The organism is Lentzea sp. HUAS TT2, assembly GCF_051853195.1.
Lineage (GTDB): Bacteria > Actinomycetota > Actinomycetes > Mycobacteriales > Pseudonocardiaceae > Lentzea.
In genome coordinates this window covers 224,257-278,314 of record NZ_CP196667.1, presented here as the reverse complement: position 1 = coordinate 278,314, position 54,058 = coordinate 224,257, and the positions used below count along the sequence as shown (strand labels likewise).

The following is a 54,058-nucleotide window of genomic DNA, read 5'->3' as shown; positions in this document are numbered from 1 at the left end:
CTCCACGGACTCGCGGACGGCCTCGAACGGCTGGGACACACCTTGGTGGCACTGGGCAGGCTCGGGGATGCCGAGGCCGCGTGGCGAGAAGCGCTCGGCATCTACCTCCAACGCGGCATGGAGGCGGAAACCGAGCGCGTGCAACGACTTCTCACCCGTTGAAGGCGGAGAAGATCTTCGCGAACTCGCAGGGCCTCACAGCAGGCGCTTGATCTCTCCCCTCGCCCGGTAGAACCCGCCACTGGCCGAGGTGTGGATCTCCGTCACCAGGTACCGCGCGCCGGGGACGCGGATGTCCTTCGGGAACTGCACGGCGCGGGCCCGGTCGTAGCCCTCGGAGATCACGTGCACGCGCAGGCGGGCGCCGTCCTGCACGCACTCCACGACGACGCCGCCGGCCGGAACCGCGCTCGCCACCACGGTCTCCACCTCGGCCGTCGCCTCGACGCGCTGCCAGTGGTCGGCCTTGATGTCGCTGCGCTGCGGCAGTTCGCCCTGCTCGGCGGCGTGGATGGCGGCCGGGCTCGCGTCGATGCACGCCAGCGAGCCGTCCGTCGTGACGATGTAGAGGCGCTCGTCGCGGTACTGCATGGAGAACGCGGAGCCGCAGCCCGTGGCCAGCTTCCACAGGCGGGTGCCGTCGGCCGCGAAGCAGTACACGGACGAGTGGTTGTCGCCGGCGAACACGTAGTCGCCGCCCGGTGAAGTCGCGCAGGAGAAAACCGCTGCGTCGCAACGATAACGAGCGGTCTCGGCTCCGGTGGCGCGAGCTAGGCGGTGCACCCAGCCGCGGCTGGTGCCCGCGAACACCTCGGTCGGCTCCTGCCAGCCGAACAGCACCGCGCCAACGGTTTCGGCGTGCCAGACGGGATCGCCCGTGCGTGCCGCGTAGTGCGTGACGCCCCGCGAGTGGCCGTGGAACGCGCCTTCCGGTGCGTTGCGCACCATCCACGCGCTGTCGCCCGTGCTGCGGCGCGACCACTGGAACTCGTCCTCGTGGTCGACGATCGTGATGCCGCCCTGGCGGTCCGACACGCCGAGCACGCCGTCGTCGATGTCGAGCCAGTAGATGTCGACGTCGGCCGCGATCTCGTACGCGACGCGCGGGACCTTGCCGCCCAGGTCGTACACGCGCCCGTCGTCACAGCCCGCGTAGATCCAGAAGTCGTCGGCCACGATGCACTTCACGCCGTCCGGCAGACCGTAGCGCCCGGTGACCCGGCCGTCGTGCGAGAGCGTGAAGACGTCGCCGCGCTCGTTGCCGACCCACGCCTCGTCGTCGCCGATGAAGATGCCGAACGCGGGCGCGCCGGAGTGGAAACGCCACAGCACAGGCGCTTGCCGCGCACTCGACTGCACACTGGTGATCTCGCGCCGGGTGATCGCCCGCCGCTGCCGCTGCCCCTTGACCGCGGGCGCGTAGCCCTTGCGGACCTTCTCGCCGATCTTCTTCTCGGCGGCGCTCACGGCCTTGGCCTCGTCCGCGAACGTGGACTCGCGCGTCGAACCCCGCTCGCCGATGCGGCCGAAGGTGATCGACACCCTCGTGCCGTCGACGACGACCTCGTAGAACTTGTGCGCGCTCCCGCTGGACTCCGACAGCTCCAGGTACGTGGTGGCAGCAGCCACGGTCTTCCCCCTCGCGTTGATCAGCTGAACCGACCGTAGCAAGGGGGTCTGACAATTTTCGGAGCTCAGGCGCCGGCGGCGGCGAGACCCGTGCGGAACCAGTCCGGCATCTGGTCGTCGTTGCGCGGGAACCACTTCTGCTCGGTGGCGAAGTTCTGCGGGGACGGGGCCTCGTCGAAGTTCGGTGCCTCGTCGCGGTTGTAGCGGATCGAGAACCTGCCGGGCGGGTCCAGGATGTACTCGAACTCGATCCACGAGCCGAGCCCCTCGGAGTACATGCCCTTGCGCAGCTGCTGGAACTTCCGCCACACCTCCGGCGGGAACGACCAGCCGCGGACGGTCCCGTCCGTCATCTTCACACCCGTGTCGGCCTCGCTGTGCGGGCCGATCATCTTGGCGCGCAGCACCAGGCGCGACCACCCCTGCGGCAGCGTCGGCAGGATCTCCTGGGTGATCTCCGCGAGCTTCTCCTGCTGCTCGAGCGGGCTGAGAGCCGGCCAGTTCGCCATGGTTGTTCGCTTCCTCCTAGATCGCGGTCGGGCCCGGCCAGCCTACTGATCGACCGGGCTCGCCTCGTGTTCGCGCTGCAGTTCCAGCCCGCGCTCGACGGTCTCGCGCAGCCAGCCCCGCAGGTGCTCGTCCGCCCGCGGGAACGCCTCCAGGTCGCGCACGAACATCACCGGGTGCAGCTCGGGGGACCACTTCGGGTCCTCGTCGTAGTTGAACGTCACCTCGGGCTCGGCCCCGCGGTGCAGCACGAACCGGGCCGACAACCACGCGCCGCGCTCCTCGTCGTACATCTGCTCGCGGAGATCCTGCAGCTGGTCGGTGATCTCCGCCAGCCGCACCTCGCCCGCGAACCTGCCCTCCGCTGTCTTGGCCGCCGCGGTGAGCTCGTACGCCAGCACGTTCGCCCAGACGTCGAGGGTGACGCGGTTCCACCCGACCGGGGCACCTTTTTCCAGCAGCGTGCAGATCTCAGCGATTCGCGTATCGGTTCGTGGGTCCATAGTTCACCTCCGGACGGTTCGGGAAGACCCGTTCCTTGGTCACCACGTTCTCCACGATCTTATTGCCGTCGGCGTCGAGCTTCGGCTTGCCGTTCGCGTCGACCTCGTACGTGACCTCCTGCCAGCGCATGGTCACCTCGGCCGGAACGCCGTCGGCGTCGCGCGTGGCCCGCACCTGGTAGTTCTGGATGTCCTGGTGGTCCTTGGAGGCGAACTCGACGAGGTAGTTCTCCTTCTCGCGCCACGAAGCGGCGTGCACCCAGCCGTCGCGGATGTTGCCGGAGTTGGACGCGGCCATCTGCGGGTGCATGTTGACGTACTCGCCGAGGCCTCCGAGCTCGTTGGCGAGCAGGTGGCCACCGGCCCACTTGACGCGCGAGTCCTCCAGCTCCTGCGGCGTGAGCTCGCGGTCCGGCGGGTTGTTCGGGTACGCGGCCTCGCCCTCCTGGTAGGCCCGCTGCTGCGCACCCTTGCCGGAGTCGTCGTCGCGGTACTTCGTGTTCTGCCCGCCCGCCTCGACCTCGCCGGTCATCGCGTCGGTCTGCCCGTGCTCGTTGGTGTGGAAGGAGAGCACCTTGTCGGGGTTGTGGGTGTTCGGCACCTGGTACTGGACGTCCGGCAGCAGCGGGTGGCTGAGGTCGGGGTTGAACCCGGACCACTTGCCCTTGCCGTCGACCTGCATGTCCTGCCGGCCCGGCGTCGCCTCGACCCACTTGACGTTGCCGTCGCCGTCGGTGATGAACGTCGTGCGCGTGCCGTTCTGGTTGGCGACCGGGTACTCGGTCCACGGCTGCAACGGCTGGTGGTCCCGCAGCGGGACCGGCACCGGGTCGGGGCTCTCGATCGGCTGGAGCCGGTCGGGCTGGGTGTTGCCGTCCGGCACCGTCTCGCGGTCGCGGTGCGGGGCCTGGATCTCCTCGTGCCGGTTGAGCGGCTGCCGCGGGGCGTCCGGGTTGTTCGGGTCGATCGGCTGGTGCGTGGGCCGGTCGAAGTCGACGAACCGCTCGTTGAACGCCGGGTCGTCCGGTGGGATGACCCGGTCCCGCGGCGGCGGCGTGTACTCGGGGTCGGCCTCGGGGTCGTTGTCCTGGTGCTGCTGCGGCGCGTCGGAGCTCTCCGGGTCGTCGCCGCGGTCCCTGGCGTCGGCGCCGTCGGTGTCCCGGTCGCTGCCGGGCGCGTAACCGTCGTCGCTGGCCTTGGTCCTGGTGCCGTCCGGGTGGTGCGTCTCCCACTCGCCGTTGGGCGGGATCTTGGGCGAACGCGTGCCGTCGGGCCCGATCTCGACGTCACTGGTGAAGACGCGGCCGCTGCTGTCCGTCCACGCCGGCTTGGTCGGCGCCACGACCGGCGCGTCGAGGTGCCGCGACAGCTGCTGCGCGAAGTCGTTGCTGCCCGCGTCGCAGCCGATCAGCCGCACGGGCCTGCTGCCGTCGTAACCGCTGCGGCGCAACATGTCCGCGTACTCGGCGGGCGTGTAGTCGTGCCCGCCGATGCGAGCCCGGCCGTCCGGCGTGACGTGCACGTCGGCGGTGAAGAACCGCGGGTCCTCCGGCACGCGGTGGGGCAGGTCGCCCATGTCGCCGTCGCCACCGTGGTGCGACACACCGGCAGGCGTCTGCTCGGCGTGCCGCTCGTGGGCCTGCTCCGGGCTGGGCCGCTCGTCGGCGTGCTGGTTGGGGGCGTCGCCGTCGTGGTGGCCCGGGGCGTCGGTGTCGCGGTGGGTGCCGTCGGGACCGTGGCCGGGGCCGCCGGGGGAGTGGGTGGGGCCGTCCGGACGTGACCCGTCGGGCCTGGTGCCGTCCGGGCGCGACGTGTCGGGCCGCGATCCGTCGGGACGGTTGTGCGGCTGGCCGGGCGCGTCGGGACGCTGACCGGGGTGCGTGGTGGGGCTGTCGGCGCCACGCGGGCGGGCACCGTCGGGGCGGTTGGCGTCCGGGCGGTTGTGCGGCGCGGGGGAGTCCGGCCTGCTCGGTCCGCCGGGGTGGCCGCCGGGAGAGTCCGTGCGGGGTCGTGACGCGTCCGGCCGGGTGCCGTCGGGCCGCGAACCCGGTCCGTCGGTCCTCGGACCGGGGGCGTCGGGACGTCCGCCGGGCCCGTGACCGCCAGGGCTGTGCGGGCTCGGCCCACCGTGCGGCGCACCCGGACCCGGCGTGAAGCCGGGCTGCTGCGGCGCGTGCGGGCTGCCGGACGCGTTCGGCGTGTTCGGGCTGGTGTGCGGGGCGGCGGGGCCGTCCGCGTGGGTGGGTGAGGTAGTCGACTGGGGCCTGGTCGGCGTGTCCGTGCGGCCCGCCGGGGACGTGGTCCCGGGGCCACCGTGCGGTCCGTCAGGCGAGTGCGGCGCGCCAGGACCCGACGGCGAACCGGGGCCGTGCGGCATGCCGGGACCTGAGGGCGCGCCGGGTCCGCCGTGCGGCGCTGACGGTGCGTTCGGGCTGTGCGGTGCGCCGGGGCCCGAGGGCGCGTGAGGTGCGCTCGGACCGCTGTGCGGCGCTGACGGCGCGTTCGGGCTGTGCGGTGCGCCGGGGCCGGACGGTGCGTGAGGTGCGTTGGGACCGCCGTGCGGTGCACCGGGACTCGAGGGAGCGCTGGGGCCGCTGTGCGGCGCTGAGGGTGCGTTGGGGCTGTGCGGTGCGCCAGGACCCGAGGGTGCGTGCGGCGCTCCAGGACCTGACGGCGCGTGGGGTGCGCTGGGGCCGCCGTGGGGCGCGCCGGACGGTGCGCTGGGACCGCCGTGCGGGGCGGAGGGGGCGTTCGGCGAGCCCGAAGGGCCGAAGTTCGGCTGCGACGGGGCCGACGGGCGGGCCGACGACGGGGTCACGTCCGAGCCGCGCTGGGAGGGCATGCCCGAGCCCATGTCGCCGCGTGAACCCGGCGTGCCGGTCCAGCCGCCCGCGGAACCCGGACGCGGCGCGCCGCCGGACGGGCTGCCTGCCGGGCCGCCTGCGGGGCCTCCCGCCGGGCCGCCCATCGGGCCCTGTTGCGGGGTGGTCGGGGCGCTGGACGGTGAGACGTTGTCGCGTGGCGCGGCCGGGGCGTGCGTCGGGGCCTCCGGGGCCGTGACGCCCGCTTGGTTGGTCTGGCCCGTGTTGCGCGGAGGAGGTGCCGGTGCGTCCGGAGGTGCCGACGGGCCGTGCGTGCTCGGGGCCGACGGGGAACCTGACGGCGGCGGGCTGCCCGACGGGCCACCGCTCGAAGGTGAGTTCGGCGACGGCGCGCTGGACGGGCTTGGCGACGGCGACGGGGACGACGGGGACGACGGGGACGGAGACGACGTGGGCGAAGGTCCGCTCGGCGACGAGGCCGGTGGGCCCGACGAGGGCGAGCTCGGCGAACCGTCCGGAGAGGACGGTGAGCTCGGCGAACCGGACGGCGAACCCGGCGGAGAGGACGGTGACGTCGGCGAAGTCGTTGGCGCGTCAGGGGAAGAAGTCGACGTGGGCGAGCCGCTGGTGTGCGTGCCGCCCGCGTTCGGGAGGTCCGGGGTGTTCGTGGAGTGGATGAGACCGCCGGGCTTGATGGACTTCGTGGAGATCACGTCCAGGCCGGTCACCTTGCCGACCAGCTTGCCGACGACCTTCATGATCTTGGCGAAGCACTCGACGATCTTGCCGATCATCGGGGAGACCCGCTTGATCGTGGTGATGAGCTTCTGGATCAGCTCACCGATGCGCGTCGCCCACTTGGAGATGGCGGTGACGGCCTGCGCCACGATCACCGGCGTGCCGAAGCCGAGCGTGAAGACGGCCTCCAGCACCCACGTGATCAGCTTCGCGACCAGGTCGGCGATCAGGTCGCGCACCATCTCGCGCACGAAGGCGACGACCATGCCCATGATGCCGACCACGGTGCCGACGGAACCGGCGGTCGAAGCGGCACCGGCCAGCGCGTCACCCTGGGCGGCGGCGGCCGCGCGGTACGAGTCCGCGGCGGGGCCCTGCCACCCGTTGGTGCCCTGGACTGCCTGCTGGTACTCCTGCGCGACCTTGCCGAGCTCCTCGGAGACCTTGCCCCAGGTCGCGGAGTACGACTCGATCACCGGGGGATTGCCGGCCAGCCAGTCGAGCGCCTCCTTCAACGGCTGCATGTGTTCCATCAGGAACGAGGCAGCGGAGGAGAGCAGGGTGCCGAACGGGTCGATCGCCATGGACGCGGCGTCCGCGACCAGGCCGACCATGCCCAGGCCGCCCTCGACCCAGTTGCCGTCCTTGATGCCGTTGAACGTGTCCATCGCGGACTCGGCGATGGAGATGCCGGTCATCCAGCCGTTGTCGCCGGTACCGGCGTTCATGAACCCCGACGGCGCGGCGTCGGGCTTGACCACCAGAGGATTGGACATCACATGCCTCCGAAGGTCTTGGCGATGGTCCCGTCCGAGATGTCCTCCGGCACGTGCCGTCCCTCCCCCGAACCCAGCGGTACGTACTAGTTCTCCAGGATGACGCAGCGTCGGGCAACCCGGTTCCACTAAGTCCGCAAATGCTCCATCCGGAGCAACGGGTCAGGGAACCACCCCGAGGTCGGCCCACACGAGGTAGCCCTTGTCCTTGTACGAGCAGTCGTCCCCGGTGCGTTCCTTGTTCACGAGCCGGAGCGTCCTGCCGCCCGTCACCGGGACGTCGATGCTCTCGATCTCGTCGTCACGGGTCACGAACCCGTGGCCGATCTCCTCGCCGTCGAGGTAGATGCCGTAGTGCAGCTCGTCCACGCCGTCGGAGTTGACCTCGCTGAAGCCGACCTTGCCGTACAGGCGGGTGAACTCGCCGTCGAGGTCGAACTCCATCCACTGGTCCGTGGTGCACGACGAGTCCTGCGCGCGGGAGTCCTCGAACTTGCCGCCCCTGGTGGAGATCGTGCGACCGGCCGTCGACACCGAGTCCGCACCCTTGCCCTGCTTGATCGACATGTCGCTGAGGTACTTCATGCCGGCCAGGTCGATCGTCGTGGTCGTGGGCGTGCCGGAGGACGAGGAAGTGGAGGGGGCGGGGACCGACGAGGACGGAGCCGCGGCGGTCTCTCCGGAGGGCGCGTTGAACAGGCTGTAGCCGGTGTAGATCACGGCAGGCAGGCACAGGACGACCGCGGCCCTGCACAACCAGACGTAACGGGGCCACTGCGCGCCGGCCACCACGAGCGCCGCCACGGCGCACAGTTCCAGCAGGACGCTGAACACGAACAGCGCGGGCCTGCTCGCCTCCGCCGCGATCTGGCCGAGTCCGGTCAGCAGGGACAGGACGGTGACCACCGGCACGAGCACGCGGGCGACCGCCGAACGGCTCTGCTTCTTGTTCCCCCTACCGGACTTCGGCATCCGCACCTGCTCCCACAGCTCGGCCTCGGTCGGGTTATCTCCCCGAGCCCGAGCCCGTTACACCTCACCCGAGCGCAGGCAGGTGCTCGCCGAAGATGCGGTCCCAGTCCAGCTCCGGCCCAGGTGCGGGCCGTGGCTCGGGAACCGGGCCGTGGGTTGGGATGATCGAGCCGTTGAGGAACTGCCACACCTCGTCGCCCACGCGCTGGTGCGCCACGACGGCGGCCTTGCGAGGCTGGGGTATGCCGGTGGGGATCGTTGCCACGAAACGGACTCCGCGGAACCCGGCGCAGTCGGTGGCCTCCAGGGTGCCCTGGTGCCGGGTGGCGATGCGGCGGGCGATCGCGAGCCCGAGGCCGGCGCCTCCCGCGGCACGGGTGCGGGCCTCGTCGAGCCGGGTGAACCGGTCGAACACGCGCTCCCGGTCCGCCTCGGGGATGCCGGGGCCGTCGTCGATGACCTCGAGCGTCGCGGCGGGCCCTCCCTGCAGGCGCACGATCACCGCGGTGCCCGCGTGCCGTTCCGCGTTGTCCAGCAGGTTGCCGAGCAGCCGCGACAACTGGGCGCGCCGCCCCGGGACGAGCACGTTGTCGTCGGCTTCCAAAGTGACCATCGCGCGGCGGGAGACCTCCCTGCGCACCACGGCGGTGAGGTCGACGGTGTCCTGTTTGTCCAGTGCGTCGGCGTCCAGTCTGGCCAGCAGCAACAGGTCCGTGGTCAGTTCCTGCAGCCGTTCGGCGTCCTCCAGCGCGGACTTCACGACGGTGGGCCAGTCCGCCATCTCCGGGTGCGACTGCGCGATCTCCAGTTCGGCCCGCAACGCGGCCAGCGGGCTGCGCAGCTCGTGCGAGGCGTCCGCGACGAACCTGCGGGTGTCCTCGACGGTGCGGTGCATCCGGTCGAGCGTCTCGTTCAGCGTGGCGCCGAGCCGGGCTATCTCGTTGTCGGAGGACGGCACCGGGACACGCCGGGTCAGGTTGTGCTCGTTGATCTCGGCGACCTCCGCCCGCATCGCCTCCACCGGCCGCAGCACCCTGCTGACCGCGGCCAGCACCGTGACCGACACCAGCGCGGTGACCGAGGCGAGCATGCCGAGGACGGTCAGCGTCGCGCCGTCCATCTCCAGCTGCGCGTCGGCGGCGATCGCCTCCGCCGCGAGTTCCTGGCGCCGTGGCCCTTCCCCGACCTGCCGGTACGGGGTCTTGTTCAGGGTCACCGGCCACAGCGACAGCTCCGGCCGCACCTCGTTGCTCGCGTGCCAGACCGACGACGCCGGTGCGGGGACGACCCGCTGGTGGTCCAGCTGAACGCACTGGGAGGCGCACACGAAGTGCGTGCGCGAGCTGTCCGCGGTCTGGGTGATGATCTGCTGGCGCTGGGACTCCAGCATCAGCGTCCCGGCGAGGCCGAGCAGCACCGCGGTGACCACCGTGGCCAGCACGGTCACCCTGACCTGCAGGGACCTCATCGCTCCACCAACCGGTAGCCGACACCGCGCACGGTCGTGATGGTCCGCCGCTCGAACGGCGTGTCGATCTTGCGGCGCAGCGCGCTGATGTAGACCTCGACGAGGTTGGGGTCGGGGTCCTGCGCCGCGTCCCACACCCCGTCGATGATCTCCGACTTGGTGACGACCTCGCCCGCGTGCCTGAGCAGGAAGTTCAGCACCGAGAACTCCTTCGCCTTCAGGTCGATCCGCGTGGTGCCCCGGTGGCACTCGCGGCTGACCGGGTCGAGCACCAGGTCGCCCGCCCGCAGCAGCACCGGCTGGGCGGTGCGCGACCGCCTGGCCAGCGCCCTGAGCCGCGCCACCAGCACGACGTAGGAGAACGGCTTGGTCAGGTAGTCGTCCGCGCCGGTGTCCAGGCCTTCGGCCTCGTCGAACTCGCCGTCCTTCGCGGTGAGCATCAGGATCGGCGTCCACACGCCCGCGTCCCGCAGCTCCTGGCAGACCCGGTAGCCGTTGAGACCGGGCAGCATGATGTCCAGGACGATCACGTCGTACGGGTGCTCCCGCGCGCGCCACAGCCCGTCCGTGCCGTTGCGCTCGACGTCGACGGCGAACCCCTCCGCGGTCAGGCCACGGGTGAGCAGGTCAGCCAGGCGGGGATCGTCTTCCACCACGAGCACGCGCATGGGGCCAGGGTGCCGCATTGATCATGGTCGTGTCCTGAAATCCGTTTCAGGATCGTTCAGCGTCCCTTCAGGTTCACCCTGACACCCTGTGCGTCGTGGACGAGGGGGATCCACGGCCGGGGGAGAAGGTGGCGGCAACGTCGGGGGGCGGTGCTGCCACCTTCTGAACTGGTCCAAGGGATGAGCGGTCTTTCCGTCCACTGTGGAATATCGCGGCGTTTTCCCTGGTGGCGGGCATTTCTCGGATTCCGCGGTAACGGATCGGTAACCACACCCATCCGTTCCCCGAGGGGTGGCGAATCACGAGCAGCAACTGCCCGTTCACCCTTGGAGATGTCCCGTCATGAACAAGACCGTCCGCAGCACCGTTCTGGCCGTTGGCGCTGTCTCGCTCGCCCTGTTCGGAGCTGCTTGCGGCTCGGGTGACACGGCGAGCAGCAGCTCCTCCACCGCACCGACCTCCGCCACCTCGTCGGCGCCGTCGTCGGCCGCGATGGCCGACCCGGCCAAGGACCTCGTCGGCCCCGGTTGTGCCGACTACGCCAAGCAGGTTCCGTCCGGTTCGGGTTCCGTGAGCGGCATGGCCGCCGACCCGGTCGCGGTCGCCGCGTCGAACAACCCGCTGCTCACGACCCTGGTCTCTGCGGTGTCCGGCAAGCTGAACCCGAAGGTGAACCTGGTCTCGACGCTCAACGGCGCCGAGTTCACCGTGTTCGCGCCGGTCGACTCGGCGTTCGCCAAGATCGACCCCGCGACGATCGAGAAGCTCAAGACCGATGACGCGCTGCTGACCAAGATCCTGACCTACCACGTCGTCCCCGGCCAGATCACGCCCGACAAGATCGCCGGCGACCAGAAGACCGTGCAGACCGGCACCGTGAAGGTCACCGGCTCCGGCAACGCCATCAAGGTCAACGACGCCAACGTCATCTGCGGCGGCGTGCACACCGCCAACGCCACCGTCTACCTCATCGACTCGGTCCTGATGCCTTCGTAGTCGTTGCCACAGCAGGACGAACTCCGGGAACAGCGCAGCTGTTCCCGGAGTTTTCCATGTCCGGACTAGCGAAGGTCGAGCGAGAGGACCGGGGCGCTGGTGGGGCTCGGTGACCCACCAGCGGGCTCGACGGTGAGCAAGGCCTCGCCGGCACCGGCGATTCCGGTCACGTGCAACGACATCGCTTTGCCTGCAGGCCAAAGAGTTCCGGCCGAGTGCGGCCCGTGACCGTCCACCAGCCACAGCTGATAGACACGATCACGAGCCAACGGGCGCAGGGTGTCCGCCATGAAGAGCATCTCGTCACGCCTGCGCGACAGCGCCGCGGTGGCAGCGGGATCTCCCGCGGTGACGAGCCGCAGATCCGGTGCTGCCAGCAGATCACCCGCCGGCGTGTGCGGAAGGGCAACGGCGGGAACAACTCCCGGTGTGCTCAGCGCGCCGTGCACACCGGCCACCGCGGCGGCGGCGACGCAGGCGGCCGAGATGAGAGCCGCGGCGTGCCGGAAACCCTGGCGCCGCGAGAAAACAGCGCCGATCTCGCAGTCCGGTGGAACCTGGCGCACGTGTCCGACGGCGTTCAGCAACCGCGGCCGGAGGTCACGCGGGACTCCGTGATCGACGGCGTGGCCGAGCCTGGCCGTGGTCTCGTTGAGTTCGGCGAGCTCGTCGGCGCAGCTCCGGCACGTGGCCAGGTGCGCTTCGAACGCGGCTCGCTCGGCGTCGGGCAGCGCGCCGAGTGCGTGTGCACCGGTCGACAGGTGCGGGTTGAGCGCACGCTTTCTTCCCGGTTTCACTTTTCTTCTTCGCAGCCGTCGGATGAACGGATTGCTCGTCACATCCCGCGGTGTACGCCCATCTCCTCCATGGTCAGCCGCAACGCCTTGAGTCCGAAGTGGACTCGGCTGCGCAGGGTGGCCTGGGGCAGGTCCAGCTCGGCGGCCACGTCCCGGTACGACCGGCCGCGCAGGTAGGTCTCGACGACCGCGGCGCGCTGGTCCGCGCTGATCCGCAGCAACGCCAGCTGCACCAGCCGCCGGTCGATCGTGGTGCCCGCGATGTCGGCGCTCACCTCACCGGCCTCGGCAGCGGCGGCCTGGGCGGCGGCCACCCTGCGGTCGTGCCGCAGCCGGGACCTGGTCTCGTCGATGACGACGTTGCGGGCTATGGCGAACAGCCACACGCGCATGCTGGCCAGCTCTGGCCGGAAACCGTCACCCGACCTCCACGCCCGCAGGAACACCTCCTGCACGGCCTCCTCCGCCGCACCGCTGTCGCTGAGCTGCCGCAACGCGAAGCGGTACAGCTCAGGAGCGTGCAGGGGGTAGATCTCGCCGAGGTCTGCCATGAGCTCCCCATCGCCGTTCCTGCACGGGATTCGAGGCGGAAGGCGTGGCGGATGGGCGTGATTTGTCCTGGTTTCAACACAACTGCCGGTTCGGTCGTACACACCTGTGTTCCACCACCACGTACCGGGAGAGAACATGCGTATCGCTCGCACGACAGCGCTCGTAGGCGCGGCAGCACTTCTCATGACCGTCCTCGGCACCGCGCCCGCATCGGCGTCGGCGGACCAGCCCCGCGTCCACCTGCTCACCTCCGACGGGGTGCTGAGCACCAGGAGCTGGTCGTCGCCGTTGTTGTCCCAGCACCGGGTCCGGGTCACCGGGCTCAAGGCCCGCGACCGGCTGATCGGCATGGACGTGCGGCCGGCCACCGGCGCGCTGTACGCGATCGCCGCGTCCGGCCAGCTCTACGTCCTCGACGCGCGCACGGGCAAGGCGACGACGGTCGGCACGCCGGTGGCGCTCACGGGAACGGCGGTCGGCTTCGACTTCAACCCGACCGTCGACCGCATCCGCCTGGTCACCACGAGCGGCCAGAACCTGCGGCTGGTGCCCGACACCGGTGCCGTGGCCGCGGTCGACACCCCGCTCGCCTATGCCCAGGGCGGTGGCACGCCGCAGATCTCCGGTGCCGGCTACACCAACAGCTTCGCCGGCTCGACGTCCACCACGCTCTACGACCTGGACAGCCGCAAGGACACGCTCGTCACCCAGGGCACCGCCGCCGGCGTCACCCCGGTCGTGTCGCCGAACACCGGACAGCTGTTCACCGTCGGCAGGCTCGGCATCGACGTCGAGAAGACCAACGGCTTCGACATCGCCACTGTGGACGGACGTCAGCACGCCCTGGCCGCGGTCCGGCCCGGTTTCTCGTTGCTGGGCGGGACGCTCCTCGTGCGGATCGACCTGGGCACCGGGCGCGCGTCGGTCGCCGGTGTCGCGGGCGGCGACGTGGTGGGTCTCGCGTTCGGCCGCTGACGGTCAGGAGATCCGGCGGTCGACGGCGACCCAGTTCGTCTCCCACGTCGTGCCGCCGTCACCGGAGAAGGCCTGCTCGAACGTGGCCCTGTCCTTGCCCTGGCGGGTGACGAGGAACCGCACCTTGATCGGGCGGCCGCCGAGCTGGTCGTCGCCGTGGAACTCGCCCACGCCGTCGCGGAACCCGCCGAACACCGCCGGCGTGAGCAGTCCGTCGCGCATGCTGACGAAGGTCAGGCTCCACCGCTCGGCCTGTGGTTCGCACAGCCGCAGGTTCATGCCCTCGATGCTGCCGTCCGCTGACGACTCGGCGGCGGACGCGGTCGTCCCGGCCACCATGAGGACGGAAAGGAGCGCGATCAGGATTCGCTTGTGTGGCAAGGTCATGGCCTGACTATCCGAGCGGAGTGAGGCCATGGACAAGAAGGCACCTGCGGGTAACCCCTCACGCCCCAACCCGCTGCCGGGCTGCCCCATGGCGGCCGCGTTCGCCGCGATCGGAGGGAAGTGGAAGCTCACGCTGCTCTACTGGCTCGTCGAACGGGTGGAGACCGGACCGGTGCCGGCACCCGTCCTCTACCGGCTCACGCCTTACGGGGAAACGGTTCTGCCCGTCGTCGAAGGCGTCCGGGTGTGGGGTGAGGCCCACCTCGTGCGCACGCACGGCGATGCCGCGCCGACGGCCGCGATGAGCTGCGCCACCACGATCGCCTGAACGCGGACGGCGAGCAGGGCCCGCCGTCCGCGCGAGGATCAGCCGACGCGACAGGAGACGCTGGGCCAGTTCCAGTTACCGCCGTGCGAGATGGTGAAGCCGAACGTGTTGCCGTTGCCGTTGGGGCGTGCGGTCATCACGTTGGCCGAGTCCCACGTCGCGCTGGTGTTCCAGGTGGCGATGATCCGCTGGGGCGAGCTGACGGTGACCGTGACGATCCAGTTGTCCGTACCGGTGACCGTGACGTTGCCGTTGAAGCGGTCGCTCCACTTCTCGCCCTCGGAGTACGTCGCCGTGCAGCCCCCGCCGCCGGGGTTGGACGACGTCGTGGTGGTCGTGGTGGTGCTCGTCGGCCCGGGGTTCGTGCCGCTGTTCAGCACGTTGAGGACCGAGGTGTAGGCGGCCTTCTTGTTGCCGCCGCCGTCGAACAGCAGCGGGGTGCCGGAGGCGCGCCACGAGTCGCTGTCGCGGATGCCCCACACGGTGATGCCGGTGCACCGCGCCACGGAGAGACAGGCCTGGGTGACGCCCTGGTACTGCTGGGCCTGCGAGCTGCCGGAGCCCTCGATGTCCAGCTCGGTGATCTGCACGTCCACGCCGAGAGCGGCGAAGTTCTGCAGGGTCGTGTGGTAGTTGGACGGCACCGGGTTGCCGCTGTTGAAGTGCGCCTGGAAGCCGACGCAGTCGATCGGGACGCCGCGGGACTTGAAGTCCTGCACCATCCGGTAGACGCCCTGGGTCTTGGCGTGCGACCAGTTGTCGGTGTTGTAGTCGTTGTAGCAGAGCTTCGCACCGGAGTCGGCCGCTCGCGCCGCGCGGAACGCCGCCTCGATCCAGTCGTTGCCGGTGCGCTGCAGGTTGGAGTCGCGGCGTCCGCCGCTGCTGCCGTCGGCGAAGGCCTCGTTGACGACGTCCCAGGCGTAGATCTTGCCGCGGTAGTAGCTCGCGACCTGCGTGACGTGGTTCAGCATCGCGTTGCGCAACGAGGAACCGGACATGTTCTGCATCCAGCCGGGCTGCTGCGAGTGCCACGCCAGCGCGTGTCCACGCACCCGCTTGCCCTGGTTGCGCGCCTGGTTCACGATCCGGTCCGCGTTGCCGTAGCTGAACTGACCCTGGTTGGGCTCGGTCGCGTCCATCTTCATCTCGTTCTCGGCCGTGACCATGTCGAACTCGCGGTTCAGGATCCCGGTGTAGGTCGAGTCGCCCAGTTTGTTCGCGGCCACCGCGGTGCCGAAGTACCGGCCGCTCTGCTGGGCTGCCGCACCCAGTGTCGAGGCGGCGCCACTGGCGGGCGACGCCCCGATGACCGCGGCACCCGCGACGGCGGTGAGCAGGGCTGACACGAGGGTTACCCGTGCGACTGACTTCGCTGTCAGCGTCATTTTTCGGCGCTTTCTGAGAGGAGGATCGGTCAATGCGAGGTTCGGTGTGAGCGGCAGGGATCGCGCCAAATCCAGATGCCGTCCGAGTCGAACCTCGAGCAGTGTTGACCGAACCGGTTCGACGGTTCAAGAGCCGATTCCACGCCGTCGAACCGTTGAACCACCTTTCGAATTCCGTCGAACGTCCAGGTGAACGCCCCGCCCGGCATGGTGCAAAAGGGACGGAAACCGGCAAAGTTTCGAAACTCAGTTCACCGGACAGGACGAGAACAACCTGCGGGTGCCAGGACCGTTGTAGGCCGCACGATCGGAGAACCGGCAGCCGAACGCAGGCGAGGCGACCGCGGCACGGTCACCGATCGCGTCACCGGCCGGCTTGCGGCCGCGGTCGGTCCACGCCACGAGGTCGTCCCACGCCGCCCCTGCCTCCGCCGGCGAGAACTCGCAGTGGTCCACCGTGCGGATCGCCCGCTGCACCAACAACTTCGACTGACCGCGGCGGACGACGTCGGCCCGGTAGTCCTGTTCCATCGAGAACGGCACGAAGAGGTCACCCAGTCCGTGCAACGAGAGCACGGGAACCCCTGGCCTGCCCGCGATCGCCGGCACCTCGGTGAGGGCGGGGGAGAAGCGGGTCCGCCAGTCGCGCGGCGCGACCCGTTGCACCGCGCGGTTGAGGTCGACCGGCGTGTTCGGCTGGTACCGGGTGCCGAGGTTGGTCGCCAACCGGCCGGGGTCACGCGAGAGCGGGGCGCTGTCGTCGGCCGGCGCGGCGAGACCGAACAGGAAGTCCTTCCAGAACGCGAAAGCAGGCGTCGAGCCTGGACGTGGTCCGCCGCTGAGCTCGACGACGTTCGCGCGGAACTGGGCACCCCGGTCCGTCACCGTGTCCGGGCCTCCTGGCACGAGCCCGTTCAGCCCCAGCTTCTCCTGGATCCGCGGCACCACGGCCGTCTGGTAGTCGGCGGGGATCGGGTACGCGCGGGTACCGGCGAGCGCCTGCGCCGTCAGCTGGTAGTCGAGGAAGAAGTCGAACAGCTCGTGATCGCCGAGCACACCGCACATCGGCAGCGCGCCGTCGTAGAAACCGGGGTACTGCTCCAGCGAACGGCCGATGACGTGCCCGCCCATCGACACGCCCGCGATGAACACCTGCTTCGGCCTGGCGACCAGCGTGCCGAAGTGCCGTGCCAGGTCGTGCGTCGCCGAGACACCGGCACGGACGTCGTATCCGTTGCTGTAGTAGGAAGACGCGGCCCAGGCATAACCCTGGCCGAGCATCCGCGTGCGCAGGCCGTACGCCGGCGGGTCCACGGTGAGCACGGTGCCCGTGCCGCGGTAGCCGTGCGCCCACATGGCGAGCCGGCCGTTCCACTTCGCGGGCACCTCGACGACGTACGCGGAGTGCTGGTGGATGCCCTGCAGCACCCTGGTCGGCTGCCCGTCGACCACCTCGGGCCGCAACGGCGGGTTGTTGACGGTGTAACCGGGCAACGGCTGGTCACCGGGCACGTGCTGGGGCGCCGCCACCGCGGGCGCACCCCCTGCGACGAGCACGAGTCCCAGCAACGACACCACGAACCGTGTTCGCATGGCACACCTCCGTTGGCGACTCCGCCGGTCCATTCCACCCCGGCGGAGCCGCCCCGGTCACCACCCAACGGCCCAATGCGGTCAGCTCACGGCCACCGGCGCCCGCGAACGCCCGAGTTCCGCCGTCGGGCGCTGGAAGGTCTCGCGTCCGGTCGCGATCGCGGTCGCACTGAGCGCGCACACCGCCGCCGTGAAGATCGCGACGCCGATCCAGTCGTCACGCCCGGAGCCGATCGCCGCCACCACGCTCGGGGCGAACCCCGCGATGGCGAACCCGATCTGCGTGCCGATCGCCATGCCGGAGAGCCTGACCTCGGTGCTGAACATCTCGCCGTACAGCGACGGCCAGATGCCGTTGATCGCGGAGTAGCACACGCCGAACAGCAGGATGCCGAGCGCGAACACCAGCCCGTACGCGCCGATGGAGATCGACCACAGGTACGGGAAGATCAGGATCGCGCACGCGCCACAGCCCGCGAGGAACACGGGTTTGCGCCCGATCCGGTCGGAAAGCCCTGCCAGCAACGGGATCGCGGCCAGCGCGACGACGTTGGCCAGCACCCCGACCCACAGCATCGGCGTGCGCGCCAGGCCGATCGTGTTCACCGCGTAGCTCAGCGCGTAGACGGTGAAGATCGTGCTGACCGACGCGATGGTGGCCGCGAGGACGACCCGCAGGACGTCCTTCCAGTGCGTCCGGAACAACACCGCGGCCGGCAGCTTGGCCGTCTTGGTGCGCTTGAACTCCGCGGTCTCGTCGATCTTGCGGCGGATGACGAGACCCACGACCACGACGATCGCGCTGCACCAGAACGGCACGCGCCAGCCCCACGTCAGCAGGTCCTCCTGCGGGAGCGCCGCCACGGGCAGGAAGATCGCCGTGGCGAGGATCTGTCCTGCCTGCGTGCCGCTCAACGTGAAGCTGGTGAAGTACGCCCGGCGGTGGTCCGGTGCGTGCTCCAGCGACATCGAGTTCGCGCCCGCCTGCTCGCCCGAGGCCGAAAGCCCTTGCAGCAGACGGAGAAACACGAGCAGCACCGGTGCGAGGACGCCCGCCGTGGCATAGGTCGGCAGGCAGCCGACGGCGAACGTGGCCACGCCCATCAGCAGCAGCGTGAAGACGAGGACCTTCTTGCGGCCGAAGCGATCCCCGACGTGACCGAGGATGAACGCGCCCAGCGGCCTGGCGAGGTAGCCCACGCCGAACGTGCCGAGCGCGAGCAGGGTCCCCGTCGCCGGATCGGCGGCGGGGAAGAAGACCTTGTTGAAGACCAGTGCCGCGGCGGTGCCGTAGATGAAGAAGTCGTAGTACTCGAGGGCGCTGCCGATCCAGGCTGCCAGCGCAGTCTTGCGGGCCATCGATGTGGTCACGGCGTACTCCTATGTACGACCTAGTTAGTTAACACAAGGTCGGATATGTGACCCCCGTGTGTCAAGAGTGAGATTTCAGCTGGTCAGGTAGTCGATCAGCATGTCACCGAGCATGCGTCGGTAGTGCTCGCGGCGGTCGGGGTCGAGCATGTCCCTGCCGAAGATCGCGGCGAACGTGTGCCGGTTCGCGAGCCGGAAGACGCAGAACGAGCTGATCACCATGTGCACGTCGAGCGGGTCGGCGTCGTCGCGGAACCGGCCGGCCGCGCGGCCCCGTTCGAGGATCTGAGTCAGGCCGTCGAGCGCCGGGTTCGCGAGTCCGGCCAGGACCTCCGAGCGGGCGATGTGCTCGGCGCGGTGGATGTTCTCGATGCTGACGAGCCGGATGAAGTCGGGGTGCGCCTCGTGGTGGTCGAACGTCAGCTCCGCGAGCCGGCGGATGGCGTCCTCCGGCGCGAGGTGCTCGACGTCGAGCTCCGCTTCCAACGCCCGGATCTCCAGGTAGGCCTGCTCCAGGACGGCGATGTAGAGCTGTTCCTTGCCGCCGAAGTAGTAGTAGATCATCCGCTTGGTCGTGCTGGTGCGCTCGGCGATCTCGTCGACCCGCGCCCCCGTGTAGCCCTTGTCCGCGAACTCCCGCGTGGCCACTTCCAGGATGTCGGCGCGCGTGCGGTCCTTGTCCCGTTGACGCTCGGCATCGGGTGACGATGGTGCGGCCACCGAGCCCCCTTCGATCTGCGGATGACCAGCCAACTCTAGTGCAGCACTTCCGGCGGGCGACGGGGAGCGCTACGGTGAACTCACTAGTTCGTACATTAATCGGGAGGCCGGGTGACCAACTACCTGATCGGGCTCATCGGCTCCGGCATCGGCCCGTCGCTGAGCCCGGCGCTGCACGAGCGCGAGGCCGCGGAGCTCGGGCTGACCTACCGCTACCGGCTGCTCGACCTCGACGTCATCGACCAGCCTGTCGGCAAGGTGCTGGCGCAGGCCAGGACCGAGGGGTTCCACGGGCTCAACATCACCCACCCGGCCAAGCAGGCGGTCCTGCCGCACCTCGACGAGCTGGTTCCGCAGGCCGCCGCGCTCGGCGCCGTCAACACGGTGGTCTTCGAGAACGGCAGGGCGATCGGCCACAACACCGACGCGACGGGGTTCGCCCGCAGCCTGAGCCGGGGTCTGCCGGATGCCGCGATGACGAACGTCGTCCTGCTCGGCGCGGGCGGGGCGGGCGCCGCCGTGGCCCACGCTTTGCTGTCACTCGGCACCGCACACCTCGGCGTCCACGACGTTGACCAGGACCGCGGCGCGCAGCTGGTTTCCGTGCTGGAACGCGCGTTCGGCGCCGGCCGGGCCTCCACCTGCATCCCCGAGGACGTGCGCACCGCGGACGGCCTCGTCCACGCGACCCCCACGGGCATGGCCGCGCATCCCGGCCTGCCGATCGACGAGTCGTTGCTGCGCCCCGAACTCTGGGTCGCCGACATCGTCTACCGGCCGTTGGAGACAGCGCTCCTCGCCGCCGCGCGGGCACGCGGCTGCCGGGTGCTGCACGGCGGCGGGATGGTCGTGCTCCAGGCCGCGGAGTCGTTGCGGCTGTTCACCGGCGCCGAACCCGACGCGGACCGGATGCTCGCACACTTCGAAGAGCTGGAAGGAGAACCCGCGCATGCGTCCTGACCTGCGCACCGCCATCGCCACCGTGTGCCTGTCCGGCACCCTGGACGACAAGCTGACCGCGGCCGCCGAGGCGGGCTTCGACGGCGTCGAGCTCTTCGAGAACGACCTGCTGGCAGACCGCCGCAGTCCCGCGGAGATCCGGCAGCGCTGCGCCGATCTCGGTCTGACCATCGACCTGTACCAGCCCTTCCGCGACTTCGAGGCCGTGCCGCCGGACGTGCTCGCCGCCAACCTCCGCCGCGCCGAGCAGAAGTTCGACGTCATGGCCGAACTGGGCGTGGACACCGTGCTGGTGTGCTCCTCGGTGTCGCCGGACGCCATCGACGACGACGATCTCGCCGCGGAACAGCTGCACCTGCTCGCGACGCGCGCGGGCGAACGAGGCCTGCGCATCGCCTACGAGGCGCTCGCCTGGGGCAGGTACGTCAACGGCTACGAGCACGCGTGGCGGATCGTGCGCCGCGCCGGACATCCGTCGCTCGGCGTGTGCCTCGACAGCTTCCACATCCTGTCCAAAGGGGACGATCCGCGGGCCATCCGCGCGATCCCCGGCGAGAAGATCTTCTTCCTGCAGCTCGCCGACGCGCCGACGTTGCCGATGGACGTCCTCCAGTGGAGCCGCCACCACCGGCTCTTCCCGGGGCAGGGCGACTTCGACCTGACGACGTTCACCCGCGACGTCCTCGACGCCGGGTACCGAGGCCCGCTCTCGCTCGAGGTGTTCAACGACGTCTTCCGCCAGTCCGACCCGCACCGCGCCGCCGTCGACGCCATGCGGTCGTTGGTCAGCCTCCAGGACTCGTTGCTGCTGCTGGACGTTCCCGCCGCGCCCGTCCCGGCCGGCTACGCCTTCGCCGAGGTCGTGGGGGAGTCGGACCTCGCCGTGCTGGGCTTCACGCGGGCGGGCGTGCACCGCTCGAAGCCGGTGGAACTGTGGACGCAGGGTTCGGCGCGTGTGCTCGTCAACGCTGAGGGCGAACCCGGCGCGATCGCCGCGCTCGGCGTCTCCGTGCCGGATCCGGCCGCCGCGGCCCTGCGCGCGAAAGTCATGCTCGCGCCCCCGTTGGCACGGATCGCCGGGCCCGGCGAAGCGCCGTTGACGGCGATCGCGGCACCCGACGGCACCGAGATCTTCCTGTGCGCGGACGACGACTGGCTCGGCGACTTCGTGCCGACCGGCGAGACGGCCCTGGACGCCGGCATCACCGGCATCGACCACGTGGCGCTGACCCAGCCGTTCGACAACTTCGACGAGGCAGGCCTCTTCTACCGTTCGGTGCTGGGCCTGGAACCGGGCGCGACGGCGGAGTTCGCGGCGCCGTTCGGCCTGGTGCGCGGCCGCGGCGTGAGTGGCGGCGGCGTGCGGCTCACCCTGGACGCCGCGCTGGTGCGACGAGGAGGGTGGGCTCCGGCGGTGGAAGAGCCGCAGCACATCGCGTTCACGTGCGCCGATGCAGTTGCCTGCGCCCAAAAGCTCCGGCAGCTGGGCGCACGGCTGCTGGACATCCCCGGCAACTACTACGACGACCTGATGGCGCGGACGAACCTGCCTGCCGATCGCGTCGACGCGCTCCGCCGCCACTCCGTGCTCTACGACCGCGACGAGTTCGGCGAGTACCTGCACTTCTACACCGAGCTGGCCGGGGCGAGGGTGTTCTTCGAGGTGGTCGAACGGATCGGTGGTTACCGCGGGTTCGGTGTGGTCAACGCACCCGTCCGGATGGCCGCCCACCACGAGGCGCGCCGACTCGCTCGCACCTGATCGTCAGTCGTCCCAGCGGATGCCGGTCAGCTCCTGCGAGCGGTCCCACAGCCGGCGACCCAGCTCCGGATCCGTTGCCGCCGAAGACACCTGCGCGTGCCGTGGATGTCCGGCCCGTCCGCCGAACTCGGCGCCGCACCGGCATCTCCAGGAGGAGCAAAGGCATGAACAGCAACGCTGACATCAACTTCTACCTTGACCCGATCTGCCTGTTCGCGTGGATGACGAGCAAGTAGGTCAGGCTGGTCCAGGCGCAGCGCGGCTACACCGTCTGCGGGTGGCGTCGGCGTCACGACGCAGCAGGCCGGCGAGGTCGAGGACTGGCACGCCGGAAGCCGCAGGCTCAAGAAGTAGGCCGGTGCCCGTCCAGGAACCGCCGCACCACGGCTGCGGGATCGGCGGGTGCCTGGGTGGCCCGCTGGTCGACCCGCCGCGCGATGGCCCGCATCATCACCGGGCCGACCAGTGCGAAGAACGTGTGCCGCGGCGGTTCCACGACGAGCGACCCCCGCCGCTGGTGGTGCAGGATCACCGCGTCCACCCGCTCCAGCAACGACTCCGGCTCGGACAGCACCGCCGCCACCTCCGGGCTGAACTTGGCCTCCCGCATCAGGGTGAGCACGACCCCGCCGCGGGTCTCGTAGAGCCGTGAGTAGTAGCTCACGATCGTGAGCAGGTCGGCCGCCACGTCGTCGCCCGGCGTGTCGAGGTCGAGCGCGAACCCCGCGAAGTTGCTGCGCACCGCCTGCCGCAGCAGGTTCTCCTTGGAGGTGAACCGGCGGAACAGCGTCGCCTCGTTGATCCCCGCGGCGTCGGCGATCGCGCGCGTGGTCGCCCGTTCGTAGCCCTGCTCGGCGATCACCGCCAGGACCGCGTCGAACACCGCCTCGTCGGGCACCCGGCCGGCCACTCACCCTCCTCGATGAATGCAAGTGTGCACTTGCATCAGCGTGACCGGTTGGCTACCTTGTTTGCAAGTGACTGCTTGCAAATAGCCTACCCAAGGACGGGGCTCATGGCCGACACCAGCCTTCCTTCACGTTCCTCTGTCCTCGCGCCCACCGCCGGAGAGGTCGTCGTCGGCCTGCTGGGTGCCGCGGTGATCTCGGTCGTCGTCAACGCGCTGATCGCCCTGGTGGCGGGCAGGTTCATCCCCGAGGGCACCGAGCGCATGGGCCTGGCCCTGGCGGAGTACGCGCCCGCCACGGTGATCGGCATCCTGCTCGGCACGCTCGGCTGGTACCTCGTGCGCCGCTTCGCCGGCAACCCGCGGCGAGTGCTGCGCGTCCTGGTGCCCGTCGTGGTCGTGCTCTCGTGGATTCCGGACCTGGGCATCCTCGCCGGGGGAGCCACCGTGGTGAACTCGCTCGCGCTGATCGCGATGCACACCGTCGTCGCCGCGGCCACAGTGCCTGTGCTGTCACGGGTTCTGCCGCTCGGAGCCAAGTGAGCACCGGCATGTGACGTGCCGTGCAACGGCTGCCGCGATCGCCTACCCTGGCCAGGGGTTCAGCAGCGCAGCACCGGGTCAGCCCCACCCCGTCATCGGTGTTCGCCGGACGGGAAGGAGACGATCCGAGGTGCCGCAGATGCCGCCCAGCGCCGATGACTGGACGCTCGACCGGACCAGGTTCGCGGCCGACGCCGCGAGAGCCACCGCGTCCGGCAAACCGCCCCTGCGCGACCACGGCGCGCCGCTCGGACCGCTGGCCCAGCAGTTCGCCACCCTGACGTACTCCCTGCTCGACGCCACCACGACGGGCGAGGTGCTGCAGCAGATCGTCCAGGCCGCGGTGCAGGTGGTGCCGGGCGCGGACCTGGTCAGCATCACGCTGCGGTCGCGTGACGGGAAGTTCCACACGCCCGTGGAGACCGACCCGATCGCGATCGAGCTCGACCAGCTGCAGTACGACCTGCTGGAGGGCCCCTGCCTCGACGTCGCGGATCCGGAGGGCCCCGCGGTCGTGTCCGCGCCGGACCTGGCCACCGCGTCGGCCTGGCCGAAGTTCGGCCCGGCGGCGGCCGAACGGGGCATGGGCGCGGTGATGTCCACCGCGCTGCTGCCCGACGTCGAGTCGCCCAGGCTGTCCGGCGCGCTCAACATCTACTCCCGGCAGCAGCACGGCCTCGACCAGAACGACCAGGCGGTCGCGTTGCTGCTGGCCACGCACGCGTCCCTGGCGCTGGCGCACACCGAGGCCGTCGACGCGGCCACCCTGCAGGCGGAGCAGCTCCGCCGGGCGATCAACTCCCGCGACGTCATCGGCCAGGCCAAGGGCATTCTGATGGCCCGCCGCGGACTGGACGCCAACGACGCGTTCGACCTGCTGCGCCGCTCCTCGCAGGACCTCAACGTGAAGCTCGTCCAGCTCGCCGAGATCATCGCGAGTCGCCACGACGAGCTGGATCTGCCCTGAACCCGGGCGTGCATCGGCCTGCGAGAGAAACGCGACGTTTGCTTTCGACGGCTCAGGGCACTCCGTGTACATGGGTGCAGATGACAAGCTGGATGCCAAGGGCGACGAGCTCAAGGGCAAGCTGAAGGAAGGCGTCGGCGACGCCACCAACGACCCGGGCCTGCAGGCCGAAGGCAAGACCGACCAGGCCAAGGGTCACCTGAAGGAAGCCGCGGAGAAGGTCAAGGACGCGTTCAAGAAGAACTGATCCACCGTGTCGTCGAGTGGCTCCACATCACCGATGTGGGGCCACTCCGCGTTTCCACACGTCGGCGATGTCGCGGCTGGCGGTGATGTCCTGGAGCGGATCCCTTGTGAGCAGAAGGAGATCGGCGCGCTTGCCCGCGGCGATGACACCGCGGTCGTGCAGCCCGAACACCTCGGCCGCACGGGAGGTCGCAGCGGCGAGTGCGTTCGCAGGGCTGAGTCCTGCGTCCACGAGCAGCGCGAGTTCCTCGTGGACGGCACTGCCATGGGCGACACGTGCGGGCGAGGTCTCGTCGGCGTTCGCGTCCGTACCGAGAACGATCGACGCGCCGGCCTCGTCGAGCGCCTTGGTCGAGGCGATCGTCTGTCCGAAGTGGAGCGACTTCGGCCTGAACGGGATGCGCAGGTTCTCCAGGATCGTCCGCATCATCACGAGCGTCGGCGACACGGCTGTGCCCGAGACGGCGACCCGGCCGGCCAGGTCCGCGGACAGCGTGGCGCTGATGGGCGCGTGGGTGATGACGTCGGCGCCCGCGTCGAGCGCGATGGCGTAGGCCCGCGGTGACGCGGCGTGGACGACGACTCTCTTGCCTGCCCGGTGCGCTTCGGTGATGAGGGCGGCAACTGTGGCGGGGCTGAGAGGCCGTGGCTGGAACGGCAACAGCTTGTCCTCCAGCACGATCTTGAGGTGGTCCGGTTCCTGACTCAGTCGCTCGGCGACCCACCTTGCGGCGTCGGCGGGACCGCTGACCGCGGTGGAGGCCGGAAAGCCCATCTTGCGCACGGCCGTGCCGCGGACGGCACACGCCGGATAGGACACTCCCCGGACGTCCGCGCGATCGTCGGATTCGTTGTCCCGCAACGCACGCAGCTCGTCCCACCGCGTCGTGCCCATGTCGAGCATCGTCGTGACGCCCCACCGGAGCCCGGCGGCGAGTTCGTCGGCATGGCCGATGTGCACGTGCGTGTCGATGAGTCCGGGCAACAGGTACCCACCCTGCCCGTCGACTGTCACGCCACCGGTGTCGCCGGTGAGCACGCCGTTCTCGACGCCGATCGAGGTGAGCGGTCCGAAGGTGTGCTCAGGGGTGAACAGGTGGACGTTGGTGATCGTGAACCGCGTGATGTCACACCTCTTTCGGTGCAGGGCGATCGAGCGGGTCGAGCACAGCGGCAAGTGCAGTCACCGCAGCCTCGACGTCCGCGGCACCGGTCTTGCCCAGCAGTGCGTGCTGGGCGGCGACGACCTCGCGAACCACCCGCTCGGCGACCTTTTTCCCCTCTGCTGTCAGCACAACGCGTCTGCTGCGCCCGTCCGATGCGTCCGAACTCTGCGAGGTGAGACCGCGGCGCTCCAGCGACCGCAGCACGTTGCTCAGCCCGCCGGTCGTGAGCAGCAGCCGCGACGACAGCTCCGACGGCTTCAGGTGCGCGTCGGCGGTCAGCAGGGTGCCGAGGACGTCGTACTCGGCCCGGCTCAAGCCGAAGTCCGCGAGCACGGCCACCGTCACCCGGTCGGTCAGCGCGTGCATCCGCGCGACGCGCTTGGTGAACTCGATCGTCAGTATCGGCAGCTCAGGGGCGTTTTGAGCCCACCACGCCACCACCCCGCCGACCAGGTCCGTTTCCCCGCGCGCAGTCACACCGGGCAAGCTACCTTTGGATATAGCTTTATGTAAAGGTAATTCCGCCGGGTCGAGATCGCTATCGTCACCGCATGCTCGACTTCCCGGAGATCCAGCAGCGTGAGCTCGCCGCGCTGGCCGACGACCTGAGCGCGCTTGACCAGCAACAGTGGCGCTCGGCCACGTTGTGCGCGGACTGGGACGTCGAGGAGGTCGTCGCTCACCTCGGCGCGGCCACGCGGACCACCCGCTGGGGCTGGATCCGCAGCATGGCCGGCGCCCGGTTCAACCCGGACGTGCACAACCGGCGGCGCCTGGAGGAGTTCCGCGGCGCCACCCCGCAGGAGACGCTCGAACGGTTCCGGCACGTCGGCACGATCACGCTGCCGGTCGAGTCGTCCCCGGCGGGCCTGGGCGAGGTGATCGTCCACTCCGAGGACATCCGCAGGCCCCTGGGACTGCGGCACACCCCCGACGCCGCCGGACTGCTCGCCGTCGCCCGCTTCTTCGCCACGAAGAACTTCGCGGCCAACAGCAAGACGTTGGTCAAGGGCCTGTCTCTGCGGGCGACCGACGCCTCGTTTCAGGAAGGCAACGGCCCCGAGGTGCACGGGCCGTTGCTGTCACTGGTCATGGCGATGGCGGGCCGCCGCGCGTTCCTGGCAGACCTCGGCGGCGACGGCGTCCCCGAACTCACTCGTCGGACTGGATGACCATCAACCGGAACGTCGTCGACGGCGACTCGCGCCCGCACGTCTGCACCATGTGCCAGGCCAGGTTGCCGGGACCGTTGTCGGCCTGAGGCAACCGTTCCCTGCTGATCCCGAGGATGTTGTCCGGGCTCTTCTCGAGGATCTCCGGCGTGCCGACGAGCACCGCCAGGCCGAACGCGAGCACGTCGGCGCGCATGTCGTCGTCCAGGTCGTCGGTGAGCCCGATCATGCACTGCGGCTCGCCGTTCGCGCCGGAGCTGAGACCGACCAGCCCGGCCAGCCCCACACTGCGCTCCACGGGCACGTCGATCACACGGGTGTCCGTGCCCATCGCCAGCGCCATCAGTCTGGCCACCGGTGTGGTGAGCAGGGGGTCGTGGATGGTGGCGTCGCCTTTGCCGGCGGGTTCGTCCGTGTGGTCGCTCATGATGCGGTCGATCGTATTGCCGATCCCGCCCGGTCGCGGGTTGCGTCAGCCATCCGGAAACGGCATCACCCGTGTGCCCGAGTGATCGACGCGAGAACGATCTCCTGCGCCGCGCGGACCGTGGCGGCCAGCGAGTCCGGATCCCTGCGGATGCGGTCGATCCCGGCCAGCATGGCACCGGACAGCAGTTCGACGGTGAGCCCCACGTCGTCGACCCCGTCGAACTCGCCCTTGGTGATGCCGTCGCGGACGACGTCCTCGACCTCGGCCACGAGCGCGGCGAACGGGTTCTCCGGCCCGTTCGGAAGCTCGGCGACCAGCGGGCTGGAGTTGGGCAGGAACATCAGCCGCATGGCGGGGTTCGTGGACGCCGACAGGATCGTCTCGACGATCGCCCGCATCCGGTCCGCCGCCGGCTTTCTGGACCGCGCGATCGCGGACACCTGCTCGGCCAGTGGACGGCTCGCCCGGTGCGCGAGCCGCAGGACCAGCGTCCGCTTGTCGCTGGCGTAGTTGTAGAGCGTGTTGCGCGCGAGCCCGGCCTTGGCGGCGATGTGGCCCATGGTGATGGAGTCGTAGTCGCGTTCGAGCAGCAGCAGCCGCAGCGCCTCGGTGAGGTCGGCCCACACCATCGCGTGGTGTTCCTCGATGGTGGCGGCGCGGATCCGCGGCATCTGGTCGTTCTCCTCGGTCGTGGGCTACTGGGTCTGCAGCTGTGGCTGGTTCTCCTGGTGGATCGCCGTCAGCTTGACACGGTTGAGCCGCCAGCCGTCGGGCGTGCGCACCGCCTCGTCGTCGTAGAAGCCGACCACCAGCCACGGACTGCCGCCACCCGGCAGCCAGTGCTCGGCGCGGACGTGCGCGTGGATCTTCGCGGTGTCGCCGTCGATGTCGACCACGTGCCCGGTGATGGCGTGGTGGGTCGCCTTGAACGGCGCGAAACTGGCGCGGAGGGCCTCGATGTAGGTGTCCAGCGGGATCGTCATCTCCGGCATGCCCGTCACGGACTCGAAGTCCATCGTGAGCTCGTCGGTGAAGACCTTGCGGGGCAAGGTGTCGAACTCCTTGAGGTCCGCGATGTCGGCGTAGCGGCTGATCAGTTCGATGAGCTCGGCGCGGTCGTTGAGGGTGTTCATCGGCCTCTCCTCCTGAGTTTTGCGACAACCTGTCGTAAAAGATTACGACAGGTTGTCGCAAACGGCAAGCGGCCCGGAACTGACCAGAAGTTGTCCTCTTCACCGCGCGCCGCTCCAGGACGATGTTCCGATGGGACCGTGGAGGGATGACTCGACTCGCAAGCTGGGCCGGTTGCGTCGTGGCGTGCGGGTGCACGTCGAGGTTTCCGGCGGCGACGCGAACGTGCGCCTGGTCGACCGGGCGAACCGCAGGCTGCTCAGATCCGGGCGAGAAGCGACCAGGTTCTACGGCGGCCGGGTCAAGCAGGGCACGGAGACCGTCATCCAGGTGCCCAAGGAGGGCGTCTGGTTCCTGGCCCTCGAGTCGCTGGCCCCGCCACCCGCCCGCGTCAGCCTCAAGACGTGGTGCGAGCCGCCACCGCTGCCCGAACGCTCGCTGCAGGGCCTGCGCAACACCCCGCCGAAAGCCGGATCGCCCGACGACGACGGCTATCACGACGTCTTCCTGTGTTACGCCAGCGAGGACCGGGCGGCGGTCGCGGAGCCGCTCGCGAGGGAACTGCGCAACCTCGGCGTCGAAGTGTGGTTCGACCGCTTCACGCTAGGGCTCGGCGACAGCCTCACCAGGAAGGTCAACGAGGGGCTCGCCGGCAGCAGGTTCGGGATCGTCGTCCTGTCGAAGGCCTTCTTCGAGAAGGAGTGGCCGAACCGGGAGCTCGAGGCGATGATCAACCTGTCCGTCTACTGCGAGCAGAAGATCCTCCCGGTCTGGCACGAGATCACGAAGGAGGACGTGCTCAGCCGGATGCCGCTGATGGGCGACCGGATCTCCCGTGACACCAGGCAGTTCTCCGTCACCGAGATCGCGTCCGAGATCGCCCTGTTCGTGCACTCCTGAACGGTGAGAGCGCTCCCGGCTCAACGCTTGTCGCCATCGGCGCCGTGGGAGAAGGCGGCAGTGGCCTGGGTGTGACGAGGCTGTTGCTGGGCCTGCAGGGTGGGCAGGCAGCGGACGAGGTCGTCGACGAGGAGATCGGCGAGGTCGTGGGTGAAGCCGTTGCGGACCACGACGCGGAGCACGGCGAGATCCTCGCGGTTGGCCGGGAAGGTGTAGGCGGGGAGGAGCCAGCCGCGTTCGCGCAGGGCAGCGGAGACGTCGAACACGGAGAAGCGGTCGTCGGTGACCGTGAAGGCGAAGACGGGGAGCTGGTCGCCGCGGGTGAGGAGCCGGAACGGGCCGAGGCCCTCGATGCGGGCGGCGAGGCTGACGGCGACGTCGCGACTGTAGTGCTGGACGCGGGTGTAGCCCTCCAGGCCCAGTCGCAGGAACGAGTAGTACTGGGCGGCCACCTGGGCGCCGGGGCGGGAGAAGTTGAGCGCGAAGGTGGGCATGTCGCCGCCGAGGTAGTTGACGTGGAACACGAGGTCCTCCGGCAGCGCGGCGGCGTCGCGCCAGAGCACCCAGCCGACTCCCGGGTAGACCAGTCCGTACTTGTGACCGGAGGTGTTGATCGAGGCCACCCTGGGCAGCTGGAAGTCCCACTCCAGACCGGGATCGCAGAACGGGGCGATCATCGCGCCGGACGCGCCGTCCACGTGCACCGGGATGTCCCAGCCCCTGTCGGCCTGCACCGCGTCCAAGGCGGCGCAGATCTCGGCGACGGGTTCGTAGCTGCCGTCGAAGGTGGAACCGAGCACGGCGACCACGCCGATGGTGTACTCGTCGCAGTGGTCCGCGACCTGGTCGGCGGTGAGGTGGAAGCGATCGCCCTCCATCGGCACCAGCCGGCAGTCGACGTCCCAGTAGTTGGCGAACTTCTCCCAGCACACCTGGACGTTGATGCCCATGACGATGTTCGGCCGGTCGATCGGCAGAGAGGCCGCGCGACGCCGGTGCTGCCAGCGGCGTTTCAACGCGAGTCCCGCGAGCATGCACGCCTCGCTGGAACCGGTGGTGGAGCAGCCGGTCGGCGAGTCCGCGTCGGGGGCGTGCCAAAGCGCGGCGAGCATCCGGACACAGCGCTGCTCGAGTTCGGCTGTGCGCGGGTACTCGTCCTTGTCGATCATGTTCTTGTCGACGCACTCGGCCATCAGCGTCGCTGCCTGCGGTTCCATCCAGGTGGTCACGAAGGTGGCCAGGTTGAGCCGGGAGTTGCCGTCGAGCATCAGTTCGTCGTGCACCACCTGATAGGCGGTGTCCGCGTCGAGTTCCCCTTCAGGCATGCGGTCCCTGGGGATGCGGCCGGGCTCACGGGTGAACACGGGGTTGGCCTCGAGGTGAGGGCGGGCCTGGCGGTGGGGGTCGGACGAATGGGTGAGCGGCACGACGACTGCCTTCCGCGAGGGACGGGTCCGGTCTGGGACCGAGCAGCTCCGGCCCAGGACCATTCTCTCGGCGCTGGGTGATCTCGCCACCTGACGCGCTCGTCGCCCAGCTGGCCTGAGCGCCGTTCTAACGGTCGTCTCAGGTCCGCTCGGTATGAACTAGGCATCGCCGGCCCTGCGCCGGACGGCGACCGGACCGCGTCCCTGAAAGGCAGCCGTTCATGATCTCTGTGCTCGTGGTGGACGCCCAGCCGCTGCAGCGCTTCGGGTTCCGCATGCTGCTGGAGAGCACCCCCGACACCGAGATCGTCGGCGAGGCCGAGAACGGCGCCGAGGCCGTTCGGCGGACCACCGAGCTGCATCCCGACGTGGTGCTGATGGACGTCCGCATGCCGGGCGGCGACGGGATCGAGGCCACCCGGCGCATCGTGGCCGCCGGTGGGCGTTCGCGCATCCTCGTGCTGACGACGTTCGACGTGGACCGGTACGCGTTCGCCGTGCTGCGGGCAGGGGCGAGCGGGTTCCTGCTCAAGGACACCCGCCCGGAGGAGCTGCTCGCGGGCATCCGGGCCGTCGCCGCCGGGGACGCGGTGATCGCGCCGGTGCTGACCCGGCGGCTGCTCGACACGTTCGCCGACCAGCTCGGCGACGACCTCGGCGCGCCTGTGCGGAAGGATCCCCGGCTGGACTCCCTGACCGGCCGCGAGCGCGAGATCCTCGTCGCGATCGGCCAGGGCCTCACCAACGGCGAGATCGCGCAACGGTTCACGCTGTCGGAGTCGACGGTGAAGACCCACGTCGGGCGGGTCCTCGCCAAGATCGGCGCACGGAACCGGATCCAGGCCGTCATCCTCGCCTACGACCTGAGACTCACCCGGCCGATCTAGCGCTTCGTCAGGCGAGCACCACCTGGCCCTCAACGACCTTGACCGGGATTCTGATCAGCGGTGCGGGTGCCGGCCCTCCGGTCACCTGTCCTTTCTCGTCGTAAGTGGCGCCGTGGCAAGGGCACTGGAATCCAGGGCCGACGTAGGAGACCGGGCAGCCCTGATGACTGCAGGTCGCGTTGAACGCCAGGAAGGTGTCCGTCGCCGGGCGCAGGAGATGGGCGGGCGTCCCGTTCGGCATCGTGAAGCTCTTCGACGAGCCGACGGCGACGTCGTCGACGGCAGCGATCACCGGGCCGTGGCTCACCGGGTCCGCAGACGAGCCGGCAGGGCGCCGGGCGAGCGCCAGCACGCTGCCCGCGGTGACGCCGGCAGCGGTCGCCGCCCCCGCGATCAGACCGCTCCGCAGCACGGTCCGCCGCTCGACGTCGTCCTGCACCGTCCCGTCCTCGTCCGGCGCGGGGTGCACCGGCAGGCCGAGCCCGCGCCGCACCTTCGCGCGCAGCCGGGCACTCAGCGACAACACCCCGGCGTCGCCGGCGATCAGCAACGGGGTCCAGGCGAAGGCGAACACGATGTCGGCCCCGACGTAGTACGGCCGAGTCGTCCAGCTCACCGTCAGGAAGAAGCTGAGCGAGAGGAGGACACCGCCGAGTGCGGCGAGCCGGGTGAACAGCCCGAGCAGGGTGGCGAGCCCGACCGCGATCTCCCCGAAGGCGATCGCCGGCCCGGCGACGGTCGCGTGGTCGGCGGCCAGCGAGACCAGCGGGCCGATCGGGGAGGTCGCGGCGGCGTTCACCATCTGCGCGTGGACACCGAGTGGGGACGTGTCGTCCAAGTAGTGCGTGTCGAGGAGTTTGGACAGACCGGCGTAGGCGAAGGTGCCACCGAGAAAAGCACGCAGTGGCAGCAAGAACCAGACCGGCGACCGCCTCGGGGAATCCCAACGCATCCGGGTCATGTCAGGACTTGTGGGGGGGAGACCGTCATGATGCCCGTGCACATCTCGTCGCTGGTGCCGTCGCCCCACACCACGTAGCGCGGCGGCAGCTTGCTCAGCTGTGGCAACCGTTTGCGCAACCCGGCGTCGTGCGTGCACGTCACCCGCAGCGTGTCCCCCGGACCGATCTCCACCGGCTCCGGCAGCTTCACCAGCCGCTGGTTGTCGAAGTCGAACTGCGGCACGTCCAGCACGACCTTGGCGTTCGGCCTGCCCGGGTTGAGTTCGACCTTGATGGCCCGCCCGAGCAGGTGCATGTGGCCGAAACCGGCGAACAGCGTCATCGGTGCCGGCACCTCGTGGTCGCAGGTCTGGGTGTTACCGGGCTTCGGCGCGCTCTGGCCGCACTCCTCCAGCTGACGATCCGCGGTTTCACCGACCTCCGGCCCGAACCGCTTCGTCACGTCCGCGATCGAGGCAGCCCGGTCGCAGAGCGGACCCGACTCGTCGGCGGTGCAGGGCAGCTCGGTCGGCGCGTCGAGCGGGAACGTGTCGAGTTCCCGGGTCTGCGGCGTGCCGCCGGTCAGCCGCAGCCGCACCGCCGTGCGATCCGACCCGGCCGGCTTGCCGTCGGTCACGAGCAGGTTGTAGTGCATCTGGAGGATGAGCAGGCTGCCCGGCTCCAGCTTGAAGCCGGCGTCCTGGGTGTACAGCGTCTCCGTGGCGCCCGGCGCCCAGGTGTCCACCCACGTCGCGCCGGGGTCGGCGCTTTCGTCCTCGCTCTCCACGTCGGCGCCGGCCACGCCGGTTCCGCCGAAACACTGCCAGCCGAGGCCGGGGGTCTTCGCGTCCTGCTCGCGCACGAGGGCAGCACCGCCCGGCGGCACCGCGTACACGATGGCGTGGTGCGCGAGGGCGACGTTCTCCGGCATGACCTGGGTCCCGGTCAGGAACTCCGCCTTGGTCAGGCCCGGATCGATCACCTGGCACCGGTACTCGTCCGTGCCGCCGCCCTCCGGAGGTGCGGGCGTGTAGGCCTCGGCCATCTTCAGGTCGACGAACCGCTCGCCGGCGCGCAGCGGCTGCGCTGGAGCCGGCGGCTGGCCCGCGTGAGCGTTGTGCGGGCCGGGCGGGACGGGCGCCGCGCCGTTGCCGGCGTTCGACCCGCAGGCAACGACGGCGAACGCCGTCGCCAGCGCCACGGTGGCCGCCCCAAACCTCCACAGTGGACTGTCAGTTTTCCTCATGACCTGAACGCTAGGGCGGAATCCGTCCCGTTTCGTCGTACCGCGGTCGTCACTTCGGCAGGGAGGCGGTACGACGGTACTACTCCGTTGAGTCCCTTTAGGACTGCCGGCGGGCCTGAGCACCGCATTAACGGTCCTCTCAGATTCGCTCGGTAGGAAGTCGACGCCAGACAGGCGAAACATCACTTGTGCGGGAGGCTCTTGAATGGCAGTCGAAGCAGCGCCGTCCGGAAAGAAACCGGCAGGCCGGTGGGTGCCGTGGTTGGTGATCGGCTTGTGGTTGGTGCTGACCGTCGTCATGGGGCCGTTGAGCGGAAAGCTGAGTTCGGTCACCACCGACAAAGCCGTGGACACCCTGCCGGCGAACGCCGAGTCCACCAAGGTCGCGGCACTGGAGGACAGTCTCCCCGGCGGGAACGACAACACGTTCGTCTTCGTGTACCACCGCGACAGCGGCATGACCGATGCCGACCGCGCGACGGTCGAGCGCCACTACAACACCCTTGCCAAGCGGTATCCGCCGAAGGTGGTGGCCCCGGACGGCGAGGACGAGGGCCCGCGGACAAGACCTTCCAGCAACGGCAAAGCGATGATGTTCACCCTCGATGTGGCCACGTCCTACGGCGCGCCGGAAGCTGTCGTCGGCCCGTTGCGTGACGCCGCGAGGGACCGCCCCGCCGGCCTCGAAGTCGACGTGACCGGCCCGGCCGCGGTCGAGGGCGACATGGACGCCGTTTTCGACGGCATCGACCTGCAGGTCCTCCTCACCACCATCGTCGTCGTCACGCTCCTGCTGATCATCACCTACCGCAGCCCGGTGTTGTGGCTCATCCCGCTGGTGGCCGTGGGCGCGGCCGCACTGACCTCGATGGCGACCGTCTACTTGCTGGTCAAGGGTTTCGGCATCGTGGTCAACGACCAGAACTCGGCGCTGCTGACGATCCTGGTGTTCGGCGTCGGCACGGACTACGCGCTGTTGCTCATCGCCCGATACCGGGAAGCGTTGCACCACCACGAGAACGTCCGGGTCGCGATGATCCACGCGCTGCGCGGTGCCGCGCCGGCCATCGTCGCGTCCGCGGCCACCGTGGTCGCCGGCCTGCTCTGCCTGCTCGTCGCGGACCTGAACAGCACCAGCGGGTTGGGCCCGATCGGCGCGGCCGGCATCCTGTGCGCGCTGGTGGCCATGCTGACGCTGTTCCCGGCGCTGCTGGTGGTGCTCGGCAGGCGGATCTTCTGGCCGTCCATCCCGCGGTTCAGCACGGCCGTGGGGGAGAAGCCGGGGTTGTGGGTGAGGCTCGGCGCCGCCATCGGTCGCCGCCGGTGGGTCGCGACGCTCGGCTCGCTCGGGATCCTGGGCGTGCTCGCTCTCGGGCTGACGGGCAACACCGGCGCCCTGCGGGAGCAGGACCAGTTCGTGTCCGCGCCGGAGTCGGTCACCGGCTTCACCGTTCTGCGCCAGCACTTCCCGGAGCTCGGCGGCCAGCCGATGACGATCTTCACGCGGCCGGCGCACCAGGAACGGGTGCTCGAAGTCGTCAAGGGCGTTCGCGGTGTGGCGGTGGCCGTCCCCGGTGAGACCAGCGGTGGCTGGGCCGACATCTCGGTGTTCCCGACGGACGCGCCGGACACCGTCGCGGAGTACGACACGATCAAGCGGGTGCGCACCGCCGTGCACGCGGTGAACGGGGCGGAGGCGATCGTCGGCGGACCCAGTGCGGAGCACCTCGACACCGCGGAGACCACCAGCCGTGACGAGAAGCTGGTGATCCCGTTGGTGCTCGTCGTCGTCCTGATCGTTCTCGCGCTGCTGCTCCGAGCGATCGTGGCCCCGCTGGTCCTGATGGCCACCGTGGTCGTCTCGTTCGCGGCGGCCTTCGGCGGCAGCGTGTTCGTCTTCGACACGGTCCTCGGGTTCAAGGGCATCGACTATTCGGTGCCACTGCTGGCTTTCCTGTTCCTGGTGGCGCTCGGCGTCGACTACAAGATCTTCCTGGCCAGCCGGGCACGGGAGGAGACCGTGCGACTGGGCACCAGAGAGGGGATGCTCAAAGCCCTCTCCGCCACCGGTGGCGTCATCACCTCGGCGGGCCTGGTCCTGGCGGCCACGTTCGCGGTCCTCACCACGCTTCCGCTGGTGATGCTGATCGAGGTCGGGTTCCTGGTCGCCTTCGGCGTGCTGCTCGACGCCCTGCTGGTGCGGTCGGTCCTGGTGCCCGCCCTCACCCTGCTGATCGGCCGGCGGATGTGGTGGCCGAGCCGGCTGTCCCGGCCGGTGGAGCAACCGGACGGTCAACGGCCGCGCGTCGACGACGAGGAGCCAGTGCTGCAACGGTGAGTGCGGCAGATCAGCGCACCGCGGTGTCCTCCCCGGCGGTGAGCCGCGCGATCGGGACGGCCGGAAGGTCGACCCGGAGCAGCGCGCCACCGCGCGGGGAGCGGCCCACGGCGGCCCGGCCACCGTGGGCGTCCACGACCCGCTGCACGATCGACAGCCCCAGACCGGATCCCGGCAACGCCCGAGCGCTGTCGGCACGGTAGAACCGGTCGAACACCCGCGGTACGTCGGCGGAGTCGATGCCCGGCCCGGCGTCGTCGACCTCGAGCACCGCCGACGCGCCCTGGACACGAAGCCGAACCTGGACCGGCTGGTCCGCGGGGGACCACTTGCCGGCGTTGTCGATGAGGTTGAGCACCGCCCGTTGGAGCGCGGCGGGACGCCCTCTCACCCACACGGAGGTCACGTCGAGCGCGACCTCGACGTCGGGCATGCGGGAACACGCCTGCGCCGAGGCGGCCACCACCACGTCGGCGAGGTCGAGCAGTTCGGTGCTCTCGTCACTGATGTCACCGCGTGCCAGGTCGGTCAGCTCGGCGGCAAGGGTGCTCAGCTCGGCCACCTGGGTGCCGAGATCGTTGAGCAGCCGGGTCCGGCTCTCCGAGGGAAGTGCGGTGTCCAGGGCGCCGCGCCGATCGAGCCGGATCAGCAGTTCGATGTTGAGGCGCAGGCTGGTGAGCGGGGTCTTGAACTCGTGGGCGGCGTCCTCGGCGAGCAACCGTTGCGCCTGCCGGGAGTCCCGGAGCGCGGCGAGCATGTCGTTGATCGACTGGATCAGCTGCCGGATCTCCCCACCGCCCTCGTCCGGGATGTCGGCGTCGAGATCCCGGGTGTGCGCGACACGGACCGCGGCGGCGGTCAGCCGGTCGATCGGCGCCAGCCCGGTCCGCGCCACGGCCCGCCCGACAAGAGCGCCGCAGACCACACAGAACAGCCCGATCAGCAGCATGCCCAACCCGAACTGGTTGATCGGGCTGTCGTCGGCCACGCGAGCCACCTGGATCGCGCCATCACCTGCCCGCAACGTGTAGACGAGGTAGCCGTCGTCGTCGCTGTCGCCCGACTCCACCAGGTCGGCCGACACACCCCGCGCCACGAGCCCGGCCTCCTCGCTGACCGGGGGCAACGCGGGCTGGCCGACCGGCGTCCGGACCGAGCCGTCGGCCAGGACGACCCGCACCAGCCGACCGGCTCCGGGATACGGCGGCAGCTCGACCTGCGCCAGCCCGGCACGCTCGGCGCTGGCCACCAGGACACGGGAGTCGGCGCGCAGCTGTTCCTCCGCGGTGTCCTGCAACTCCCGGTCCAGCAGTTCGCTGGCCACCTGGAAGGCCAAGAACACGCTGGCCGCGATGGCCGTAGCCGCGATCACCGTCAGCCTGGTCCGCAGGGACTGCAGGCGCCACCACCGCGTCAGCCGCCGCCTGCTCACGGAGGAGTCTCCCGCAACGTGTACCCCAAGCCGCGCCGCGTGTAGATCAACCGCGGCTCACCCTCGGCCTCCATCTTGCGGCGCAGGTAGCTCACGTAGACCTGGAGGTTGTTGGAGGTGACGCTCATGTCGAAGCCCCAGATCGCCCCGAACAGCTCGCCACGGGTCAACACGCGGGTCGCGTTGCGCACGAGGACCTCCAACAGGAAGAACTCGGTCCGGGTGAGGCGGAGCGGCCGCCCACCACGCCACGCCTCGAACCTGTCGGGATCGACCCGGACATCGGCGAACGTCAGGATCTGCGACTCGTCGTCGCCCGGCGCGCGGCGACGCAGCAGAGCACGAACCCTGGCCAGCAACTCCTCGGTGGCGAACGGCTTGGGCAGGTAGTCGTCGGCACCCGCGTCCAGCCCCGCGACCCGGTCGGAGACCTGATCCCGGGCAGTCAGCATCAGCACCGGCAGATCCCGCCCCGCCGCCCGCAACCGCCGGCAGGTCTCCACCCCGCCGAGGCGGGGCATCATCACGTCGAGGATCAGCAGATCCGGCTCGTCGCCGTCGATCCCGTCGAGCACGGCGAGACCGTTGGCGACGGTGCTGGTGTCGTAACCCTCGACCTGGAGCACCCGCTCCAGCGACTCACGGATGGCCGCCTCGTCATCCGCGATCATGATCCGCACGCCGGCCCGCCCCCCTCCAGTCGATGCTTTGGCCGCTCATGGTCCTCGATGAACCTGAGGCCAGCGTTAGAGCGTCACGGCTGCAGTGGGCTGGACCAGCCACGCTTGCCGTGGCCGACTCTCGCCCGGTTGTCGATCTGCCGGACGTCTCATCCGTCGTAGGGTGGAGGCCGCCCGCCGAGGGGGCCCGTACCCGAGGGGTCGAAGACATGGCGAAGTACATGATCCTCATCTACGGCGACGCCGCGCAGTGGGACGCGATGACCGAGGAACAGTGGCACGCGCACAACGAAGGCCATGCGGCGTTCGCGGCCAAGGCAGGTGCCCGAGTTCTCGACGGCCGACAGCTCGAGAACACCCCCATGGCCACCTCTCTGCGCGCAGACGCACACGGCGATGTCCACACCACCGACGGCCCTTTCCTGGAGACCAAGGAAGGAATCGGCGGCTACTACCTGCTCGAAGCGTCCGACCTGGACGAGGTGTTCGAACTGGCCCGGCTGCTGCCGGAGCTCAACTACACGCACAGCGGCCTGGAGATCCGACCAGTCGTCGAGCGCGGGTGAGCGACACCAGGGACGACGTCGTCGCGGCGGTGGCAGAGGCCTACCGCCGCGACTGGGCGGTGGTGCTCAGCGCGACCGCCCAGCTGACCAGAGACCTCGACCGGGCAGAGGAACACACCCAGGACGCCTACGCCCAAGCCCTGCAGACGTGGGAGGCGGCGGGCATCCCGGAGCGGCCAGGTGCGTGGCTGACCACCACCGCCCGCAACCGAGCCCTGGACGCACTGCGCAGGGACTCGGTCTTCCGCCGCAGAATGCCCCTGCTGGTCACCGACTCGACGACGCAAGGGCCCGAGGACGCTCTGAACGACGACCGGCTCCGGCTCATCTTCACGTGCACTCACCCCGCACTGGCGATGGACGCCCAGGTGGCGCTGACGTTGCGACTGGTGTGCGGCCTGTCCACCCCTGAGGTGGCCAGGGCGTTCCTGGTACCGCCCGCGACCATGGCGGCCCGCATCACCAGGGCCAAGAAGAAGATCGCCGCCGCCCGCATCCCGTACCGCGTGCCGGGCCCGGACCAGCTGGAGGAACGGGTCAGTGCGGTCCTGGAGGTCGTCCACCTCGTCTTCACGACCGGCCACACCGCCCCGTTCGGCGACGGCCTGACCCGCCGCGACCTGACCGACAGCGCCATCAGACTCGCCCGCCTGCTGCACCTGCTCATGCCGACCAACGCCGAGATCACCGCCCTGCTGGCCCTGCTACTGCTCAACACGGCCCGCCAGAACACCAGAGAGGCCAACGACGGCCGCTTGCTGCTGCTGTCCGAACAGGACCGCACGCGCTGGGACCGTCAGCTCATCGCCGAGGGGCAGTCGTTGCTGACCGAGGCCCTGCTCCGGCGCCCACCGACCCGTTACGCCCTGCAGGCCGCGATCGCCGCCCTGCACGCGGAAGCTCCGAACTGGACCGACACCGACTGGGAAGAGATAGTCGGCCTCTACGACCTCCTGCGCCGACTGTGGCCGTCCCCGGTGGTCGAGCTCAATCGCGCCGTCGCCGTCGGCATGCGCGACGGACCTCAGGCCGGACTGGACGCGTTGGCGCCGCTGCTGGCCGATCCAGCCCTGGCCACGTACCGCTATCTCAGCGCCGCCCGCGCCGACTTCCTGCGTCGGCTGGGGGACTGGCCGCAGGCGATGACGGCGTACCAGGAGGCGCTGACGCTCACCGACAACCAGGTCGAACGTGCCTTTCTCGCCGAACGGTTGACCGAGGTCGCGCGCAATCTGTGACACGGCGGAAGTCCTTCGAAAGGTAGGGCGGGAGGCCGCCTGGACGACGCGCAAGCCTCATGCAGGGCAGTCCGCTGGGCGGTGAGAACGCAGCGTCTAGCGGAACGACAGCAGCTCAGGCCCTGCCGCGGGCAACGAGGCGCTCGGGGTGGGATCGGTATGCCGCGTGAGCTGCAGCGATGACTTTCGAGCGGGACAGGGTCTGATCGCGGCGCCGGGCGGTACCCAGTCCTGTCCCGACTTCGGACGGGCGGCCATTCCAGGTCGGCGAGTACAGGGAACCGATCGAAGTGGCGGTCATCCGCGTGGCACTCGGACGCGGCGGTACTGACCACCGCCAATGCGGCACCCAGTGCCGCGATCTGGCCCACGGCACGGCCACGGGTCGCGAGCACGCATCCACCACACCCCTTCTGTCCACAGTAGACAAACTGCGGTCTGGTTCACGCACCAACGCCGGCTCGGCCCGTTCAGACCGGTCCATGCCGCACAGGTGCGGCATGGACGCGTGGGTGCCCAGGTGCCAGGTTGGACCGAGCGCGCGCAGTTGAGGTCAAGACGGGGCAACAGGGGGAGACCGGGGCGACGACCGTCGTGGGCTGCACCGGGAGGTGCGGCGGGTCGTTGTGGTGGTGTCCCGGCTGGCCGCGTCGCAACGGGTTGTTGCGGGGGAGGACTGCTGTGCGTGATGGTCGGAAACCGGGTTTGGTGCCGCAGCCGCTGGTCGCGCGGTTGCGGCGGAGACACGATGTGGTGTCCAAGTCGGTCGTGGAGGCGATCGTGCGCGCCAATCCACGGCTGGGTGAGCTGACGGGGTCGTTCACGCGGAGGTTGGAAGGGGTGACTCGGCACGCGATCAGCCGCGCGCTGGACCTGTGGCCGGTAGGGCAGCCCGCGCCGGAGGACGAACTGGAGATCTACGCCGACCAGGCCGCTGACGCAGCTCGGCGGGGGTTGTCGCTGGACGAGGTGATCACCAGCTACGAGATCGGCGGCTCGGTCATGCTGGCCGACTACTGGGCTCAGGCCGAGGTCGGCGACCAGCGGGAACTGGCCGAGCTGACCGCCTGGCACGCGCGTGAGGCGCCGCTGGCCATGGGCCGGGTCCGGACGGCATTCATCACCGCGGCGATGACCGAGGGTTTCGGCGGTCAGTCGCGTCGCGCGTACGCGCGGGCGTTGGTCACGGGGACCGTGACCGCCGGATTGGCCGCCGCAGTGGGACATGGGCTGAAGCGGGGCTACGTCGTGTTCGCGATCGCCTGGGATGACGCCGAAGGAATCCGGCGGATGCGCACCGCGTTGCCCGATCAGGGTTTGCTGGACGAGGATCCGCCGAAGGCACCGGTTGTCCTGATCGCGTGCGACCGTGCGAGCGCGGAAGAAACGGTCCGCGAGTTCTGCGCCGAGCTGTCCCTCGACGGGCTGGCCGTCGTCATGTCCCACGCTGAGGACGCCGCTTCCGTACCGGAGGCCGCCAGTACTGTCCGCCGGATGACCCCGCTTGCTGTGGCGACGATGGCGACCGGTGTGCTGCGGCCGGAGATGTTGCTGCTCGATGCCGTGGTCGCGGAGCATGGAGAGTTGCGCGCGGAACTCGGGCGGATCATCCGGCCGGTCGCCGAGCGCCCGGAGTTGCTGGACACCTTGGCCACGTTGTACAAGGCCGACCTCGACCGCGGGCGCAGTGCCTCACTGCTCGGCATCCACCGCCGGACGCTGACCTATCGGCTGGAACGCGTCAGCGAGCTGACCGGCCTGCATCCGTTGAGCAGCAACGGGATCAAGCTGCTGCAGGTCGCCATCACCGCGGTGCGGCTCGACGCGGCTCACGGCACGGTGATCAACGTGGAGAAGTAGCCGGCCGGGTAGGCCTCGCCGACCATGACACCTTCGGCCGCGACCCACGCGTGCCCGCCGAACGGCGGGAGTCGACGTACTCCCACGCACCACGTCGGCCAGTGACCACGCAACCGGCACAGCAGCGCGGTTGCCAGGGAGCGCGGGAGACAACCTTCCCGTGCGGCGCAGACCAGGCTGACAGCGACGATGTCGGCACGGACCACCGTCGCTTCCTCCACAGTGGATGGACGAGCACCGCGGCGCAGCCGACTCAGGACGAGGCGGATGTGTCGCGGTGACCGGGTGGCCAGCAGTCGCGCCACACCGACAACCAGGTACACCACGACTCGCCGGCGCAGTGGCACGGAACGCGGCTGATGGGTGACGAGGCCCATCGCGGTCATCGTGACCCTCCCTGTGCCAGACCCGCGGCGTGCAGTTCGCCGACCAGGTCGCTGATGTCCTGCGTGGCCGTGTCGAGGTCGATGTCGTAGAGCCGGGTGATGTCCTGTGCCGCTTCGGCTGGTGTGGCGCCTTCGACCATGCTGCGCAAAGCCTTCGCGCCGGTTGGGTTGAGCTCCCAGTACTGGCCGGTGTTCTCGTCGAGCAGGACCACGCCGTAGTCGGTGTCGGCGAGAGCGAGGCCGTCGCGCAACCGCAGTGTCATCTCAGGACTCCTCGGGTCGATGCGGGAAATCGTGCAAGTGTGCGTAACCACACTTCGCATCCCACGGTCTGGTAGAGCACCCCGAGCGGCAGGTGCGCGGGCAAGGGGCGGCTGCACAGGTCTCGAAGCAGACTGGTGTCGATCAGGCCGAGGCGTCCGAGGTGGGAGTCCTCCCACAGCGCCAGCAGGTCGGATCGGTTGCGGCGCAGACCAGGGTCCTCGTCACCGGTGCTGTCGGCCTTGGTGTGACGGGAAATGCTGACTGCCGGGACGATGCCCGTCATGGCCGTGGCGATGAGTGGCTTGTACCGCCAGGGCGTGACGCGCTGCTCGGGACGTACCGCGAGGGCGGCCTCGATGACGCGGTCGTCGTAGTACGGCGCGGCGACCCTCACCCCGGCATGCTCGGCTGTGTGCTCGAGGTAGCGAAACCCACCAGCACCGAACCGCACCGCAGCCAGGTCCTGGTGCTGGCCGTGGCGCGGTGACAGGGGTTCGGCAGTGCGGGCCGCTGCGCGGATCAGGTCACCTACCGCCTCAACGGCCTGCGGGCGTACCCACGGTGGCAGGCGCGGCGGCAACGTGTCCCACATCAGCGCGGGCTCGTTCACCGGCGCGGGGGTGTTCAGACCGTCAGCCACTGTGGTGAGCCAGTGGCCGTACGGGCGCGTGTCGAGCACTTGCCTCAGCACCCGCCTGAGCGACCAGCGGTTCTGCGCCATGAACCCGCGTAGCTGGCGAACGCCGGCACGCACGTTTGCCGGCGATCCCGCCAGGAGGTCATCGCCGCCGAAACCGGTCAGGTGCATCTGGGAACCTCGCGCCGTGGCCCATCGCACGACGGTCAACCACCGCTCGCAGTCGACGGTGAGAAAACTCGGCTCGTCGAACACCTCGTCCCTGTCCAGCAGACCGTCGTACACGGTCGGTATCTCGTCCGCGGGAACGACGTGGTGCTCGATTCCGGGCACCTGGCTCGCGGTGCGCCTGGCCCAGTCCACGTCGTCGTCGCACGGGTCACTACCGGCGAGGGTGCAGGCGACCACAGGCGCATGCATTTGCGCAGCGGTGCAGCACACCGCTGTCGAGTCCGCGCCACCGAGATCGGAGCTCACCACAACGCGTCCCCGCACACGCGCCAGCACCGCGTCGACAAGCGCCTCCCGTAGCCGTACGGCGCCTTCATCCAGCGAGAGCAACGGTTCCGGTGGTGTCCAGTGCCTCGCCGTGTACGGCCGTCGAGCACCTTCGAGGACTAGGTGGCGATCCCCGGTGACGACGTCCACGCCACGCCACATCGGCTGGTCGCTCAACGGATGCAACGTCGACGGCTGCAGAAGCCGTATGGCGAGCCGCACCTCGTCAAGCTCGGCTCCGGCGAGACCAGCCAGCACATCGGCCCGGTCCGCAGCGACGGAAACCGCGCCGACACGCGCGTGGAAAACACGCCGCACGCCGCTCACCGTTCCCTGTACCCGCACCCTGCCACCTACGGAAGCAACCAGGTGCACGCTGCCGACGAGGGAACGGGCGACAGCATCAACATCCGCCAACGTCCGGACTCGCGCCACCGCGTCGGCGAAACCGGCCGGCGACGCGTGCTGCCCGAACACGGCTACCGCGGTGTCCCCGGCGCAGGAGGACAGGACCTCGTCCTCACCCCAGCAGCCCGCTATCCACGCCCGTCCCGACGGATGGTCGAGCACCTTCGTCGCGCGATCGCTCAGCACAGCCATCACCTCGCCGGCCGCCGCACAGTCCGGTAGCACCACGAACCACATGAAGTCCCCGTTTCGCCTGCCCGAGCCGGCCCTGGGGCGTCACCGCCACCAGGGCCGGCCTCACCGGTCGAGGGATGTCACCAGGCGCCGAATCCCCAGCCGATCCGGTCACGCGCCCCTGCAGCGCCGTAGCCGGTCCTGGCCGCGAACGTGCCGACCGCCCGGAGCGTGGGGCGTTCGTAGATCAGCTTCATCAATGCCTCCTGTTGTGTCACAAGGGATTCCTGAAAGCGCGCGGCCCGCCGAACCTGACGATAGCTTCAGCGCCGACCGGCGGATATGCCACAAACAGGAAGGCCTGCCACGAGTGGACTTCCTCTTTGGGCAACGGGCACCTGTGTCGGCTGCTGCTCTTCAGGAGGTGAGCGACGTGGAGGGCGGAGGTGGCGGGGGTGGCGGAGGCGAGGGAGCCTTCGACGGCATGGGAGGCGTCGATCCACCCCGCCCCTTGGAGCCGCCACTACCGAGTGGATACGGGGAGTTGGGGTTCGACGGACGCGTCGGTGGTGTGAACACGGGTGCGGGTGGCGGCTTCACTCCGAGCACCGAACCGTTGGACAACGGTGCTGCTCTCGAGGCGAAGTCGGGCTTGAAGCCAGCCGCTGTCGGCGGTTTCGGGGTCGACGGGGTGCTCGGCGACCGCATGGATTTTTCGGGCGAGATGACCGGTTTCGGGGCCGGCCGGGCCGCGGGAGGTTTGCTTCCACTCGTGTGGTTGTCCTGTTGTGGAGGCGTGGAGGGCTGAGGCGCCTGCGGTGGCGCCGCCGGCTGCCGGGGCGTAGGCGGTAGAGGCGTAGGCGGCCTGGGGGTAGGCGGCTGAGGCGTCGGCTGGTCGTCATCTCGCGGCGGGGTGTGCGGTACAGGTTGCGGGCCGGCGTTCTCTCCCGGCGCCGCACTCCGCGGTGGCTGCGCCGGCGCCTGGTTGCTGGTGGGGCTGCTTGGTGCCGTGGGACTGGCAGCCGGCGGCCGGACAGCCGGGGCGGGCTTGTTCGGAAAGGCACCGGGTTTTCCGCCGTCCGGCCTTGTACGGGACAGTGGCGGGCGTGGGTCCGGCTTGTTCGGGTTCCTGTCCTGGTCGTTGAGGTGCCCGTCGCCGTCCCAGTCGGAGTCGCGGTAGTCGGGCCGGCCGTCGCCGTCGGTGTCCGGCGCGGGGTACCGCTTGATGGTGACCTTGCTGGTGTCGGTCGGCCCGGCACCTTGCTTGGGCGGAACCCGCAGGCCGTGCTTGCGGGCCAGCGCCTCGGAGATGCGGTCGGAGATGAGACCGGCCCCAGCTCGGTTGGGGTGGAACGGCTCACTGCTCGCCCACTGGGTGGACGATCCGGTGATCGCAGGCCAGATGCCGGTGATCGCCGGGTCGTCGCTGTTGAGTTCGCGGCCCTTGAGCGCGTCGGCGAGGTCGACGGTCGTGCCGCACCCGCAGATCTCCTCCGCCCGCTTCAGCGCCTGGTTGACCCGCTCACCGAACTTCCGCATCTCGGCGAGCGCTTCGGGGCTCATCCCGTCGAACCACGAGTTCTTGGCCGGGTCGATCGCCATCGGGTAGTTCGGGAAGAACAGCTCGGCGTTCGGCGCCTGGTTCCTGATCGCCTGCCAGACCTGCAGCAGCCTGGCGATCACCGTGGGCGCCTGGCCCTTCCAGCTCTCGTCTGCCTGGTCGCGGTAGTCCTGATCGGACTTTCCGGTGTCCAGCAGTTGCCTGGCCGCTTCCTGCAGGATCCTGGTCTTGTCCGCGTCGCCGCGCACGAACGACTCTGCCAACGGGCCGAAGAGCACATCGTTGCCGCCAAGGCCGACGATCACCGCATCGGCGTCCTTCGGTATCTGGCCGAGCTGCGGGTGGTTGACGGCGAGGTCGTTCTCCTCGTGCATGGTGCTCGGGTTGAGCGGGTCCCGCGCCCGGTTGCCCGGGACCTTCTCCAGCGGGTCCCGGCGCTGCGTCTCGAACACGTCCGACGTCGTCGCACCGGAGGCGGCCACGACGTGCACCTCGACCTCGAGGCCGGGATTCGCGGCCTGCAGCCGCGCCACGGCCTGCATGGCAGGGCTGTCCATCGACTGGTGCCGTGGATCCTGTGGGTCGAAGTAGCCGCCGCGCGTCGCACCTCGCCCTAGCCTCTCACCGTGGACGGCCTCGCCGGCGGTGTACGAGTCACCCACGACCACGATCTTGAGTTTGCTCTTGTGCTGCTGCTGCTGCTGTTGTTGGAGCTGTGGTGTCCCCGGCTTGGCGACGGCGACAGCTCCCGGCGCCACGGCACAGACCACCGCCAACGCGGCGCCCAGCGTCAGCACCTGGTCAAAGACGCGACCCCGGTCACGAACACGCATCAAACGCACCTCCAAGAGGGCTGGCCGTTCTCGGTATCACCTGCGGTGCACTGATCGTGGTGGACCGCACCCGAGCGGATCCATGCCGCACAGATGCGACATGGACGAGCCAGTGGGCTTGCTGCCACGCTGGATCGGGTGAGTACCCAGCTCGAACTGGACGGGTTGACGTCGAGCGGCTCACCGTCGACGCACGCGGCGACGACCGATGCCGAGACCTCAGCCGAGACCGACGGCGTGGTGAGCCTGCATCGGCAGGTTCGGGGAATCGTCGCCGGGGTCGTGGTGCTGGCTCGGCTGTCCACACTGGCCATGGTCGCGTTGAGCGCAGTCGGCGCCGTACATGTCGATGCCTACATCAGAGCCGCGCTGGCGATCACCGTGTACGCGGTTCTGTTCATCTGGAGCGCGGTGCTGATCACGCTGGCGCTCCGCCGGCCCATGATGCACGGCGGGGTGCTGGTCGCGGACGTCGCGGTCGCCGTCACCGCCATCGTGGTTCTGCCGACGACGGTGGACAACATCAAGTTCTCGAACATCTCCAACTCGTATCTGGAACCCATCACGGTCAGCGTCGCCGTGACCGTGGCACTGGTCAGCGGTTCGGCCCGGCACACTGCGGCCGGTTGCACCGCGCTCGCCGCGGCCTACGCCATCGGGCAGGTACCACTGTTCGCGAGCGGCACGGACATCACGTCGCTCGTCAGCACGATCGGCTGGCAGGTGGGCACAGCCGTCTGCTGCCTGGTGTTCATCCAACGGCTGAGACAGACAGCCCACCAGGTGGATGTCGCCACCGCACACGTGGTCACCGCACGGGAACGGCTCGCCGCTCAGCGTGCCCACAACGAGGAACGCGCCCGGCACTTCCGCGAAGAGGTCCGCCGCTACCGCGCCCTGCACGACGGGCCGCTGCGCATCCTGACCGGGATCGCCGGTCCCGGTCCAGCGGCCCACCCCGATCCTCTGGTGCGCCGGCAATGCGCGGTCAGTGTCGACATCCTGCGCGGTGCCGCCCCTGATGAGACCGGCGGCACTCTCACCGACCTCTCCCTGGCGTTGATGGAAGCCGGCACCAATGCCGCCGCTCTCGGGCTGCGGGTCGAGTACCACTTCGCCAAACTGCCCGACAGCCTGCCCGCCGAGGTCGTCGCAGCCTTGTGCCTTGCCAGCGCGGAAGCGTTGAGCAACGCCGCCGCGCACTCCGGTACCAGCCGCGCCCGCCTCACCGCCACAACGAGCACGGACGGCGAGGCTCCCGGAACCGTGGTCATCGTGGCGATCGTCGATCAGGGCGAGGGATTCGACCCCGCCACCACCGAACTCGGTTACGGCATCCTGCACTCGATCATCGAACGGATGACCGAGGTCGGCGGAGCAGCCGTCGTGGACAGTCATCCAGGTGAGGGGACTCGCATCGACCTGCGGTGGCCGGCATGACCGAGATGATCAGTGTCGCCGTCGTCGACAACGACAAGCTCGTCCCCGCGGGCCTGCGGGCCCTGCTCGCCGACACCCCGGACATCACCATCACCCACACGGCTCTCACCGTTACCGGCTACCTCGCTGAACAAACCGGCGGGCCCGCCGACGTGATCCTGCTCGACCTGCAGTTGGAGGACGGCAGCAACCCGGCCGAGAACGTCGCCACCCTGCGCCACACCGGCGCCGCGGTCCTGGTCATCTCCGTGCACGGCGACCGCCGCCACATCCGCGCCACCATTCGCGCCGGAGCTTGCGGCTACCTCATCAAGGACGACGACGCCGAAAAGCTCACCGACGCCATCCGAACTGTCCACAAGGGACATTTGGCGCTGACCGCCGAGCTCATGACCATCATCAACGACGACCCACCTGAACTATCCCCCCAGGAACTCCAGGTCCTCTACCTCTACGGCACTGGAAGCACCCTGGCCGCCACCGCCCGCCGCCTCGGCATAGCCATCCCCACCGTCCGCTCCTACCTCGACCGCATCCGCGCCAAATGGGCCGCTGCCGACGAACCCGTCGACGACGTCCGCGCCCTCATCCACGAGTACCCCGTTCCTCACGTCCGACCTGACCGGCCTGGGTGAGACTCTGGGCGTTCGACACGTCGCTCGGGCCGCCGTTCGCCAAGCGGATCGTCAGCAGGTTCGGGTCGGTCAAGCTGCTTGTCCCGCCAGGTCGGAGCGCTCTTCGTGGATCGACTCGCCCAGGTGACTTGTAACGTTGAGCGCACTTTGGACTGGCGCTGGAACAGCGTCGTTCGCTCGGCGGGCTTGCGGAACGACGCGGCGGCGGGAGCTCGTCCTGTCCGCGCCGCGGAATCCCGGCCCGTTCAGTCCTGCTGAGACGGCCGGGGTTCTCAGTAGGACGATCGCCGAGCTTCCCGTCTTCTGCGACCTGCTCACCCACGTGCCGCTCAGTCTCGAGGGCGACGTCGACATGGAGAGGGCGCGTCGTTACAAGATCAACGCGTTTGCCGCCTACGACGACATGGCGCGTCACCTGGAGGCGGTGAGCGTGATGTCGAGTGCGCGAGTCGCCGACCTCATCACCATCGCGCTCACCGCCAACCTCTGGCAGGTCGCACACCCCACGCCGACCCTGGCGGCTCTGTACGCAGGAAGCCTTGGCGCACACAGCTCTGGCCGGAGTTGGTGAATCGGGCACGGACGGCAGCAATAGCCGCGGCGTCGAGGTCCGCGTCGTCGAGCACGATGAACGGGTCGGAGGCGCCGGGCTCGAGCACGGTCTTCTTCACCGCACGGCCTGCTGCCGCACCGACCGCGGCATCCGCGCGGTTGCTGCCGGTGAGGGTGACGGAGGCGATGCGGTCGTCCGCGATGATGCGTTCGCTGATGGCGGGGACGTCGGGTTCGGCGACGACGAGCGTGGTGAGTGCGCCAGGAGGGAACCCGGCACGGCTCACGAGGTCCTGGATGGCGAGCGCGCTTCCGGTGACGTTGGGGAGTGCTTGAGCAGCACGGTGCCCGCTGAGCAGGATGGCCGAACCGCGCGAGGTGGCCGAGGTGACGGCCTGGCTGCTCAGCGACAGGGCATCGATGGTGCGCGGGGCGTTCATGCTCGTGGACGGGGGAGCGGGCGCGTAGCGTTGTGCGCCGTGAACGATCGTGCGGACGTGCCGGACCGGGTGCTGGACGAGGTGCGGGCCATCTGCGCCGCGCTGCCGGAGGCCACCGAGCAGGCGGCGTGGGTGGGTATGCGGTGGAGCGTCCGCAACCGCAGTTTCGTGCACGTCTTCACTGCGCATCCCGGTGAGACCGGGGCGTACAGCCGGGCCGCCGAACTCACCGAGCCAACAGTGATCATGACGTTCCGGGCCCAGCCCGAGGAGTTCGACGCCCTGGCCGGAGCCGGGGAGCCGTTCTTCCGGGCGGCGTGGGGCAAGGACGTGGTCGGGCTGAAGGTGCTGCCGGACGTGGACTGGGACGAGGTGCGGGAGTTGCTGACCGAGAGCTACCGCGTGCTGGCGCCGGCGAAGCTCGTGAAGCTGCTCGGTTGAGCGGTCAGGGTTCGCGGGTGCTGGGGATGGCGGTCCACGTCCGCTCGTGGCGATTGGCGGTGATCTCGGCGAATGCCTGGTTCACGGCGGCGGCGGACGGTTGCTTGCGCGGGTGGTTCCTGGTCAGCAGGGCGGGCATCGCGGAGGCGAGCGACTTGAACGCCACGTATTCCTTGGATCTGTCGGACGTCCAGGGAATGGTCAGGCTGTAGGTCCGTTCGTCGTCGGCGAGTACTCGGCAGCTTGATCAACGAGTACGAACCCGCGGCGGCCTAAGGCACAGGTCAGACCGCTGAGCCTAGTTTTGCCACCCCACAGGGACACGCGACGGTGGCGTTCACGCTCGACACCTACTCGGCGGACATCGAGGACCTTGATCGTGATGCCGCAGAGGCAGTGATTGGTCTGTTCCTGCCGCCCTCGCAGAGAGGGCTGGTCTGACGTGGAACGACGCCGGTTTAGCACCACTTTTTGCACCGAGGCCCCGGAGCGAGGGGTCTGCGAGTGCCCGACAAACCCGAAAGCCCCCGACCTGTGCAGGTCGGGGGCTTTCGGGTTGTGTGGGCGATACTGGGATCGAACCAGTGACCTCTTCGGTGTGAACGAAGCGCTCTCCCGCTGAGCTAAACGCCCGTGTTCTGTTGTCGTGCTGTCCCGCTCTCGCGGTGTGGCCATAGCCTACAACATCATCAACGAGAACCAAAAATCGGGCTCTGCAACCAGCTCCACTCCAGGCCGAACCAGCCGCCTACCAGCGCGAACACGTTGAGGAAGTAGCAGGTTACGATGACGATGGCGCAGACGCCTGCCATGACGAGGCCTCGTACCCAGGACGGCTGGCGCTTGAGCCAGGCTACCCAGCGGTCGTAGTAGCGCTTCGCGAACTTCAGGACTCGGCCTGCCCACTCGAACTCCGTGGCGAGGATGGCGAGGCCTGCGAAGACCACGAGCCAGCCCGGGCCCGGGTACGGGATCATGATGATGCCCGCGATCAGCACGAGGCCGCCGATCACGCCCACGCCGATCCGGTACGCCAGGTTCAGGGCCGGGTTCCTGTGGAACCAGTGGCGCCAGCCCTTGTGCTCTTCTTCGGGCTTCACGTCGGGCTTCGTCATGTGTCGATCATCCTGTTGGGATTCAGGCGGGTGCAACCTGACCGCCTCCGAGCACCTCCGAGGGTTTCGGCGGGGCCTGGCGGCCTGGTTCGAGCGACACCGCGAAAGTTGTGTGCTTGTGCGCTTCGGAGGACCAGGTCAGCAGTTGTGGGTCGGTCGAGCCTGTGCGCACGTCGAACACTGCCAACGGTACCGGCGACGGAGTGCTCGCACCCCAAACTACGTAAATGTGGCCCGTGTCGTTCGGTTTGAGGTTCATCGGCATCACGGCGGCCGAGGTGGGGCTGGAGAGGACCACTGCCACTTCGGTGCCTGTGGTGGCGCGCAGGACCGCCCTGTTCGTGGCTGGGTCTGCGGCTAGGGAGAGGGCCTTGTTCAGGTCGTTGGTGCGGGCCTGGGAGGCCGCTACCTCGCCTGAGAGCTGGTTCACGCGCACGCCCAGGTAGCCGCCGCCTGCCAGTACGGCCAACGCTGCCGCGGCTGCCAGCAGTGTGCGGCCTGAGCGGCGGCGGTGTTGCGGGCGCAGCGGGATCGGGGCCGCGTGGCGCGGGGTGTGTGGTTGTGAGGGCGCTTCCTGGGGGATGTGCTCGATCTGTTCCATCAGCCTCGCGCGGAGGCGGGGTGGTGGTTGTTCTTGGCGCAGCGCGCCGCCTATGCCTGCGAGCACCTCTTGGGTTGCCTGCACGGTTCGCTGGCACGTGGCGCAGGTCGGCACGTGGTCGCGGGCCAGTGCTTCCTCGTCTGGCTCCAAGGAGTGCATCGCCCAGCCGACGGCGAGCTCCTCGTGAGCGCACAGGTCGCCGTTCACCGGTGGACTCCTGTCGTCTCGCCGGTTTCGCCGGCCCACAAGTTCCCCAACGTGCCTCTCAGGCGTCTGATCGCCGCGAACGTGCGCGATTTCACAGTCCCCAGGGGGATGCCTGTCAGCTTTGCCACCTCGCACTGCGTGTAGCCACCCAAATAGGCGAGCGCTATCACCTGGCGCTGTTCTTCCGGGAGCGTGTGCAGGGCTGCTCTGACCTCGGCGCTCACCACGCTGACCAACGCTGCGTGGTCGGAGCCCTCGGCAGGAGGGGATACGTCGTCGGTGAGGGGAACAGTTCGACGACGCTGAGTGTTCTCTTTACGTACGGCGTCCACCGCGCGGTGGTGGACCAAAGTCATCAACCAGGTTCCGAAACTGCCGCGGGCCGGGTCGAATCTGGCGGGATGTCGCCACAGGGCGAGGAAGGCCTCCTGGACGACGTCCTCGGCCAGCTCCGGGTCCACGCAGATGCGTCTGGCCAGCGAGTATGCCGGTGTGCCGTACCTGTCGTACAGCTCACCGAACGCCGACCGATCGCCCTGTGCGAGGCTTTGCACGAGCTCGAAATCGGTCGGCCGGCCGTCGCTCGACGCAACGGTTGGGCCGGGCGAGTCAGCCACCAGAGATGTCCTCACGTCCAACATTCGCGCAACAGCCGGTACCGGGTTCAGGTTAGACCCAGCAAGATGGGAGTCGCTGAACGCGGGCTAACGAGCGAGGAGGCCACGGAGCGCGTGTGCGCGGTCGCGTTGCGGAGTCGAGCTGACCCGATGGGGTGATATGCCCCCGAATCGCGAGCGTTCCTCGCCACATGCACGTCACAACTAAGGTGCTCGGTCGTTTCATTGACCGGGAAGGGAGAAGAGGGTAACGACGATGCGCAACGATCACGTGACGCTCCGCTCGACAGCGGTCTTCGACCTGCTGGCGCCGAGGACACCTGCGGTCCCGGTCCAGGTGGAGCTTCGATACGACACGAAGGACCCGTACGCGGTCGTCGCCGCGTTCCGCACCGGCCGCGCCGGTTGGGTCGAGTGGGTGTACGCCCGCGACCTGCTCGCAGACGGTCTCATCGCCGACGCCGGCGACGGTGACGTCCGGATCCGCCCCGCCGCCGACGACCCCGAGGTCGTCGTGATCGAGCTGAGCTCGCCTTCCGGGCACGCCATGTTCGAGGCGTCCGCCCAGGAGCTCGCCGACTTCCTCGACCGGACCTATGACGTCGTCGTGCCGGGCAACGAGCACCTGTGGGTCAACGTCGATGAGGCGCTCACACACCTCATCTCGAACGACCTGAGCTGAATAACCCGAGGTAGGGGGCCCGCGAAGGCGAAGCGGGCACCCCCGGTGAAACTCGCTTGAACCCCTCGTATAAGCTTCGTTTCAACATCATGAAGTCAGTGATGTACGCGGATGTAGCGCAGTTGGTAGCGCATCACCTTGCCAAGGTGAGGGTCGCGAGTTCGAGTCTCGTCATCCGCTCTGTGGTTCCCGGTGTACTTTGCCGTGGAGTCATGCTCCTGGCGGAGTGGCCGAGTGGCTTAGGCAAGGGCCTGCAAAGCCCTGTACACGGGTTCGATTCCCGTCTCCGCCTCGGACGATTAGCTCAGCGGGAGAGCACTACCTTGACACGGTAGGGGTCACAGGTTCAATCCCTGTATCGTCCATTTTGGATCGTCAGCGGGGCCAGGTGCACAGTGCACCTGGCCCCGCTGACGTTTCGGCACCCGCGGCACGCCCAAGATCAGCCGATTTGGAACTTCGGGGGAGCGTCGGATAAAGTTCCTCTCGCACCACGGGAAACCGAGGGGCACGCGGATGTAGCGCAGTTGGTAGCGCATCACCTTGCCAAGGTGAGGGTCGCGAGTTCGAGTCTCGTCAT

57 protein-coding genes and 5 tRNA genes (2 of these 62 running past the window's edge) are annotated in these 54,058 nt (G+C 69.4%); 26 read left to right on the top strand and 36 right to left on the bottom strand.

What is annotated here, in order from left to right; all coding sequences use genetic code 11:
• Positions 1–162 carry the 3' portion of a BTAD domain-containing putative transcriptional regulator gene (locus ACSHWB_RS01435; protein WP_439660267.1) on the top strand. It extends 2,484 nt beyond the left edge of the window, so the window shows 162 of its 2,646 coding nt (coding positions 2,485–2,646); its start codon lies off the left edge, out of view; it ends in the stop codon at positions 160–162.
• Between the two features lie 33 nt (positions 163–195).
• Here the strand turns inward: ACSHWB_RS01435 and ACSHWB_RS01430 are convergent, their stop codons facing one another.
• The 7 genes from ACSHWB_RS01430 to ACSHWB_RS01400 all read right to left on the bottom strand — a co-directional run bounded on the left by ACSHWB_RS01430 (position 196) and on the right by ACSHWB_RS01400 (position 10,083).
• The gene (locus tag ACSHWB_RS01430; protein ID WP_439660266.1) at positions 196–1,629 is read right to left on the bottom strand and encodes a WGR domain-containing protein; all 1,434 of its coding nucleotides are present in this window, start codon (positions 1,627–1,629) and stop codon (positions 196–198) included.
• A gap of 65 nt (positions 1,630–1,694) precedes the next feature.
• Positions 1,695–2,138 (bottom strand): hypothetical protein, encoded by a 444-nt coding sequence (locus ACSHWB_RS01425; protein WP_439660265.1) that lies wholly within the window; start codon positions 2,136–2,138, stop codon positions 1,695–1,697.
• A gap of 42 nt (positions 2,139–2,180) precedes the next feature.
• Positions 2,181–2,639 (bottom strand): hypothetical protein, encoded by a 459-nt coding sequence (locus tag ACSHWB_RS01420; protein WP_439660264.1) that lies wholly within the window; start codon positions 2,637–2,639, stop codon positions 2,181–2,183.
• Positions 2,608–6,975, bottom strand: coding sequence for a hypothetical protein (locus ACSHWB_RS01415; RefSeq protein WP_439660263.1), 4,368 nt, complete (start codon positions 6,973–6,975; stop codon positions 2,608–2,610). The genes ACSHWB_RS01420 and ACSHWB_RS01415 overlap by 32 nt, the downstream gene beginning before the upstream one ends.
• A gap of 162 nt (positions 6,976–7,137) precedes the next feature.
• Positions 7,138–7,947, bottom strand: a complete 810-nt coding sequence (locus tag ACSHWB_RS01410) for an NPCBM/NEW2 domain-containing protein (protein ID WP_439660262.1) — start codon at positions 7,945–7,947, stop codon at positions 7,138–7,140.
• A 64-nt stretch (positions 7,948–8,011) separates the two neighbouring features.
• Positions 8,012–9,415: a sensor histidine kinase gene (locus ACSHWB_RS01405; RefSeq protein ID WP_439660261.1), complete on the bottom strand. Its 1,404-nt coding sequence runs from the start codon at positions 9,413–9,415 to the stop codon at positions 8,012–8,014.
• The gene (locus ACSHWB_RS01400) at positions 9,412–10,083 is read right to left on the bottom strand and encodes a response regulator (RefSeq protein ID WP_439660260.1); all 672 of its coding nucleotides are present in this window, start codon (positions 10,081–10,083) and stop codon (positions 9,412–9,414) included. The genes ACSHWB_RS01405 and ACSHWB_RS01400 overlap by 4 nt, the downstream gene beginning before the upstream one ends.
• 343 nt (positions 10,084–10,426) lie before the next feature.
• On the opposite strand from ACSHWB_RS01400, the gene ACSHWB_RS01395 reads away from it, so the two are divergent.
• Positions 10,427–11,080: a fasciclin domain-containing protein gene (locus tag ACSHWB_RS01395; protein ID WP_439660259.1), complete on the top strand. Its 654-nt coding sequence runs from the start codon at positions 10,427–10,429 to the stop codon at positions 11,078–11,080.
• A 65-nt stretch (positions 11,081–11,145) separates the two neighbouring features.
• Here the strand turns inward: ACSHWB_RS01395 and ACSHWB_RS01390 are convergent, their stop codons facing one another.
• Positions 11,146–11,877, bottom strand: coding sequence for an anti-sigma factor (locus tag ACSHWB_RS01390; protein ID WP_439660258.1), 732 nt, complete (start codon positions 11,875–11,877; stop codon positions 11,146–11,148).
• Between the two features lie 38 nt (positions 11,878–11,915).
• Positions 11,916–12,428, bottom strand: a complete 513-nt coding sequence (locus ACSHWB_RS01385; protein WP_439660257.1) for a sigma-70 family RNA polymerase sigma factor — start codon at positions 12,426–12,428, stop codon at positions 11,916–11,918.
• A gap of 136 nt (positions 12,429–12,564) precedes the next feature.
• Between ACSHWB_RS01385 and ACSHWB_RS01380 the strand changes: the two genes are divergently transcribed.
• On the top strand, positions 12,565–13,404 hold the full coding sequence (locus tag ACSHWB_RS01380) for a DUF4394 domain-containing protein (protein WP_439660256.1): 840 nt from the start codon (positions 12,565–12,567) through the stop codon (positions 13,402–13,404).
• 3 nt (positions 13,405–13,407) lie between these two features.
• Here the strand turns inward: ACSHWB_RS01380 and ACSHWB_RS01375 are convergent, their stop codons facing one another.
• On the bottom strand, positions 13,408–13,791 hold the full coding sequence (locus ACSHWB_RS01375; RefSeq protein WP_439660255.1) for a hypothetical protein: 384 nt from the start codon (positions 13,789–13,791) through the stop codon (positions 13,408–13,410).
• Between the two features lie 28 nt (positions 13,792–13,819).
• On the opposite strand from ACSHWB_RS01375, the gene ACSHWB_RS01370 reads away from it, so the two are divergent.
• Positions 13,820–14,119, top strand: coding sequence for a winged helix-turn-helix transcriptional regulator (locus ACSHWB_RS01370; RefSeq protein WP_439660254.1), 300 nt, complete (start codon positions 13,820–13,822; stop codon positions 14,117–14,119).
• Between the two features lie 38 nt (positions 14,120–14,157).
• Here the strand turns inward: ACSHWB_RS01370 and ACSHWB_RS01365 are convergent, their stop codons facing one another.
• The 4 genes from ACSHWB_RS01365 to ACSHWB_RS01350 form a co-directional block, all read right to left on the bottom strand.
• Complete coding sequence (locus tag ACSHWB_RS01365; protein WP_439660253.1) at positions 14,158–15,504, bottom strand: endo-1,4-beta-xylanase; 1,347 nt, start codon at positions 15,502–15,504, stop codon at positions 14,158–14,160.
• Between the two features lie 246 nt (positions 15,505–15,750).
• The gene (locus ACSHWB_RS01360) at positions 15,751–17,097 is read right to left on the bottom strand and encodes an alpha/beta hydrolase family protein (RefSeq protein WP_439660252.1); all 1,347 of its coding nucleotides are present in this window, start codon (positions 17,095–17,097) and stop codon (positions 15,751–15,753) included.
• Between the two features lie 81 nt (positions 17,098–17,178).
• Positions 17,179–18,468 (bottom strand): MFS transporter, encoded by a 1,290-nt coding sequence (locus ACSHWB_RS01355; protein ID WP_439660251.1) that lies wholly within the window; start codon positions 18,466–18,468, stop codon positions 17,179–17,181.
• A 75-nt stretch (positions 18,469–18,543) separates the two neighbouring features.
• Complete coding sequence (locus ACSHWB_RS01350; protein ID WP_439660250.1) at positions 18,544–19,188, bottom strand: TetR/AcrR family transcriptional regulator; 645 nt, start codon at positions 19,186–19,188, stop codon at positions 18,544–18,546.
• Between the two features lie 111 nt (positions 19,189–19,299).
• On the opposite strand from ACSHWB_RS01350, the gene ACSHWB_RS01345 reads away from it, so the two are divergent.
• Positions 19,300–20,148, top strand: coding sequence for a shikimate dehydrogenase (locus tag ACSHWB_RS01345; RefSeq protein ID WP_439660249.1), 849 nt, complete (start codon positions 19,300–19,302; stop codon positions 20,146–20,148).
• On the top strand, positions 20,138–21,910 hold the full coding sequence (locus ACSHWB_RS01340; RefSeq protein ID WP_439660248.1) for a TIM barrel protein: 1,773 nt from the start codon (positions 20,138–20,140) through the stop codon (positions 21,908–21,910). Before ACSHWB_RS01345 ends, ACSHWB_RS01340 begins: the two co-directional genes overlap by 11 nt.
• A gap of 343 nt (positions 21,911–22,253) precedes the next feature.
• Here the strand turns inward: ACSHWB_RS01340 and ACSHWB_RS01335 are convergent, their stop codons facing one another.
• Positions 22,254–22,820, bottom strand: a complete 567-nt coding sequence (locus ACSHWB_RS01335; RefSeq protein WP_439660247.1) for a TetR/AcrR family transcriptional regulator — start codon at positions 22,818–22,820, stop codon at positions 22,254–22,256.
• A gap of 105 nt (positions 22,821–22,925) precedes the next feature.
• Between ACSHWB_RS01335 and ACSHWB_RS01330 the strand changes: the two genes are divergently transcribed.
• The 3 genes from ACSHWB_RS01330 (at position 22,926) to ACSHWB_RS01320 (ending at position 24,574) form a co-directional block, all read left to right on the top strand.
• Positions 22,926–23,360, top strand: a complete 435-nt coding sequence (locus ACSHWB_RS01330) for a DUF6069 family protein (RefSeq protein WP_439660246.1) — start codon at positions 22,926–22,928, stop codon at positions 23,358–23,360.
• Positions 23,361–23,499: 139 nt separating this feature from the next.
• Positions 23,500–24,327: an ANTAR domain-containing protein gene (locus ACSHWB_RS01325; RefSeq protein ID WP_439660245.1), complete on the top strand. Its 828-nt coding sequence runs from the start codon at positions 23,500–23,502 to the stop codon at positions 24,325–24,327.
• Positions 24,328–24,397: 70 nt separating this feature from the next.
• Positions 24,398–24,574 (top strand): CsbD family protein, encoded by a 177-nt coding sequence (locus tag ACSHWB_RS01320; RefSeq protein WP_439660244.1) that lies wholly within the window; start codon positions 24,398–24,400, stop codon positions 24,572–24,574.
• Positions 24,575–24,601: 27 nt separating this feature from the next.
• Here ACSHWB_RS01320 and ACSHWB_RS01315 read toward each other — a convergent pair whose 3' ends face one another.
• Positions 24,602–25,750, bottom strand: a complete 1,149-nt coding sequence (locus tag ACSHWB_RS01315) for an amidohydrolase family protein (RefSeq protein ID WP_439660243.1) — start codon at positions 25,748–25,750, stop codon at positions 24,602–24,604.
• Positions 25,701–26,216: a MarR family winged helix-turn-helix transcriptional regulator gene (locus ACSHWB_RS01310; protein ID WP_439660242.1), complete on the bottom strand. Its 516-nt coding sequence runs from the start codon at positions 26,214–26,216 to the stop codon at positions 25,701–25,703. Before ACSHWB_RS01310 ends, ACSHWB_RS01315 begins: the two co-directional genes overlap by 50 nt.
• A gap of 74 nt (positions 26,217–26,290) precedes the next feature.
• On the opposite strand from ACSHWB_RS01310, the gene ACSHWB_RS01305 reads away from it, so the two are divergent.
• Positions 26,291–26,911, top strand: coding sequence for a maleylpyruvate isomerase family mycothiol-dependent enzyme (locus ACSHWB_RS01305; RefSeq protein WP_439660241.1), 621 nt, complete (start codon positions 26,291–26,293; stop codon positions 26,909–26,911).
• Here the strand turns inward: ACSHWB_RS01305 and ACSHWB_RS01300 are convergent.
• The 3 genes from ACSHWB_RS01300 to ACSHWB_RS01290 form a co-directional block, all read right to left on the bottom strand.
• On the bottom strand, positions 26,892–27,338 hold the full coding sequence (locus ACSHWB_RS01300; protein WP_439660240.1) for a hypothetical protein: 447 nt from the start codon (positions 27,336–27,338) through the stop codon (positions 26,892–26,894). The genes ACSHWB_RS01305 and ACSHWB_RS01300 overlap by 20 nt on opposite strands.
• 65 nt (positions 27,339–27,403) lie before the next feature.
• Entirely contained in the window at positions 27,404–28,012 is a 609-nt protein-coding gene (locus ACSHWB_RS01295; RefSeq protein WP_439660239.1) for a TetR/AcrR family transcriptional regulator, read from the bottom strand.
• 24 nt (positions 28,013–28,036) lie between these two features.
• A complete protein-coding gene (locus tag ACSHWB_RS01290; protein ID WP_439660238.1) occupies positions 28,037–28,474 on the bottom strand; it encodes a nuclear transport factor 2 family protein in 438 nt (145 codons plus the stop codon).
• Between the two features lie 130 nt (positions 28,475–28,604).
• Between ACSHWB_RS01290 and ACSHWB_RS01285 the strand changes: the two genes are divergently transcribed.
• Complete coding sequence (locus tag ACSHWB_RS01285; protein ID WP_439660237.1) at positions 28,605–29,372, top strand: DUF1883 domain-containing protein; 768 nt, start codon at positions 28,605–28,607, stop codon at positions 29,370–29,372.
• Positions 29,373–29,392: 20 nt separating this feature from the next.
• On the opposite strand, the gene ACSHWB_RS01280 is transcribed toward ACSHWB_RS01285, so the two are convergent.
• Positions 29,393–30,862 carry a glutamate decarboxylase gene (locus ACSHWB_RS01280; RefSeq protein ID WP_439660236.1) on the bottom strand — a complete coding sequence of 490 codons (1,470 nt, stop codon included), beginning with the start codon at positions 30,860–30,862 and terminating at the stop codon, positions 29,393–29,395.
• Between the two features lie 158 nt (positions 30,863–31,020).
• Between ACSHWB_RS01280 and ACSHWB_RS01275 the strand changes: the two genes are divergently transcribed.
• Positions 31,021–31,686, top strand: a complete 666-nt coding sequence (locus tag ACSHWB_RS01275) for a response regulator (protein ID WP_439660235.1) — start codon at positions 31,021–31,023, stop codon at positions 31,684–31,686.
• A 7-nt stretch (positions 31,687–31,693) separates the two neighbouring features.
• Here the strand turns inward: ACSHWB_RS01275 and ACSHWB_RS01270 are convergent, their stop codons facing one another.
• A complete protein-coding gene (locus tag ACSHWB_RS01270) occupies positions 31,694–32,638 on the bottom strand; it encodes a Rieske 2Fe-2S domain-containing protein (protein WP_439660234.1) in 945 nt (314 codons plus the stop codon).
• A 5-nt stretch (positions 32,639–32,643) separates the two neighbouring features.
• On the bottom strand, positions 32,644–33,873 hold the full coding sequence (locus tag ACSHWB_RS01265) for a monooxygenase (protein ID WP_439660233.1): 1,230 nt from the start codon (positions 33,871–33,873) through the stop codon (positions 32,644–32,646).
• Between the two features lie 205 nt (positions 33,874–34,078).
• Here ACSHWB_RS01265 and ACSHWB_RS01260 point away from each other — a divergent pair, with 205 nt between their 5' ends.
• Complete coding sequence (locus ACSHWB_RS01260) at positions 34,079–36,211, top strand: MMPL family transporter (RefSeq protein WP_439660232.1); 2,133 nt, start codon at positions 34,079–34,081, stop codon at positions 36,209–36,211.
• A 10-nt stretch (positions 36,212–36,221) separates the two neighbouring features.
• On the opposite strand, the gene ACSHWB_RS01255 is transcribed toward ACSHWB_RS01260, so the two are convergent.
• Together ACSHWB_RS01255 and ACSHWB_RS01250 are read right to left on the bottom strand one after the other, a co-directional pair.
• Positions 36,222–37,643: an ATP-binding protein gene (locus ACSHWB_RS01255; protein ID WP_439660231.1), complete on the bottom strand. Its 1,422-nt coding sequence runs from the start codon at positions 37,641–37,643 to the stop codon at positions 36,222–36,224.
• Positions 37,640–38,323: a response regulator transcription factor gene (locus ACSHWB_RS01250; RefSeq protein ID WP_439660230.1), complete on the bottom strand. Its 684-nt coding sequence runs from the start codon at positions 38,321–38,323 to the stop codon at positions 37,640–37,642. Before ACSHWB_RS01250 ends, ACSHWB_RS01255 begins: the two co-directional genes overlap by 4 nt.
• A gap of 209 nt (positions 38,324–38,532) precedes the next feature.
• On the opposite strand from ACSHWB_RS01250, the gene ACSHWB_RS01245 reads away from it, so the two are divergent.
• The 3 genes from ACSHWB_RS01245 to ACSHWB_RS01235 all read left to right on the top strand — a co-directional run bounded on the left by ACSHWB_RS01245 (position 38,533) and on the right by ACSHWB_RS01235 (position 41,987).
• Positions 38,533–38,889 carry a YciI family protein gene (locus tag ACSHWB_RS01245; protein WP_439660229.1) on the top strand — a complete coding sequence of 119 codons (357 nt, stop codon included), beginning with the start codon at positions 38,533–38,535 and terminating at the stop codon, positions 38,887–38,889.
• Positions 38,886–40,127 (top strand): RNA polymerase sigma factor, encoded by a 1,242-nt coding sequence (locus ACSHWB_RS01240; protein WP_439660228.1) that lies wholly within the window; start codon positions 38,886–38,888, stop codon positions 40,125–40,127. The genes ACSHWB_RS01245 and ACSHWB_RS01240 overlap by 4 nt, the downstream gene beginning before the upstream one ends.
• Positions 40,128–40,808: 681 nt before the next feature.
• Positions 40,809–41,987, top strand: a complete 1,179-nt coding sequence (locus ACSHWB_RS01235; RefSeq protein WP_439660227.1) for a PucR family transcriptional regulator — start codon at positions 40,809–40,811, stop codon at positions 41,985–41,987.
• Here the strand turns inward: ACSHWB_RS01235 and ACSHWB_RS01230 are convergent.
• From ACSHWB_RS01230 to ACSHWB_RS01210, 5 genes are all read right to left on the bottom strand, one after another.
• The gene (locus ACSHWB_RS01230) at positions 41,957–42,373 is read right to left on the bottom strand and encodes a lasso peptide biosynthesis B2 protein (RefSeq protein WP_439660226.1); all 417 of its coding nucleotides are present in this window, start codon (positions 42,371–42,373) and stop codon (positions 41,957–41,959) included. The two genes, ACSHWB_RS01235 and ACSHWB_RS01230, sit on opposite strands and share 31 nt — an antisense overlap.
• Entirely contained in the window at positions 42,370–42,636 is a 267-nt protein-coding gene (locus ACSHWB_RS01225) for a lasso peptide biosynthesis PqqD family chaperone (RefSeq protein ID WP_439660225.1), read from the bottom strand. The genes ACSHWB_RS01230 and ACSHWB_RS01225 overlap by 4 nt, the downstream gene beginning before the upstream one ends.
• Positions 42,633–44,249 (bottom strand): asparagine synthase-related protein, encoded by a 1,617-nt coding sequence (locus tag ACSHWB_RS01220; RefSeq protein ID WP_439660224.1) that lies wholly within the window; start codon positions 44,247–44,249, stop codon positions 42,633–42,635. The genes ACSHWB_RS01225 and ACSHWB_RS01220 overlap by 4 nt, the downstream gene beginning before the upstream one ends.
• Before the next feature lie 245 nt (positions 44,250–44,494).
• Positions 44,495–44,611, bottom strand: coding sequence for a lasso RiPP family leader peptide-containing protein (locus ACSHWB_RS01215; protein WP_439660223.1), 117 nt, complete (start codon positions 44,609–44,611; stop codon positions 44,495–44,497).
• A gap of 160 nt (positions 44,612–44,771) precedes the next feature.
• Entirely contained in the window at positions 44,772–46,748 is a 1,977-nt protein-coding gene (locus tag ACSHWB_RS01210) for a GDSL-type esterase/lipase family protein (protein WP_439660222.1), read from the bottom strand.
• Between the two features lie 138 nt (positions 46,749–46,886).
• Between ACSHWB_RS01210 and ACSHWB_RS01205 the strand changes: the two genes are divergently transcribed.
• From ACSHWB_RS01205 to ACSHWB_RS01195, 3 genes are all read left to right on the top strand, one after another.
• Positions 46,887–48,188, top strand: coding sequence for a sensor histidine kinase (locus ACSHWB_RS01205; protein ID WP_439660221.1), 1,302 nt, complete (start codon positions 46,887–46,889; stop codon positions 48,186–48,188).
• Positions 48,185–48,823 carry a response regulator transcription factor gene (locus ACSHWB_RS01200; protein WP_439660220.1) on the top strand — a complete coding sequence of 213 codons (639 nt, stop codon included), beginning with the start codon at positions 48,185–48,187 and terminating at the stop codon, positions 48,821–48,823. Before ACSHWB_RS01205 ends, ACSHWB_RS01200 begins: the two co-directional genes overlap by 4 nt.
• A gap of 136 nt (positions 48,824–48,959) precedes the next feature.
• Entirely contained in the window at positions 48,960–49,394 is a 435-nt protein-coding gene (locus ACSHWB_RS01195) for a hypothetical protein (protein ID WP_439660219.1), read from the top strand.
• Here the strand turns inward: ACSHWB_RS01195 and ACSHWB_RS01190 are convergent.
• Positions 49,297–49,662, bottom strand: coding sequence for an aldehyde dehydrogenase family protein (locus tag ACSHWB_RS01190; protein ID WP_439660218.1), 366 nt, complete (start codon positions 49,660–49,662; stop codon positions 49,297–49,299). The two genes, ACSHWB_RS01195 and ACSHWB_RS01190, sit on opposite strands and share 98 nt — an antisense overlap.
• A 73-nt stretch (positions 49,663–49,735) precedes the next feature.
• On the opposite strand from ACSHWB_RS01190, the gene ACSHWB_RS01185 reads away from it, so the two are divergent.
• Together ACSHWB_RS01185 and ACSHWB_RS01180 are read left to right on the top strand one after the other, a co-directional pair.
• A complete protein-coding gene (locus ACSHWB_RS01185; protein ID WP_439660217.1) occupies positions 49,736–49,843 on the top strand; it encodes an SDR family oxidoreductase in 108 nt (35 codons plus the stop codon).
• An 11-nt stretch (positions 49,844–49,854) separates the two neighbouring features.
• Positions 49,855–50,256 (top strand): MmcQ/YjbR family DNA-binding protein, encoded by a 402-nt coding sequence (locus ACSHWB_RS01180; protein WP_439660216.1) that lies wholly within the window; start codon positions 49,855–49,857, stop codon positions 50,254–50,256.
• A gap of 4 nt (positions 50,257–50,260) precedes the next feature.
• Here the strand turns inward: ACSHWB_RS01180 and ACSHWB_RS01175 are convergent, their stop codons facing one another.
• The 5 genes from ACSHWB_RS01175 to ACSHWB_RS01155 all read right to left on the bottom strand — a co-directional run bounded on the left by ACSHWB_RS01175 (position 50,261) and on the right by ACSHWB_RS01155 (position 52,796).
• Positions 50,261–50,422 carry a hypothetical protein gene (locus ACSHWB_RS01175; protein WP_439660215.1) on the bottom strand — a complete coding sequence of 54 codons (162 nt, stop codon included), beginning with the start codon at positions 50,420–50,422 and terminating at the stop codon, positions 50,261–50,263.
• A gap of 395 nt (positions 50,423–50,817) precedes the next feature.
• A tRNA-Val gene (locus ACSHWB_RS01170) sits at positions 50,818–50,889 on the bottom strand.
• Positions 50,890–50,945: 56 nt separating this feature from the next.
• Positions 50,946–51,371: a TIGR02611 family protein gene (locus tag ACSHWB_RS01165; protein ID WP_439660214.1), complete on the bottom strand. Its 426-nt coding sequence runs from the start codon at positions 51,369–51,371 to the stop codon at positions 50,946–50,948.
• A gap of 22 nt (positions 51,372–51,393) precedes the next feature.
• Complete coding sequence (locus ACSHWB_RS01160; RefSeq protein WP_439660213.1) at positions 51,394–52,179, bottom strand: anti-sigma factor domain-containing protein; 786 nt, start codon at positions 52,177–52,179, stop codon at positions 51,394–51,396.
• Positions 52,176–52,796: an RNA polymerase sigma factor gene (locus tag ACSHWB_RS01155; protein ID WP_439660212.1), complete on the bottom strand. Its 621-nt coding sequence runs from the start codon at positions 52,794–52,796 to the stop codon at positions 52,176–52,178. Before ACSHWB_RS01155 ends, ACSHWB_RS01160 begins: the two co-directional genes overlap by 4 nt.
• A gap of 256 nt (positions 52,797–53,052) precedes the next feature.
• On the opposite strand from ACSHWB_RS01155, the gene ACSHWB_RS01150 reads away from it, so the two are divergent.
• From ACSHWB_RS01150 to ACSHWB_RS01130, 5 genes are all read left to right on the top strand, one after another.
• Positions 53,053–53,478, top strand: a complete 426-nt coding sequence (locus ACSHWB_RS01150) for an SsgA family sporulation/cell division regulator (protein ID WP_030477975.1) — start codon at positions 53,053–53,055, stop codon at positions 53,476–53,478.
• A 107-nt stretch (positions 53,479–53,585) separates the two neighbouring features.
• Positions 53,586–53,658 (top strand) — tRNA-Gly (locus tag ACSHWB_RS01145).
• A 40-nt stretch (positions 53,659–53,698) separates the two neighbouring features.
• Positions 53,699–53,770: transfer RNA gene (locus ACSHWB_RS01140), tRNA-Cys, on the top strand.
• A gap of 1 nt (position 53,771) precedes the next feature.
• Positions 53,772–53,843, top strand: a tRNA-Val gene (locus ACSHWB_RS01135).
• A 147-nt stretch (positions 53,844–53,990) separates the two neighbouring features.
• Positions 53,991–54,058: transfer RNA gene (locus tag ACSHWB_RS01130), tRNA-Gly, on the top strand (it continues 5 nt past the right edge of the window).

What these genes read in the sequence shown, in the direction of transcription:
- ACSHWB_RS01275 (WP_439660235.1), top strand. Translation starts at nt 31,021, where the DNA reads ATGATCTCTGTGCTCGTGGTGGACGCCCAGCCGCTGCAGCGCTTCGGG.
- ACSHWB_RS01395 (WP_439660259.1), top strand. Translation starts at nt 10,427, where the DNA reads ATGAACAAGACCGTCCGCAGCACCGTTCTGGCCGTTGGCGCTGTCTCG.
- ACSHWB_RS01215 (WP_439660223.1), bottom strand. Translation starts at nt 44,611, where the DNA reads ATGAAGCTGATCTACGAACGCCCCACGCTCCGGGCGGTCGGCACGTTC.
- ACSHWB_RS01210 (WP_439660222.1), bottom strand. Translation starts at nt 46,748, where the DNA reads ATGCGTGTTCGTGACCGGGGTCGCGTCTTTGACCAGGTGCTGACGCTG.
- ACSHWB_RS01280 (WP_439660236.1), bottom strand. Translation starts at nt 30,862, where the DNA reads ATGGTCCTGGGCCGGAGCTGCTCGGTCCCAGACCGGACCCGTCCCTCG.
- ACSHWB_RS01325 (WP_439660245.1), top strand. Translation starts at nt 23,500, where the DNA reads ATGCCGCCCAGCGCCGATGACTGGACGCTCGACCGGACCAGGTTCGCG.
- ACSHWB_RS01290 (WP_439660238.1), bottom strand. Translation starts at nt 28,474, where the DNA reads ATGAACACCCTCAACGACCGCGCCGAGCTCATCGAACTGATCAGCCGC.
- ACSHWB_RS01405 (WP_439660261.1), bottom strand. Translation starts at nt 9,415, where the DNA reads ATGAGGTCCCTGCAGGTCAGGGTGACCGTGCTGGCCACGGTGGTCACC.
- ACSHWB_RS01340 (WP_439660248.1), top strand. Translation starts at nt 20,138, where the DNA reads ATGCGTCCTGACCTGCGCACCGCCATCGCCACCGTGTGCCTGTCCGGC.
- ACSHWB_RS01270 (WP_439660234.1), bottom strand. Translation starts at nt 32,638, where the DNA reads ATGCGTTGGGATTCCCCGAGGCGGTCGCCGGTCTGGTTCTTGCTGCCA.
- ACSHWB_RS01410 (WP_439660262.1), bottom strand. Translation starts at nt 7,947, where the DNA reads ATGCCGAAGTCCGGTAGGGGGAACAAGAAGCAGAGCCGTTCGGCGGTC.
- ACSHWB_RS01400 (WP_439660260.1), bottom strand. Translation starts at nt 10,083, where the DNA reads ATGCGCGTGCTCGTGGTGGAAGACGATCCCCGCCTGGCTGACCTGCTC.
- ACSHWB_RS01375 (WP_439660255.1), bottom strand. Translation starts at nt 13,791, where the DNA reads ATGACCTTGCCACACAAGCGAATCCTGATCGCGCTCCTTTCCGTCCTC.
- ACSHWB_RS01295 (WP_439660239.1), bottom strand. Translation starts at nt 28,012, where the DNA reads ATGCCGCGGATCCGCGCCGCCACCATCGAGGAACACCACGCGATGGTG.
- ACSHWB_RS01260 (WP_439660232.1), top strand. Translation starts at nt 34,079, where the DNA reads ATGGCAGTCGAAGCAGCGCCGTCCGGAAAGAAACCGGCAGGCCGGTGG.
- ACSHWB_RS01265 (WP_439660233.1), bottom strand. Translation starts at nt 33,873, where the DNA reads ATGAGGAAAACTGACAGTCCACTGTGGAGGTTTGGGGCGGCCACCGTG.
- ACSHWB_RS01385 (WP_439660257.1), bottom strand. Translation starts at nt 12,428, where the DNA reads ATGGCAGACCTCGGCGAGATCTACCCCCTGCACGCTCCTGAGCTGTAC.
- ACSHWB_RS01425 (WP_439660265.1), bottom strand. Translation starts at nt 2,138, where the DNA reads ATGGCGAACTGGCCGGCTCTCAGCCCGCTCGAGCAGCAGGAGAAGCTC.
- ACSHWB_RS01365 (WP_439660253.1), bottom strand. Translation starts at nt 15,504, where the DNA reads ATGACGCTGACAGCGAAGTCAGTCGCACGGGTAACCCTCGTGTCAGCC.
- ACSHWB_RS01305 (WP_439660241.1), top strand. Translation starts at nt 26,291, where the DNA reads ATGCTCGACTTCCCGGAGATCCAGCAGCGTGAGCTCGCCGCGCTGGCC.
- ACSHWB_RS01200 (WP_439660220.1), top strand. Translation starts at nt 48,185, where the DNA reads ATGACCGAGATGATCAGTGTCGCCGTCGTCGACAACGACAAGCTCGTC.
- ACSHWB_RS01330 (WP_439660246.1), top strand. Translation starts at nt 22,926, where the DNA reads ATGGCCGACACCAGCCTTCCTTCACGTTCCTCTGTCCTCGCGCCCACC.
- ACSHWB_RS01245 (WP_439660229.1), top strand. Translation starts at nt 38,533, where the DNA reads ATGGCGAAGTACATGATCCTCATCTACGGCGACGCCGCGCAGTGGGAC.
- ACSHWB_RS01300 (WP_439660240.1), bottom strand. Translation starts at nt 27,338, where the DNA reads ATGAGCGACCACACGGACGAACCCGCCGGCAAAGGCGACGCCACCATC.
- ACSHWB_RS01320 (WP_439660244.1), top strand. Translation starts at nt 24,398, where the DNA reads ATGGGTGCAGATGACAAGCTGGATGCCAAGGGCGACGAGCTCAAGGGC.
- ACSHWB_RS01370 (WP_439660254.1), top strand. Translation starts at nt 13,820, where the DNA reads ATGGACAAGAAGGCACCTGCGGGTAACCCCTCACGCCCCAACCCGCTG.
- ACSHWB_RS01415 (WP_439660263.1), bottom strand. Translation starts at nt 6,975, where the DNA reads ATGTCCAATCCTCTGGTGGTCAAGCCCGACGCCGCGCCGTCGGGGTTC.
- ACSHWB_RS01420 (WP_439660264.1), bottom strand. Translation starts at nt 2,639, where the DNA reads ATGGACCCACGAACCGATACGCGAATCGCTGAGATCTGCACGCTGCTG.
- ACSHWB_RS01185 (WP_439660217.1), top strand. Translation starts at nt 49,736, where the DNA reads ATGGCCGAACCGCGCGAGGTGGCCGAGGTGACGGCCTGGCTGCTCAGC.
- ACSHWB_RS01285 (WP_439660237.1), top strand. Translation starts at nt 28,605, where the DNA reads ATGGGACCGTGGAGGGATGACTCGACTCGCAAGCTGGGCCGGTTGCGT.
- ACSHWB_RS01360 (WP_439660252.1), bottom strand. Translation starts at nt 17,097, where the DNA reads ATGCGAACACGGTTCGTGGTGTCGTTGCTGGGACTCGTGCTCGTCGCA.
- ACSHWB_RS01225 (WP_439660225.1), bottom strand. Translation starts at nt 42,636, where the DNA reads ATGACACTGCGGTTGCGCGACGGCCTCGCTCTCGCCGACACCGACTAC.
- ACSHWB_RS01165 (WP_439660214.1), bottom strand. Translation starts at nt 51,371, where the DNA reads ATGACGAAGCCCGACGTGAAGCCCGAAGAAGAGCACAAGGGCTGGCGC.
- ACSHWB_RS01150 (WP_030477975.1), top strand. Translation starts at nt 53,053, where the DNA reads ATGCGCAACGATCACGTGACGCTCCGCTCGACAGCGGTCTTCGACCTG.
- ACSHWB_RS01380 (WP_439660256.1), top strand. Translation starts at nt 12,565, where the DNA reads ATGCGTATCGCTCGCACGACAGCGCTCGTAGGCGCGGCAGCACTTCTC.
- ACSHWB_RS01230 (WP_439660226.1), bottom strand. Translation starts at nt 42,373, where the DNA reads ATGACCGCGATGGGCCTCGTCACCCATCAGCCGCGTTCCGTGCCACTG.